The 57,671-nt window shown below is 70.1% G+C and carries 41 protein-coding genes and 1 tRNA gene; 25 read left to right on the forward strand and 17 right to left on the reverse strand.

Annotated features, from left to right (window positions below; genetic code table 11):
• The first annotated feature begins 26 nt into the window (after positions 1-26).
• Positions 27-6,227, forward strand: a complete 6,201-nt coding sequence (locus AC1DP3_RS15725) for a carboxypeptidase regulatory-like domain-containing protein (protein ID WP_477294886.1) — start codon at positions 27-29, stop codon at positions 6,225-6,227.
• Positions 6,228-6,285: 58 nt separating this feature from the next.
• Here the strand turns inward: AC1DP3_RS15725 and AC1DP3_RS15730 are convergent, their stop codons facing one another.
• Together AC1DP3_RS15730 and AC1DP3_RS15735 are read right to left on the reverse strand one after the other, a co-directional pair.
• Complete coding sequence (locus AC1DP3_RS15730) at positions 6,286-7,788, reverse strand: carboxylesterase/lipase family protein (protein WP_477294888.1); 1,503 nt, start codon at positions 7,786-7,788, stop codon at positions 6,286-6,288.
• Positions 7,785-8,414 (reverse strand): TetR/AcrR family transcriptional regulator, encoded by a 630-nt coding sequence (locus AC1DP3_RS15735; RefSeq protein ID WP_477294889.1) that lies wholly within the window; start codon positions 8,412-8,414, stop codon positions 7,785-7,787. The genes AC1DP3_RS15730 and AC1DP3_RS15735 overlap by 4 nt, the downstream gene beginning before the upstream one ends.
• Positions 8,415-8,519: 105 nt before the next feature.
• On the opposite strand from AC1DP3_RS15735, the gene AC1DP3_RS15740 reads away from it, so the two are divergent.
• A complete protein-coding gene (locus AC1DP3_RS15740; RefSeq protein WP_477294891.1) occupies positions 8,520-9,824 on the forward strand; it encodes an MFS transporter in 1,305 nt (434 codons plus the stop codon).
• Positions 9,825-9,869: 45 nt separating this feature from the next.
• Entirely contained in the window at positions 9,870-12,185 is a 2,316-nt protein-coding gene (locus AC1DP3_RS15745; RefSeq protein ID WP_477294893.1) for a glycoside hydrolase family 3 C-terminal domain-containing protein, read from the forward strand.
• Positions 12,186-12,488: 303 nt separating this feature from the next.
• Here AC1DP3_RS15745 and AC1DP3_RS15750 read toward each other — a convergent pair whose 3' ends face one another.
• The 3 genes from AC1DP3_RS15750 to galT form a co-directional block, all read right to left on the reverse strand.
• Positions 12,489-13,325 carry an alpha/beta fold hydrolase gene (locus AC1DP3_RS15750; protein ID WP_477294894.1) on the reverse strand — a complete coding sequence of 279 codons (837 nt, stop codon included), beginning with the start codon at positions 13,323-13,325 and terminating at the stop codon, positions 12,489-12,491.
• Between the two features lie 325 nt (positions 13,326-13,650).
• On the reverse strand, positions 13,651-14,838 hold the full coding sequence (gene galK, locus AC1DP3_RS15755; RefSeq protein ID WP_477294895.1) for a galactokinase: 1,188 nt from the start codon (positions 14,836-14,838) through the stop codon (positions 13,651-13,653).
• Positions 14,835-16,010 carry a galactose-1-phosphate uridylyltransferase gene (gene galT / locus AC1DP3_RS15760; protein WP_477294962.1) on the reverse strand — a complete coding sequence of 392 codons (1,176 nt, stop codon included), beginning with the start codon at positions 16,008-16,010 and terminating at the stop codon, positions 14,835-14,837. Before galT ends, galK begins: the two co-directional genes overlap by 4 nt.
• A 98-nt stretch (positions 16,011-16,108) precedes the next feature.
• Here galT and AC1DP3_RS15765 point away from each other — a divergent pair, with 98 nt between their 5' ends.
• A complete protein-coding gene (locus AC1DP3_RS15765) occupies positions 16,109-17,080 on the forward strand; it encodes a LacI family DNA-binding transcriptional regulator (RefSeq protein WP_477294964.1) in 972 nt (323 codons plus the stop codon).
• Positions 17,081-17,411: 331 nt separating this feature from the next.
• Here AC1DP3_RS15765 and galE read toward each other — a convergent pair whose 3' ends face one another.
• Positions 17,412-18,392 carry a UDP-glucose 4-epimerase GalE gene (galE, locus tag AC1DP3_RS15770; protein ID WP_477294897.1) on the reverse strand — a complete coding sequence of 327 codons (981 nt, stop codon included), beginning with the start codon at positions 18,390-18,392 and terminating at the stop codon, positions 17,412-17,414.
• Positions 18,393-18,985: 593 nt separating this feature from the next.
• Between galE and AC1DP3_RS15775 the strand changes: the two genes are divergently transcribed.
• A complete protein-coding gene (locus AC1DP3_RS15775) occupies positions 18,986-19,999 on the forward strand; it encodes a LacI family DNA-binding transcriptional regulator (RefSeq protein ID WP_477294899.1) in 1,014 nt (337 codons plus the stop codon).
• Between the two features lie 111 nt (positions 20,000-20,110).
• Here AC1DP3_RS15775 and AC1DP3_RS15780 read toward each other — a convergent pair whose 3' ends face one another.
• The 6 genes from AC1DP3_RS15780 to AC1DP3_RS15805 all read right to left on the reverse strand — a co-directional run bounded on the left by AC1DP3_RS15780 (position 20,111) and on the right by AC1DP3_RS15805 (position 27,367).
• The gene (locus tag AC1DP3_RS15780; protein WP_477294901.1) at positions 20,111-21,574 is read right to left on the reverse strand and encodes an aldehyde dehydrogenase (NADP(+)); all 1,464 of its coding nucleotides are present in this window, start codon (positions 21,572-21,574) and stop codon (positions 20,111-20,113) included.
• 32 nt (positions 21,575-21,606) lie between these two features.
• Positions 21,607-22,683, reverse strand: coding sequence for a mandelate racemase/muconate lactonizing enzyme family protein (locus tag AC1DP3_RS15785; protein WP_477294903.1), 1,077 nt, complete (start codon positions 22,681-22,683; stop codon positions 21,607-21,609).
• Positions 22,680-23,576 carry a 5-dehydro-4-deoxyglucarate dehydratase gene (locus AC1DP3_RS15790; protein WP_477294905.1) on the reverse strand — a complete coding sequence of 299 codons (897 nt, stop codon included), beginning with the start codon at positions 23,574-23,576 and terminating at the stop codon, positions 22,680-22,682. The genes AC1DP3_RS15785 and AC1DP3_RS15790 overlap by 4 nt, the downstream gene beginning before the upstream one ends.
• The gene (locus tag AC1DP3_RS15795; RefSeq protein WP_477294907.1) at positions 23,573-24,496 is read right to left on the reverse strand and encodes an NAD-dependent epimerase/dehydratase family protein; all 924 of its coding nucleotides are present in this window, start codon (positions 24,494-24,496) and stop codon (positions 23,573-23,575) included. The genes AC1DP3_RS15790 and AC1DP3_RS15795 overlap by 4 nt, the downstream gene beginning before the upstream one ends.
• Positions 24,493-25,827, reverse strand: coding sequence for a Gfo/Idh/MocA family protein (locus AC1DP3_RS15800; RefSeq protein ID WP_477294908.1), 1,335 nt, complete (start codon positions 25,825-25,827; stop codon positions 24,493-24,495). Before AC1DP3_RS15800 ends, AC1DP3_RS15795 begins: the two co-directional genes overlap by 4 nt.
• Before the next feature lie 538 nt (positions 25,828-26,365).
• On the reverse strand, positions 26,366-27,367 hold the full coding sequence (locus AC1DP3_RS15805) for a LacI family DNA-binding transcriptional regulator (protein WP_477294910.1): 1,002 nt from the start codon (positions 27,365-27,367) through the stop codon (positions 26,366-26,368).
• 85 nt (positions 27,368-27,452) lie between these two features.
• Here AC1DP3_RS15805 and AC1DP3_RS15810 point away from each other — a divergent pair, with 85 nt between their 5' ends.
• From AC1DP3_RS15810 to AC1DP3_RS15875, 14 genes are all read left to right on the forward strand, one after another.
• Positions 27,453-28,496 (forward strand): M24 family metallopeptidase, encoded by a 1,044-nt coding sequence (locus tag AC1DP3_RS15810; RefSeq protein WP_477294912.1) that lies wholly within the window; start codon positions 27,453-27,455, stop codon positions 28,494-28,496.
• 150 nt (positions 28,497-28,646) lie between these two features.
• Entirely contained in the window at positions 28,647-30,416 is a 1,770-nt protein-coding gene (locus AC1DP3_RS15815; RefSeq protein WP_477294914.1) for an ABC transporter ATP-binding protein, read from the forward strand.
• Positions 30,417-30,496: 80 nt separating this feature from the next.
• Positions 30,497-31,435: a DUF6807 domain-containing protein gene (locus tag AC1DP3_RS15820; protein WP_477294916.1), complete on the forward strand. Its 939-nt coding sequence runs from the start codon at positions 30,497-30,499 to the stop codon at positions 31,433-31,435.
• A complete protein-coding gene (locus AC1DP3_RS15825) occupies positions 31,432-32,526 on the forward strand; it encodes a Gfo/Idh/MocA family protein (protein ID WP_477294918.1) in 1,095 nt (364 codons plus the stop codon). The genes AC1DP3_RS15820 and AC1DP3_RS15825 overlap by 4 nt, the downstream gene beginning before the upstream one ends.
• A gap of 576 nt (positions 32,527-33,102) precedes the next feature.
• Positions 33,103-34,410 carry an ABC transporter substrate-binding protein gene (locus AC1DP3_RS15830; protein WP_477294920.1) on the forward strand — a complete coding sequence of 436 codons (1,308 nt, stop codon included), beginning with the start codon at positions 33,103-33,105 and terminating at the stop codon, positions 34,408-34,410.
• 71 nt (positions 34,411-34,481) lie between these two features.
• Entirely contained in the window at positions 34,482-35,477 is a 996-nt protein-coding gene (locus AC1DP3_RS15835; RefSeq protein WP_477294922.1) for a carbohydrate ABC transporter permease, read from the forward strand.
• Positions 35,474-36,397, forward strand: a complete 924-nt coding sequence (locus tag AC1DP3_RS15840) for a carbohydrate ABC transporter permease (RefSeq protein ID WP_477294924.1) — start codon at positions 35,474-35,476, stop codon at positions 36,395-36,397. Before AC1DP3_RS15835 ends, AC1DP3_RS15840 begins: the two co-directional genes overlap by 4 nt.
• Before the next feature lie 5 nt (positions 36,398-36,402).
• Positions 36,403-37,056 (forward strand): hypothetical protein, encoded by a 654-nt coding sequence (locus AC1DP3_RS15845; protein ID WP_477294925.1) that lies wholly within the window; start codon positions 36,403-36,405, stop codon positions 37,054-37,056.
• A 44-nt stretch (positions 37,057-37,100) separates the two neighbouring features.
• Positions 37,101-39,158, forward strand: a complete 2,058-nt coding sequence (locus AC1DP3_RS15850; protein ID WP_477294927.1) for a beta-galactosidase — start codon at positions 37,101-37,103, stop codon at positions 39,156-39,158.
• 205 nt (positions 39,159-39,363) lie between these two features.
• Entirely contained in the window at positions 39,364-40,569 is a 1,206-nt protein-coding gene (locus AC1DP3_RS15855; protein WP_477294929.1) for a Gfo/Idh/MocA family protein, read from the forward strand.
• 5 nt (positions 40,570-40,574) lie between these two features.
• The gene (locus tag AC1DP3_RS15860) at positions 40,575-41,819 is read left to right on the forward strand and encodes a dihydrodipicolinate synthase family protein (protein ID WP_477294931.1); all 1,245 of its coding nucleotides are present in this window, start codon (positions 40,575-40,577) and stop codon (positions 41,817-41,819) included.
• Positions 41,816-42,700: a sugar phosphate isomerase/epimerase family protein gene (locus AC1DP3_RS15865; RefSeq protein ID WP_477294933.1), complete on the forward strand. Its 885-nt coding sequence runs from the start codon at positions 41,816-41,818 to the stop codon at positions 42,698-42,700. The genes AC1DP3_RS15860 and AC1DP3_RS15865 overlap by 4 nt, the downstream gene beginning before the upstream one ends.
• Positions 42,700-43,749, forward strand: coding sequence for a LacI family DNA-binding transcriptional regulator (locus tag AC1DP3_RS15870; RefSeq protein ID WP_477294935.1), 1,050 nt, complete (start codon positions 42,700-42,702; stop codon positions 43,747-43,749). The genes AC1DP3_RS15865 and AC1DP3_RS15870 overlap by 1 nt, the downstream gene beginning before the upstream one ends.
• A gap of 7 nt (positions 43,750-43,756) precedes the next feature.
• Complete coding sequence (locus tag AC1DP3_RS15875; RefSeq protein WP_477294937.1) at positions 43,757-44,878, forward strand: glycerate kinase; 1,122 nt, start codon at positions 43,757-43,759, stop codon at positions 44,876-44,878.
• 152 nt (positions 44,879-45,030) lie between these two features.
• On the opposite strand, the gene pgm is transcribed toward AC1DP3_RS15875, so the two are convergent.
• Complete coding sequence (gene pgm / locus AC1DP3_RS15880; protein ID WP_477294939.1) at positions 45,031-46,674, reverse strand: phosphoglucomutase (alpha-D-glucose-1,6-bisphosphate-dependent); 1,644 nt, start codon at positions 46,672-46,674, stop codon at positions 45,031-45,033.
• 74 nt (positions 46,675-46,748) lie between these two features.
• Here pgm and pheA point away from each other — a divergent pair, with 74 nt between their 5' ends.
• Positions 46,749-47,708 carry a prephenate dehydratase gene (gene pheA, locus AC1DP3_RS15885; RefSeq protein WP_477294940.1) on the forward strand — a complete coding sequence of 320 codons (960 nt, stop codon included), beginning with the start codon at positions 46,749-46,751 and terminating at the stop codon, positions 47,706-47,708.
• Positions 47,709-48,131: 423 nt separating this feature from the next.
• A complete protein-coding gene (locus AC1DP3_RS15890; RefSeq protein ID WP_477294942.1) occupies positions 48,132-49,403 on the forward strand; it encodes an endo-1,4-beta-xylanase in 1,272 nt (423 codons plus the stop codon).
• A gap of 6 nt (positions 49,404-49,409) precedes the next feature.
• Here the strand turns inward: AC1DP3_RS15890 and AC1DP3_RS15895 are convergent, their stop codons facing one another.
• From AC1DP3_RS15895 to AC1DP3_RS15905, 3 genes are all read right to left on the reverse strand, one after another.
• Positions 49,410-50,462, reverse strand: coding sequence for an LLM class flavin-dependent oxidoreductase (locus tag AC1DP3_RS15895; protein ID WP_477294944.1), 1,053 nt, complete (start codon positions 50,460-50,462; stop codon positions 49,410-49,412).
• Positions 50,463-50,506: 44 nt separating this feature from the next.
• Positions 50,507-51,865, reverse strand: a complete 1,359-nt coding sequence (locus tag AC1DP3_RS15900; RefSeq protein WP_477294946.1) for a cryptochrome/photolyase family protein — start codon at positions 51,863-51,865, stop codon at positions 50,507-50,509.
• A gap of 72 nt (positions 51,866-51,937) precedes the next feature.
• A complete protein-coding gene (locus AC1DP3_RS15905) occupies positions 51,938-53,035 on the reverse strand; it encodes a diacylglycerol/lipid kinase family protein (protein WP_477294948.1) in 1,098 nt (365 codons plus the stop codon).
• 118 nt (positions 53,036-53,153) lie between these two features.
• On the opposite strand from AC1DP3_RS15905, the gene serS reads away from it, so the two are divergent.
• The 4 genes from serS (at position 53,154) to AC1DP3_RS15925 (ending at position 56,841) form a co-directional block, all read left to right on the forward strand.
• Positions 53,154-54,419, forward strand: a complete 1,266-nt coding sequence (gene serS, locus AC1DP3_RS15910; RefSeq protein ID WP_477294950.1) for a serine--tRNA ligase — start codon at positions 53,154-53,156, stop codon at positions 54,417-54,419.
• Entirely contained in the window at positions 54,416-55,324 is a 909-nt protein-coding gene (locus AC1DP3_RS15915; RefSeq protein WP_477294952.1) for an HAD family hydrolase, read from the forward strand. The genes serS and AC1DP3_RS15915 overlap by 4 nt, the downstream gene beginning before the upstream one ends.
• Positions 55,325-55,421: 97 nt before the next feature.
• Positions 55,422-55,506 (forward strand) — tRNA-Ser (locus tag AC1DP3_RS15920).
• Between the two features lie 63 nt (positions 55,507-55,569).
• A complete protein-coding gene (locus AC1DP3_RS15925) occupies positions 55,570-56,841 on the forward strand; it encodes an LCP family protein (protein ID WP_477294954.1) in 1,272 nt (423 codons plus the stop codon).
• Between the two features lie 16 nt (positions 56,842-56,857).
• On the opposite strand, the gene AC1DP3_RS15930 is transcribed toward AC1DP3_RS15925, so the two are convergent.
• Positions 56,858-57,568, reverse strand: a complete 711-nt coding sequence (locus AC1DP3_RS15930; RefSeq protein ID WP_477294956.1) for a YrzE family protein — start codon at positions 57,566-57,568, stop codon at positions 56,858-56,860.
• Between the last annotated feature and the right edge of the window lie 103 nt (positions 57,569-57,671).

Here is a 57,671-nt window from a genome sequence, read left to right on the forward strand (position 1 = left end):
GTGYGGGGGTGACGCCGGCGGCGACGGTGACGTCGGGCGCGGACGGGTCGTATGTGGTGCAGAACCTGCCGTATGGCACGTATCGGGTGCGTGCGGTGGSGGATCCGGCGCTGTATGTGCCGCAGTGGTTCTCGGGKCAGTCGGCGTTCGTGGACGCGTTCGATGTGGTGATCGGGGCGGGCTCGCACGTGCCRTCCGTCGACGTGTATCTGGCGGATGCGCAGGATTCGATTTCGGGGACGATCCGGTATGCGAATGACTCGGAGCCGATCGCGGGTGCGACGGTGSAGTTCTACGATGCGAGCGGTGCGGGGGTGACGCCGGCGGCGACGGTGACGTCGGGYGCGGACGGGTCGTATGTGGTGCAGAACCTGCCGTATGGCACGTATCGGGTGCGTGCGGTGGSGGATCCGGCGCTGTATGTGCCGCAGTGGTTCTCGGGTCAGTCGGCGTTCGTGGACGCGTTCGATGTGGTGATCGGGGCGGGCTCGCACGTGCCGTCCGTCGACGTGTATCTGGAGAAGGCACCTGATGTCCCGACGGGCTATCTCTCCGGCCGCGTCATCGACGGACCGACCGGCCAGCCGCTGGAGGGAGCCACCGTCGAACTGTTCGACGCAGACGGCGATGGAGTCACCCCCTTGGCATCGCAGCTCAGCGACGCCGCAGGGGGCTATGCCTTCCCCGGCCTCCTGCCCGGCGACTACGTCATCCGGGCGAGCTACCCCGGCGCCGTKGCCGGCTGGTACGGCGGCGGCAGCTTCGACGAAGCGACAGTCTTCGCCGTCCAGCCGGGAAGTGAGAGCACCGGGCTCCAGATCGCCCTGTGGTCGACGGTGAACAGCGTGACCGGGAACGTCTACGACGGAGCGACAGGTCTGCCTGTCGCCGGAGCGACAGTGGAGCTCTACGACGCGACCGGCGACGGCACGACTCCCGTCCTGACACTGGTCACTGACGCGGAAGGCAGGTATCAGGCGGACGACCTCGTCGCCGGCGACTACGCCGTGCGCGCCTCAGGAGTAGGACTCGTCCCGCTCTGGTACGCGGGGGCAGCCGACTTCGCGACGGCGAGCCCCCTGACGATCACCGCCGGTCAGCATCTCCTCAGCATCGACTTCCACCTGTGGACCGGGACTCGGACGATGAGTGGGACCGTGAGGGAGTGGGGGACGGGCCTGCCCGTTGAGGGCGTCGAGGTGCGCCTCTACCCGTTCTCTCCCGAAGACGCTCCTGCCGCGGCGACGACCGTGACCGACGCTGACGGACGGTACGAGTTCGTCGACTTCGATCCGGAGGGGACATTCCTCGTCGAGTTCCTTCCAGAAGGCGCTGCGGCGAGCTGGTACTACCAGTCGAGCTCCCGAGCGCTTGCGTCTGCACTCTTCTCTTCGGAAGCGGTGCATTTCGGCGGAGTGGACGGGTGGGTCGGCCAGCCCTCGTACTTCGACAGTGAAGGCACCGTCACGATCACCGGGTCGCCGTCACCGGGTCAAACCCTCACGGCCCACACCGAAGGTGTGTTCAGTCCCGAACCGGAAGCGCTCACCTATCAGTGGAGCGCGGACGGCATTCCGATCGACGGCGCTACGGGGCCGACGTACGTCGTGACACCGGCAGATCGCGGAGCCGACATCACCGTCACGGTTGTGGCATCCCGCACCGGGTACGAGGATGCTCAGTCGACAAGCCCGCCGGTGTTCGTTGCGCCCTACTCTCTCGCGGAGATCGCAGCCGCGCTGGATCTGGACGAGGGGATGTCGATCTCGTTGTTCGGCGGAAGCAGGGGCCTTGCTCTGTCGGACGCCGCGTTCACGGGATTCCCGCGGGCGGGGGGCGACTACGTCGTGCTCTCGACCGGCTGGGCGTCGCAGGTCATGCTGCCCGCCGAAACGAGCAAGTTCTTGAGCTCGAGCCTCAACGGGGGTGGCGTGGACGGCCACGATATGACCGGCATCACGATCTCGTCGACCGCTCCCGCAGGGAGCCAGTGCCTCGCCTTCGACCTGAAGTTCGGCTCGGAGGAGTTCCCCGAGTACGTGGGAAGCGCCTTCAACGATGTCTTCACCGCTGAATCCCCGGCGTCGGACATCCGCAAGCAGGGATCGGCCATCATCGCCCCGAACAATTATGCGTTCGACACCGAGGGCAACATCGTCAGCGTCAACGTCGTCGTCGGATTCGCGCCGGTAGCCGGCAACGCGATGGACGGCTGGACGCCATCGCTCACTGCGCGCGTGCCGCTCGGCACGGGTGAGACCCCTGTGATCCTGACGCTGCAGGACATCGGCGACAGCGCGTACGACTCAGCAGTGCTGCTCGACAATGTGAGGTTCATCCCCACAGCCGAGTGCGGCGGCGGCGGCACCACTCCGACCGAGCCGATCACGGGGCCCGCCCCGGTCATCCAGGTGGACCCCATCGTGCCGGGAAGTGACCCGACGCCGGCGGATGACGGTGTGACGGCGTGCAGTGTCCTCTCCGTCCTTCCGGGGGAGTGGGCTCCCGCGCCGGTCGACCTGACCTACCAGTGGAAGCTCGATGGCGTGCCCGTTGACGGGGCGACCGGCACGACGTTCCCGGTTCCGGCTGATGCCGCGGGCAAGGTCGTGACTGTCGTCGTCACCGGGTCGAAGGTCGGGTATCCGCCCGTGTCGATCGCCAGTGCGCCGACACCGCCCGTGACGCTCTGCGAGATCGTCGGCGCCGCGCCGACGATCGAGGGTGTGCCCGACGTGGGCGAGTCTCTCAGCGCCGTCATCGAACCGGAATGGGGACCCGCCCCGGTCGATGTGGAGTATGAGTGGCTGCGTAATGGAGTGCCGATATCGGGAGAGACACTCTCGACCTACATCGTCTCCCCGTCGGACGCAGGCCAGGAGATCAGCGTGCGCGTCACGGGTTCCAAGCCCGGATACGCTCAGCTCGCCCTGACGAGCAGCGCCCTCGTGATCGCCGGCGGTCTGCTCGACCTGGCGCCCGCGCCCGTGCCGACGATCACCGGCACTGCCGTGGTCGCGGGATCACTCTCGGTCGTCACAGGAATCTGGGGACCGGCCCCGGTGGATCTCGCGATCCAATGGCAGCGCGACGGTTCGCCGATCCCCGGTGCGCACGGGTCGTCGTACACCCCGACGGCGACGGACGCGGGGGCGCTGATCACTGTCGTCGTGTCCGGGTCGAAGGACGGCTACACGTCGGCGTCGCGGACGAGTGACCCGACCGGTCCCGTTCAGCTGGCAAACCTCGCGTCGGGTGTTCCCGTGCTCTCGGGCGCGGCGACGACATGCGGCATCCTGTCGCTGGACACGGGGTCATGGGGCCCGCCCCCGGTCGCCCTCACGATTCGCTGGTTCATCGATGACGTCGAGGTCCCCGGTGCCTCGACCACGACCTTCCCCGTGCCGCTGACCGCGCTCGGCGCGGAGGTCAAGGCCACGGTCACCGGCACCAAGGCCGGGTACCAGACTTCAACCGAGACGACCGATCCGGTCGGTCCCGTGATCGCCTGCACCCTGATCACAGCGGTGCCGATCGTCACAGGCACCGCCGTGATGGACGGAGAACTGACGGTCGATCCCGGCGTGTGGGGACCCGCACCCGTCGACCTCGGCCTCCAGTGGCTCCGCAACGGGGCGCCGATTCCTGGTGCCGTGGGTCTCACCTACCACCCGACCACGGAAGACGTCGGCACCGCGCTGCGGGCGGCGGTCACGGGAATGAAGGCCGGTTACGCATCCGCCACGACCACGAGCACGGCGGTGACGATTGCGGCGGGAGCCCTGACACCGGCACCCACTCCGGTGATCTCAGGCTCCGCCGTCGTGGACCAGACGCTGCTGGCGGACCTCGGGGTGTGGGGGCCGATGCCTGTGACCCTCGGTATCGAGTGGCTGCGGAATGGCGTGACGGTGTCCACCGCCGCGCAAGTGGCGCTCGCTCCGGCGGACGTCGGTGCGACGGTCGCGCTGCGCGTCACAGCATCCAAGCCCGGCTACACGACCGAGGTGCGCACCAGTTTCGGTCTCACCGTCGTGGCCGGTCAGCTCTCACCCGCGCCCACGCCGACCATCACGGGCGATCCTCGCGTCGGTCAGACACTCACCGCTGCGCCTGGCGTCTGGGGACCCGCCCCTGTCGCACTCGGATACCAATGGTCCGCCGAGGGGGTGCCGATCCCTGGTGCGACCGCTTCGACCTGGAGTGTGACGACCGCCTACGTCGGCGCGACGATCACGGTGACAGTGACCGGATCGAAGGCCGGCTACACGACAGCGGGGCGCACGAGCGCACCGACGGCGGCTGTCCAGGATGCTGTCCTCTCGCCCACTCCGGTTCCGACGATCTCCGGCGTGCCCGTGTTCGGCCAGACGTTGACCGTCAGCACAGGGACATGGGGTCCCGCTCCCGTCACGCTGGGAATCGAATGGCTGAAGGGCGGCGTGCCGATCGCGGGAGCCACCGGGACGAGCTACGCGCCAGTGGTGGCAGATGTCGGCTCCGACATCTCCGTCCGCGTCACCGGGTCCAAGCCGGGCTTCCCGAGCGTTTCACGGAGCAGCCTCGCGGTCACCATCCAGCCCGCCACCCTCACGCCGACGCCCACGCCGCAGATCGTCGGCACCGTCGCGGTCGGGGCAACCCTCTCCGCCTCGCTCGGAGCCTGGGGGCCGCAGCCGGTCGACCTGGCGATCGAGTGGCTGCGCAACGGCTCTGTCGTCTCGACCGCGTCCAGCCTGACTCTGACGGCGGGTGACGTCGGTGCGACCATCGCCGTCCGTGCCACCGGGACGAAGGCCGGTTACACGACCGCGGTGCGCACGAGTCCGGGTGTGACAGTGGCGCCGGGCACGTTGTCGCCCACCCCCACTCCCACGATCACCGGGCTCGCACTCATCGGCCAGACCCTCACCGCCGTGCCTGGCACATGGGGACCCGCTCCCGTCGATCTCGCGTACCAGTGGAGTTCGGGCGGCACGCCCATAGCCGGCGCGACGGATGCGACCCTCATCCTGACGTCCGGGCAACTGGGGCAGGCCATCACCGTGACGGTCACCGGAAGCAAGCCGGGCTACACCTCCGCGAGCCGCACCAGTGCGGCGACCGCTGCCGTGGTCAATCCGGTGCTGTCGCCCACTCCTGTTCCGACGATCTCCGGCAGCCCGATCGTGGGGCAGACGCTGACAGCAGCACCCGGAACGTGGGGCCCGGCACCTGTCGCGCTCGGCTACCAGTGGCGGGCGAACAATGTGGCGATCCCGGGAGCGACCGGAACGACCTGGGCCGTCACCGCCGCGTACGTCGGCCAGACCATCACGGTCACGGTCACCGGCTCCAAAGCCGGCTACCCGTCGGTCAGCCGGACGAGCGCCCCGACCGCACCGGTGTCGAACCCGGTGCTCGCACCGACGCCCGTGCCGACCATCTCGGGCCTGCCCGAGGTCGGCAGGGTGCTCACGGCCGTCCCGGGCACCTGGGGCCCTGCGCCCGTCTCGCTCGCGTACCAGTGGCTGCGCAACGGAACGCCCATCCCGGGAGCGAACAAGTCGACCTACGACGTGCGCACGGCCGACCTCGGCGCTCGCATCTCGGTGCAGGTGACGGGAACGAAGCCCGGCTATGCCGCAGTCTCCCGGACAAGTGCGGAGACCTCTCCTGTCACCCTGCAGTCCTGGGCGGTCGCCCCGACCCCGACGATCTCGGGAACGCTCAAGGTCGGCTCCACGCTCACGGCGAGCCCGGGCTCGTGGAGTCCGGCACCAGGTGCCTTCGCCTACCAGTGGTACGCCGACGGCGTCGCGATCCCCCTCGCAACGGGTTCCACGCTGGCGCTCAACGGCGCTCGCGCGGGTGATCGCATCACGGTAGCCGTCACCGCGACCGGAGCCGGAATGCAGCCCACGACTCGGACGAGTGCCCCCACGGCGCCGATCGCATCGGGGACGCTCACGATCGGCGACACCCCCTGGATCACCGGCACCACGACGGTGGGGAGCACCCTCCGCGTCCACGTGGGCACGGGTTGGGGGCCGACGCCCGTCCAGGCGACCTTCATCTGGAAGCGCGACGGGGCTGCCATCCCCGGCGCCACGGGTACTTCGGACTTCTGGACTTACAAACTCACCGCCGCCGACCGGGGGCACCGCATCACCGTCACCGTCATCTTCGAGAAGATCGGATACACATCCGTCACGCGGACGACCGCACAGACGGCCGTCGTGAAATGAGGGCGCCGGGGTGCTGAATCCAGCGGCGGACCGAGGGCGCTCGGACGGCCGCCCGGCGTCACATCAGGGCGCGCACACTCGCGTAGCCGTCGGCGATGACATCTGGCGTCGACGGGTCGCCGCCGAACACCCGCGTGGTCTGGACGTCGGCGGCCCACCGCGTCCAGCCGGGGGCGCCATCGCGGATGAGCGCCGTCGCGGCGCCGTGCACCGCGGCCGCTAGGGCGCGAGGCGGCTCGTCGCCGGTGATGGCGGTGACGCCGTCGGCATCGAGGCAGTCGAACCAGAACGGCACGTCGAGGCAGTGCAGCGCCCAGCCCCTCGTGGGCGAGGCCCACGAGAAGCGGTACACCCAGGTGCCCGCATCCGGACCTGCCGCGCCGCGCGCGCTCGCGATCGTGACAACGGCGGTGCGGAACATCTTGTCGGTCATGAAGTGCCCGATGATCGCACCGGTGCCCTTCTTGCGGGTCGCCGCGTTGTCGGCGAGGTAGGCGCGACGTGCGGCTCCCTTGAGTCCGAACCTGGCGAGGGCGAGCCCCGCCGGGATGAGCCGCAACTTGCCCTTGGCCTGATCCATGACCATGGTGAACTCGTCGTCCGTCGCACCGAGGACGAGCGGCTTGTCCGAGCCGATCCCCCCGCGCAGCGCGTCGATGGTGCGTCGCGGGATGAGGTCGCCGTCGATCATCGGCCCCCAGGGCAGCCCCTCCTCGATGAGCGCGGTGATCCCGGCGAGCGGGCTGCCATCGCCCGAGGCGGCCTTCTCCTGCAGTTCGAGCAGGCGGTCCTCGGGCACGGATGCGAACCCCGCGCGTGTCGGCTCGACGCCGGCGAGGTCGGCGAGGCGTACGGCGAGCGTGCGGGCGCGCTCGGATGCGACGTCACCGAGCGCACCCGAGAGCGCCCACACGGCATGGAAGAGATGCTGGGCTGCGGGCATGCCCAGGAGTGTCAGCACCGCCCCGCCACCCGCGGACTGGCCTGCGATCGTCACGCGTGCCGGGTCGCCTCCGAAGGAGGTGATGTTGTCGCGCACCCATTCGAGGGCGGCGATCCAGTCGCGCACGCCACGGTTCGAGGGAGCGCCCTGGATGTGCCCGAAGCCGTCGAAGCCCAGCCGGTACGAGACCGAGACGGTCACCACACCGTCGCGGTTGAATGCTCGGCCGTCGTACCAGGGGCTCGCAGGCGAGCCGGCGAGGTAACCGCCGCCGTGGATGTAGACGAGCACGGGCAGAAGAGCCGCGCGATCGCCCGGCCGCGGCGTGAAGACGTTGACGTTGAGCGTCGACTCGCCGGGGATCGAGGGCTCGGGAATCAGCGTGATCCCTTTGTCGCCACGCTGGGCGGTCGCACCGTATTCGAGCGCGTCGCGCACGCCGTCCCAAGGCTCGGGCGGCAACGGGGCGGCGAATCGCAGGTCGCCCACCGGCGCCTGTGCGAACGGGATGCCGAGGAAGGCCGCGGATGCCGTGGCCGCGCCGGGCTCGCCGCGCCAGAAGCCGCGCACCCGTCCGGGGGCGATCGATACGACGGGAGCCTGCGTCTCGGTGATCATTCGGGGTTCCGTTCGGTGGTCGGGCGCGTGAGCGCGTCGAAGAGCTGGGCGACGATGCCCGCCATGTCGATGTCGGGCTCGAGCATCCATTGGAGTTGGAGGCCGTCCGAGACGGCCTGAAGGATGCGGGCGAGGGTGTCGGGGGCGATGCTGCCCGCGATCTCGCCGTTTTCGAGACGCTCGGCGAGCGCGGCCGCGAACAGGCCGCGCAGGTTCTGTCCTCTGTCGAGGAAGAACCGGTGGGCCGGATGCTGCGGATCGGCGGCGTCGACGGAGAGCTGGGAGTACAGCTGCACGAGTCCGGGGACGTCGCTGTTGTGGCGGATGACGGCGACATAGCCGTCCCGCAGTGCCGCCACCGTGGGGTGCTCCACTGTCGTCACGCCGTAGTGGGCCACGTCGACGTCATCCCGCTTGCGGACGATCTCGGTGAAGAGCTCCTCCTTGCTGTCGAAGTAGTGCAGGAGCCCGGCTTGGCTGAGGCCCACGGCATCCGCCAGCTCTTTCACGGATGCGCCGCGGTAGCCCTCGCGCGCGATCACCTCGAGTGCGCGCTCGAGGATCTCCTCGCGCTTCGCAATGCCCTTCGCGTAGGAACCGCGTCGTCCCTCCTGCATCTTCGCCATGGTGCCAATGTAAACCGAATAACGTTTGATTTTCAAAACCAAGCGCCGTAAGGTTTCTCATGCGACCCACCGCCGAGTCGTCACGCAACCATCGAGGACCACGAAATGACACTGCCGTCACAATCCATCCCGCCCGTCGAAGACGTGGATGTGGCCGATATCGCCTTCATCGAGCAGGCCGCGGGCAACGACGACCCGCCCACGCCGATCAAGGGCGTCCGCCGCCTGCTGTGGTGGATCATCCCGTCGAACTTCGCGATCTTCCTCATCTGGGGCGCCGTTCCCGGCATCCTCCTCCCTGCGCAGATCACCGGCCTCGACCCGGCGAACAAGGTCATGAACCTCGCCATCGTCGCCACGGTCGGCTCCTTCGCCGCGATGCTCGCACAGCCGATCGCCGGCCAGGCCTCGGACCGCACCCGCTCGCGCTTCGGCCGTCGTGCGCCATGGATCATGATCGGCTCACTTGCCGGCGGCCTCGCCCTCGTCGGGCTGGCGTTCGCGAACACCTTCATCGGCATCCTGATCGCGATGACGCTCATTCAGATCTGCTTCAACTTCGCCCAGGGACCGCTCAGCGCCATCCTCCCCGACCGTGTCCCGATCGCCCGTCGCGGCACCTTCTCCGCGCTCTCCGGAATCGGCCTCATGGTCGGCGCCCTCGGTGGCTCCATCATCGGCTCGCTGTTCCTGCACAGCATCGCCCTCGGCTACGTCATCTTCGCCGTGTTCTCGCTCGTCACGCTCTCGCTGTTCGTGCTCCTCAACCCGGACTACTCCAGCAAGGACCTCCCGCGGGAGCCGTTCAGCTTCGTGGACTTCTTGAAGACGTTCTGGGTCAACCCGGTCAAGCACCCCGACTTCTTCTGGGCCTTCACGGGCCGCCTGCTCCTCTACACCGGCTACTTCACCGTCACGGGGTACCAGTTCTTCATCCTCACCGACTACCTCGGCGTCGAAGACCCCGCCACCGTGATCCCGCTGCTCGGCATCCTGAGCCTCGTGGGCATCCTCGTCTCCACGGTCGTGGCAGGGCCCCTCTCCGACCGGATCGGACGCCGCAAGCCGTTCATCTTCGGCTCCTCGGTGTTCGTCGGCCTCGCGATGCTCATCCCGATCATCTCGCCCACCATCGGCGCCTGGATGCTCATGACCTTCATCTCGGGCTTCGGCTTCGGCATGTTCCAGGCGGTCGACACTGCTCTGATGAGCCAGGTGCTGCCCTCGGCCAAGTCCTTTGCGAAGGACCTCGGCGTCGTGAATATCGCGGCGACGCTGCCGCAGATGCTGGCTCCCGCCGTTGCCGGCGCGATCGTCCTCACGTTCGGCTACGTCGGGCTGTTCCCCGTCGGCATCGTCCTGAGCATCCTCGGCGCCTTCGCGGTCCTGCCGATCAAGGCATCCCGCTGATCCGCGGGACCCACCTCCACGCATATAGATACGAAAGCAGCGGAAATGACTGACACCGTCACCCTGACCGACGTCGCGGACCTCGTCGCCGACCTCACCCTCGAAGAGAAGGCCTCGCTCACGAGCGGTGCGAGCTTCTGGACGACCAAGCCGGTCGAGCGGGTGGGCATCCCCGCCGTCATGCTCACCGACGGCCCGCACGGCCTGCGCAAGCAGGCGCAGGGCGGCGACCACCTCGGTCTCGGCGACAGCGTCCCGGCCACGTGCTTCCCGCCGGCGGTCGCGCTCGGCTCCTCGTGGGACGTCGACCTGGCCGAGCGCGTCGGCGCAGCCCTCGGGGTCGAGTCGTCGATCGAAGACGTCGCGGTCATCCTCGGACCGGGCGCCAACATCAAGCGGTCGCCGCTGTGCGGGCGCAACTTCGAGTACCTCTCCGAAGACCCCATCGTCTCTGGCGTGATGGGCGCCGCGCTGGTCAACGGCATCCAGTCGACCGGCGTCGGTGCCTCGCTCAAGCACTTCGCGGCGAACAACCAGGAGAACGACCGCATGCGGTCCTCGAGCGACATCGACCCACGCCCGCTGCGCGAGATCTACCTGCGCAGCTTCCAGCGGGTCGTCGAGGACGCGCAGCCGCACACCGTGATGTGCGCGTACAACCGCGTCAACGGCGTGTATGCGTCCGAGAACCCGTTCCTGCTCACCCAGGTGCTGCGCGATGAGTGGGGCTTCGAGGGTCTCGTGGTCTCGGACTGGGGCGCGGTCAACGAGCGGGTCGCCGCCCTCGCCGCCGGCCTCGACCTCGAGATGCCCTCCAATGGCGGAGCGACGGATGCCGAGCTCGTCGCCGCGGTGCGCGACGGGTCGCTCGACGAGAAGCACCTGGATGCCTCGGCCGGGCGCGTCGCGACGCTCGCGCTGCGGTGGGCCGAGACGGAGCGCGTCGAAGGACCGCTCGACGTCGACGCCCACCACGCCCTGGCTCGCGAGGCCGCCGGGCGCTCGATCGTGCTGCTGCGCAATGAAGCCCCTCGACCGGCTGGTGACCCCGTCGAAGCTCAGGGACCGCTCCTCCCGCTCGAGGCCGACGCCTCTCTCGCGGTGATCGGCCTCTTCGCCGACGAGCCGCGCTACCAGGGCGCGGGCTCGTCGATGATCCACCCGACGCGCCTCGACGACGCCCTCAGCGCGATCCGCCAGGTCGCGACCGACGTCACCTACGCGCAGGGCTTCACGACCGCCGTCGACGCCGATCCCGCCGAGACGGCGCGCCTGCGCGACGAGGCCGTGGCCGCGGCATCCGCTGCCCGCACCGCCGTCGTGTTCATCGGCCTGCCGGCGCGGCTGGAGTCAGAGGGCTACGACCGCGACGACATCGACCTGCCGGCTGACCAGCTCGCGCTCGTCGACGCGGTACTCGGGGCGAACCCGCGCACCGTCGTCGTGCTCTCCAACGGGAGCGTCGTCGCGCTGCCGTTCGCGGACCGCGTGCCCGCGATCGTCGAGGCCTGGCTGCTCGGGCAGGCCGGCGGCTCCGCGACCGCGGACGTGCTCTTCGGCTCGGTCAACCCCTCGGGCAAGCTCGCCGAGACGGTGCCGCTGCGGCTCGAAGACACCCCGGCGTTCCTCAACTTCCCGGGCGAGGACGGCCATGTCCGCTACGGCGAGGGGCTGTTCGTCGGCTACCGCTGGTACGAGGCGCGCCGCATCCAGGTCGCCTTCCCGTTCGGCCACGGCCTCTCGTACACGACGTTCGCATACTCGGATGCCGCCGCCTCGGTGACCGCGGACGGCGACGTGGAGGTGCGCGTCACCGTCACGAACACGGGGGAGCGGGCCGGCCGCGAGGTCGTGCAGGCGTACACGTCGCTGCCCGGCTCGGCCGTGCAGCGCGCGCCGAAGGAGCTCAAGGCCTTCGCGCTGGTCGCGCTCGAGGCGGGGGAGTCGCGCGAGGTCGCGCTCACGGTGCGTCGCTCCGACCTGGCCTACTGGCACGTCCGGGCCGACCGCTGGGTCGTCGAGGGCGGCGACTACGTCGTTGCGATCGGAGCCTCGAGCAGCGACATCCGCTCGACCGTCGAGGTCGCGGTCGACGGCGACGCCCTCTCGCTTCCGCTCACCCGCGAGTCCTCGCTCGGCGAGGTGTTCGCTCACCCGGTCGCGGGGCCCATGGTGCAGGCCGCGATGGCCGGCATGGCCGAGATGATGGAGGGTGCGGCGTCGATCATGCCCGAGGGCGTCTCGATGGACAAGATGATGGAGTCGTTCCCCGTGGGCCGCATCGGCATGATGGCCGGCGGCTCGGTCAGCCCCGAGATGATCGACGGCCTGATCGCGATGGCGAACGCCTCGCAGCAGTAGGACGGGCGGCGCTGCCGGGGTCAGGGGGGCTGCCGTGTCGGCCGCCGGCACCACGACCGACCGCCGGCGCCTCATACGCGACCGATGCCCCGGCACAGTGCGTGCCGGGGCATCCGTCGTCCCTGCCTTCGACTGCCCTCCTCCGATCGGGAGGCATCGTCCCCGATCGGAGGAGGATTTCGGGCAACGGGTCCTCCGGTGCCGGCATTCTCCTCCGCAAGGCCCCGCGGCGATCAGTTCGTGACCTCCTCCGCAAGGCCTCGCGCCGATCAGCTCGTGACCTCCTCCGCAAGGGCCCGCGGGTCAGCTCTTGACGAAGGCGAGCAGCGCTTCAGTCACCTCGGCGGCGTGGGTCAGCAGCAGCCCGTGGGGGGCGCCCTGGATCTCGACGTACGTGGCGTCGGGAAGGAGGTCCTTGAAGCGGCGTGCCGTCGCATCGATCGGCAGGATGTTGTCGGCCGTGCCGTGGAGGATCAGCGCCGGCACGTCCACCTTGGGGATGTCGGCCCGGAAGTCCGTCGGCCACGTCAGCGGGGCGGCGGCGATCGCGTAGTTGCCCGCCTGGTTGGCGACCTGCACGCTGGCGTCGAGCGCCTCCTGCGAGATCCGCGAGCCGAGGTTCTCGTCGAGGTTGTAGAAGTCCTTGTAGAAGGCGGTCAGATACGCCCAGCGGTCCTCGGCGACCTGCGCCGCGACGCCGTCGAAGAACTCCTGCGGTCCCGCGCCCTCCGGGTTGTCGTCGGTGATGAGCAGGAACGGCTCGAGCGACGCGAGGAAGGCCGCCTTCGCCACGCGGCCGCTGCCGTAGTTCGAGATGTAGCGCGCGACCTCGCCCGTGCCCATTGAGAACCCGACGAGGATCACATCGTCGAGGTCGAGCTGGGTCAGCAGCGAGTCGAGGTCGGCCGCGAACGTGTCATAGTCGAAGCCCGAACCGACCTTGGTGGACGAGCCGAAACCGCGCCGGTCGTACGCGATGACCCGGTAGCCGGCATCCAGCAGAGCCGCGGCCTGCTTGTTCCAGGATTCCCCGTTGAGCGGGAACCCGTGGATCAGCACCACGGGCTGTCCCGACCCCTGGTCGGTGTAGAAGAGCTTGATGTCGACCGAGTTCTCGGTTCCGACGGTGATGTACGCCACTGCTGCTCCCATCTGGCGGAGCGGGTTGCTTCCCCGCTCTCTGCCCCTCGACGATAGGGGTCGGCGAGCGGGCCCCGCCAGGGCTTGCGCCTCACGCGTTCATGAACACCGGATGCCGGGGCCCGGATGCCACCGCGCGATCCCGCCGCCCGCTGCCGGGCGTGTCCATACCATGAGCCTCCATCTGCCCGACGAGCACGTGGGGATCCCCCACGTGCTCGTCGGTCCAGTGGAGGCTCACCGCATGGGCCGCGTGCGTCGCGACCGCCGGGGGCTTCGCCGGGCCCGCACCCGCCCGCACCCGCACCCGCGGCCGCGCCCGGGCTCAGGCGTCGCGGCGGGCACCGTCCGACGGAGTGACGGTGAAGATGTGCGGAGCCCCGAAGCCGGAGGCCGCGAACGCGGCGGTGACAGCATCCGTCACCTGCTGCACGCGGTCGTGCGAGACCAGAGCGATGGCCGCCCCGCCGAAGCCGCCCCCGGTCATGCGGGCGCCCACGGCGCCCACGGCCAGCGACGTCTCGACGGCGGTGTCGAGTTCGGGGACCGAGATCTCGAAGTCGTCGCGCATCGAGACATGGGACGCGACGAGGAGATCGCCGATCGCCTCGGGGCCCTGCTCGCGGAGCGTCTGGACGGTGTCGAGCACGCGCTGGTTCTCGGTGACGATGTGACGCACCCGTCGGAAGGTGACGTCGTCGAGCAGCTCCTGAGCCTTCGGGAGGTCGTCCACGCTGAGATCGCGAAGAGCCGGCACGCCCATCGTCCGGGCGCCCAGCTCGCACGACGCGCGGCGCTCGCGGTAGCCGCCGGTGGAGTGCGAGTGCGTGACCTTCGTATCGATCACGAGCAGCTCGAGGCCGGCGCCGGCGAAGCCAAGATCGACGACCTGGGCCTCGAGGGATCGGCAGTCGAGGAAGATCGCCGCGTCGGGACGCCCGAGCATCGACGACATCTGGTCCATGATCCCGGTCGGCGCGCCGACGGCCTCGTTCTCGGCCGTGCGCCCCACCTTCGCGAGGGCGACGCGGTCGAGCCCGAGGCTCCAGGTCGCATCGAGCGCCGAAGCGACCGCCCCCTCGATGGCCGCGGAGGACGAGAGCCCGGCGCCGACGGGCACGTCTGAGGCGATCGCGAGGTCGACACCGGTGAGGGATGCCGCATCCGCCCCCGTCGCGCTGATCAGCGCCCAGGCGACGCCGAGCGGATACGTCGCCCACTCGGGAACGTCGTCACGGAGCGCCGGGAAGTCCAGCTCGCTCAGCGCGACCTCGGCCACCTCGTCGTCGAACGTCGAGGCGACGCGGATCCGCGCGTCGTCGCGCTCGCCGAGTGCGATGTACGTGCGGTGCTCGATGGCGAAGGGGAAGACGAACCCGTCGTTGTAGTCGGTGTGCTCGCCGATGAGGTTGACGCGGCCGGGGGCCGACCAGATTCCGGTGGGCTCGCTGCCGGTCAGCTCGGCGAAGAGGCGACGGGCTGCGGCATCCGGAGTCGATTCGGGGCTGTTCACAGCGATACTCCTTCTACGGCGTCGCGGAGGCGTGCGGCCGAGGTCTCGGGCGGGACGTCGCCGATCCAGGCGCCCATGGCAGCCTCGGACCCGGCGAGGAACTTGAGCTTGTCGGCGGCGCGACGGGGGCTGGTCAGCTCGAGGTGCAGCCGCACCGAGTCGCGCCCGGCGTGCACGGGGGCCTGATGCCAGGCGGCGATGTACGGAGTGGGCGAGTCGTAGACCGCGTCGACGCCTCGGAGGAGCCGCAGATAGAGAGGTGCGAGCTCGTCGCGCTCGGCATCCGTCGTCTCGGTGAAATCCGCCACGTGCCGGTGCGGCAGCAGGTGCACCTCGAGCGGCCAGCGCGCGGCGAACGGGACGAAGGCGGTCCAGTGCTCGCCCTGCAGGATCACGCGCTCTGAGCGGCGCTCGAACTCGAGGATGCGCTCGAACAGGTCGGGAGCGGTGCGATCGATCGTGTCGAGCAGGCGGGTCGTGCGGGGGGTGATGTACGGATACGCGTAGATCTGGCCGTGCGGGTGGGGAAGGGTCACGCCGATCGCCTCACCGCGATTCTCGAATGGGAACACCTGCTCGACGCCGGGGAGGCCCGAGAGCGCGGCGGTGCGGTCGGCCCAGGCCTCGATCACGGTGCGAGCCCGCGTCGCCGACAGCGTGCCGAACGAGCCGGACTGCTCAGGGCTGAAGCAGACGACCTCGCAGCGTCCGACGCTCGTGCGGGTGCGACCGAGCCCGAGGGCGTCGAGATCGTCGAGACCGCGCGGCGGGTCGACCGCAGCGGGTGCGGTCCCGTGGGCCTCGGCGAGGGCGGGGCCGAACGACGGCGACTTGTTCTCGAAGACGGCGACGTCGTAGAGCGACGGGATCTCGCTCGGATTGGTCGGCGTCTGGGGAGCGAGCGGGTCGAGCTCGGCGGGGGGCAGGAACGCGCGATTCTGCCGGGCGGCGGCGACCGAGATCCAGTCTCCCGTGAGGACGTCCAGCCGCATCGTCGCAGTCTCAGGTCGCGGATCGAGCGTGCGGGCGTCGATGGCACGCTCGTCGCCGAGCGAGGTTCCCGGGTCGTCGAAGTAGATGAGCTCGCGACCGTCCGCGAGGCGGGTAGGCCGCTTGACGACGCCGGCGCCGAGAGTGAGGGCGGGGGACGACTGCGTCCCATACTCAGGCATGTTCACGTCAACATGGTAGCCGACTCGCTATGTTAGCGTCAACATACCTGAGCAGTTTTCGCGGGACGAAGGGGACGCTGGTGGCACGACGGATTTCGATGGCCGATGTCGCGGCCCTGGCGGGCGTCTCAGGGCAGACGGTCTCCCGGGTCGTGAACGACAGCCCGCGCGTCGACCCGGCCACCCGGGCCAAGGTGGAATCCGCCATGGAGCGCCTCGGCTACCGCCCGCACCGGGCGGCGCGAGCGCTGCGCACCGGCCGCACCCAGACCATCGGGCTCGTCGCCTCCACCCTCGCGACGATCGGCAACTCCCGCATGCTGCAGGCTGTGGCCGACGCCGCCGCCGCGCGGGGCTATGCCCTCGTGGTCGTGACGCTCGGGGGAGGGTCCGATGTCGCCGCGGCCTTCGAGCGTCTGCGTGATCAGGGCGTCGACGGCGCGATCGTCCTGAATGAGGCGACGGACCTCGTGCGGGATGCCGCCACCCCGGTCGACGTCGCGCTCGTGGTGGTGGACGCCCCCCGCGACGAGCGGTTCGGGGTCGTCGTCACCGACCATGCCGGCGGAGCGCGCGTCGCGACGGAGCATCTGCTGTCGCTCGGGCACTCCACGGTCCACCACGTGCGCGGGCCGATCGGCTCGTTCGCCGCCGGCGAGCGCGAGCGGGGATGGCGCGAGGCGCTCGCCGCCGCCCGGCTCGAGGCGCCCGCAATTCTGCAGGGGGACTGGAGCGCGGCTGCCGGTCACGTCGCCGGCGTCGCCCTCGCCGCCGACCCCGGTGCCACAGCGGTCTTCTGCGCGAACGACCAGATGGCCCTCGGTGCGCTGCGGGCGTTCGCGGATGCTGGGCGGCCGGCCCCGGACGGCGTGAGCATCGTCGGGTTCGACGATGTCGCCGATGCCGCCGACTACCGCCCTCCGCTCACCACGGTCCGCCAGGACTTCGACCGGCTGGGGGCGCAGGCCGTCGCGCAGCTCGTCGAGCAGATGGATGCCGGCGAGCAGCGCTTCGAGACGGTGCCCACCGCGCTGGTCCTGCGCGAGAGCACGGGCCCGGCCCAGCACTGAGTGCCTCTGGCCTGAGGAGTTGAAGTCCTACCCCGCTCGCGGCATGTCCCACTTTCGCTCGCCTGGGCCTGCGGCATCCGGTCGAAATCGGGACATGGTTTGACTCCGGCGCGCCGTCGCAAGCTCACCGAGTTCTGCGTCCGCGGCATGTCCCACTTTCGCTCGCCCGGGGCTGCGGCATCCGGTCGAAATCGGGACATGGTTTGACTCCCGCCCGCCGGCGCAAGGTCACCGAGTTCTGCGTCCGCGGCAGGTCCCACTTTCGCTCGCCTGGGGCTGCGGCATCCGGTCGAAATCGGGACATTAACCAGGCGGCTGCCCCACGCTGACGTCAGACAGAGGCGGCGCGGCGCGCTTCCCAGCCGGTGCGGACCATCTCGTCGACCGAGTACCGGTTCGCCCAGTCGAGGTCGCGGGCGGCGAGCTCACCGGTGGCGACGATCCGGTCGGGGTCACCGGGGCGGCGGGGACCGATCTCGGGCGTGAAGTCGATGCCCGTCACGCGGGCCATCGCGTCCATGATCTGCCTGACAGACAGCCCGTTCTTCGAGCCGAGGTTGTATGCGGCCTCCACGGGCTCGCCGGCCGCGAGGCGCTGCGCCGCCACGACGTGAGCGGCGGCGATGTCGGCGACGTGCACATAGTCGCGCACGTTGGTGCCGTCCTCGGTGTCGTAGTCGTCGCCGTTGATGCGTGGCGTCCGGCCCTCGAGGAGCGCCTCGAACACGAGCGGGAAGAGGTTGTGCGGGCTCGTGTCGTAGACGGCCGGGTCGCCGGAGCCGACCACGTTGAAGTACCGCAGCGACGTGTGCCGGAGCGGATGCTGCGACTCGGCCGTCGCGGTCGCCTGGTCGCGCAGCAGCCACTCGCCGATGAGCTTGGACTCGCCGTAGGGCGACGCGGGCCGCTTGGGGAGGTCCTCCGTCACGAGCGGAACATCGGGTGTGCCGTAGACGGCAGCGGACGACGAGAAGACGATGTGCGCGACATCCGCCGCCTGCATCGCCTCGAGCACGACGCGCGTGCCCTCGACGTTCTGCGCGTAGGTGTGCAGCGGGCGCTGCACCGAGACGCCGGCGTACTTGTAGCCGGCGACGTGGATGACGCCTTCGACGGCGTGGTCGCGAAGAGCCCGCTCCAATAAGTCGCGATCGAGGATCGTGCCGCGCACGAAGGGCACGCCCTCGGGCACGAAGCCCTCATGGCCGCTCGACAGATCGTCGATGACGACCGGGGAGAGGTTCGCCGCCGCGAGGGCGCGGACGACGTGAGCTCCGATATAGCCGGCACCGCCGGTGACAAGCCAAGACATGGCTCCATTGTGCCGGGTCGAGGTGGGGCGGCCGACCGGGAGCGCGGTGCGCAGTGGGTGAACCTGGCAGCGGAGATCGTCCTCGGCGCGCCGCGGCATCCGGAATCCGCTCGGCGTGTTGCGTGCGAGATCCGCTGCGGTGCACGCCAACACGCGAGCGGGCCGCCCGGGAGAACTCCCGGACGGCCCGCGGGCCAGAGCCGCGATCAGCGCACGGTCACCGTCACCGGCTTGGACTGCGTCGCACCGGCGGCGTTCGCGAACTCCGCGACATACGTGCACGCAAGCGATCGATAGAACGTTTCAGAATTTGTTGCGAGGCCTTGCGCCGTGACGAGGACCTGGGTTACCGTTCATGGGAAATCGCTTTCCCGTTCCTTTCCTGGAGTGTCTCGCACATGCGCTCACCAGGCCGCTTCCGGCCTCCGGAAGTCCTCGACCTCGCCGTCGGCATGTATACGGACCGCGCCGGCGGCGAGCCCCCTCCGGGCCGCGGCGGCGCCGTTCCCGCGGGTCCGAAATCCCTGGCCTGACCTGCGGTGAACCGGCGACCGGCTAGGGTGTAAAACGTTTCACAAGGACGAGGACGGCACATGGCGAGACGAGTGGGCATCAAGGATGTGGCGGCGCGCGCCGGCGTGTCGATGAGCTCGGTCTCGAACGCGCTGAATCGGCCGGAGCGGGTCGGCGACGACATCGTCGAACGCGTGCGCGCAGCTGTGGACGAACTCGGCTATGTGCCGCTCCAGGCCGCGCAGCAGCTGCGCATCGGGCGGAGCGGGCTGCTCGGCATGACGGTCATCAACATCACCAACCCCTTCTTCGCGGATCTCGTCAGCGGAGCCGAGGATGCAGCCGGCACCGGCGTGCGCGTGCTCGTCGGCAACAGCGACGATGACGAGGAGAAGGAGCGGGAGTACTTCCGGCTCTTCGAGCGCGTCCAGGTCGAAGGCGCGCTCGTCTCGCCGTTCGGCGAAGACGGCGAGCGGCTCGCGCGGCGGCTGGCACGCAGCATCCCCGTCGTCCTCGTCGATCGGGTGGATGATCAGGGCGTGCTCGATTCGGTGTCATTCGACGACGTGGCGGGGGGTCGCATGGCCGCCGAGCACCTCATCTCACTGGGACGCACCCGGCTCGCGTTCTTGGGGGCGCGCGAAGAGGTCCGGCAGGTGCGCGAGCGGCTCGAAGGCGTCCGCCAGGCCGTCGAGGACCATCCCGGCGTCAGCCTCGAGCTGATGTGGAGCCAGCGGACGACCCTCGATCGCGGCGTGTCGATGGGCGCCACGATCGCGGACCGTCCGGCGGCCCACCGTCCGGACGGGGTCGTGACAACCAATGATCATCTGGCCTGCGGCGTGGTGCACGGCCTGCTGCGCGGCGGGATGCGGGTGCCTGAGGACGTCGCGGTGGTCGGGTACGACGACATCGAGTTCGCCGCCGTCGCCGCCGTGCCGCTGACCTCGGTGCGCCAGCCGGCTCGCGAGATGGGCCGTGCCGCCGGACTTCGCCTCATGAAGCTCATCTCGGGCGAGGCGCAGGCGTCGGGTCATGCGATCCGGTTCGACCCTGAGCTCACCGTGCGCGCGTCCACCATCGGGTACAGCTGACCCGACGGCGGCGGCGGAAGGCGGGCCGCGGACGGCCGACGCCGACCCCGGCGCCCGCGCCCCGCGCCCCGCGCCCGACGCCCGACCGCCGACGGCCGGCCGCAATCGGCTCTACGGCGTCCGGAGGGCCCCGTTCCGGCGGTGCGGAAGTCGCGCGAGCGATGCGTCGCGCAGCACCTCGGGGAGCAGCGCTTCAGGCGCATCCTGGAAGACGAGCGGCCGGAGGAACCGGCGGATCGCCGTCGCGCCGACCGACGTGTGCAGCGACGTGGTGGCAGGCCACGGGCCCCCGTGCTGCTGCGACCACGTGACCGCGACGCCCGTGGGCCAGCCGGCGAACAGCACGCGTCCCGCTTTGAGCTGCAGCACCGACAGGATGTCGGCGACATCGTCGCCGGGCTGGGAGTGCAGCGTCGCCGTCAGGCTTCCGGGCACCGCCTCGAGCGCGCGCTGCAGATCGTCGGGCCCGTCATACCGCACGAGGAGCGTCACGGGTCCGAAGCACTCCTCCAGCAGCACGTCGGGCCGGTCGGCGACGGCCGAGGCATCCGTCGCGAGGACGACGGGCTCCGCAGCGGTGCCCGGCGCGGACTGCGAACCGGCGACGATCTCGACCGAGGAGTCGCCCACGAGCCGGTCGATCCCCTCGGGGAAGGCGGCCGTGATCCGATCGGTCAGCAGCGGGCCGCCAACGGCTCCGCCGAAATGCTCGGCGACCGCGGCCTCGAAACCGGCGCCCCGGGGAATGAAGACCACGCCCGGCTTCGTGCAGAACTGGCCGACGCCCATCGTGAACGAGCCGACGAGGCCCTTCGCCAGCTCGTCACCGCGCTCGGCCGCCGCGGCGGGCGTCACGACGACGGGGTTCACGCTTCCGAGCTCGCCGTAGAACGGGATGGGGTCGGGCCGGCCGCTCGCCAGGTCGAACAGGGCGCGGCCCCCGCCGAGCGATCCGGTGAAGCCTGCGGCCTGGACGACGGGATGCTGCACGAGGGCGTTGCCGGCATCCCTCCCCTCGATGAGCGCGAGCGAGCCGGCCGGAGCACCCGCCGCGTCGAGAGCAGCGGCGACGATCTCGGCGGTGCGGCGCGAGAGCTCGGGGTGCCCGGAGTGCGCCTTGACGATGACGGGGCAGCCGGCCGCGAGAGCGGACGCGGTGTCACCGCCCGCCACCGAGAACGCGAACGGGAAGTTCGACGCCGAGAACACCGCGACCGGTCCCACGGGAATCAGCAGGCGGCGGAGCTCCGGCCGCGGCGGCGTCGCCGAGGGGTCGGCGTCGTCGATGGTCAGCTCGAGGTAGGAGCCCTCCTCGACCACGCCCGCGAACAGGCGGAGCTGTCCGGTGGTGCGACCGACCTCGCCGCGCAGTCGCGCCGTTCCGAGTCGCGTCTCGCGGTCGGCGATCTCGACGAGCTCGTCCGCCGATGCCTCGAGGGCGTCAGCGGCCGCGCGCAGCCAGCTCGCGCGCTCCGCTGCGGTCGAGGCGCGCCAGACAGGCGCCGCGGCGGCTGCCGCGTGCGCGAACGCTTCGAGCTCGGCGTCGGTCGTCAGGTGAGCGGTGATAGTGGTCATGTGTCGATTCCCTCCAGGGAGATCAGTGAAAGTCAGCGGAAGCGGATGCCGAGCCCCAGGTGCGGGACGACCGTGAGCCGCCCGTCGGCGATGCGCACCGGGCTCTCGTCGGCGAGCGCGCCGAGGGCGCCGAAGCCGGCATCCTCGACGTCTTCCGCAAGCGGCGAGGTGACACCGGGAACGTCGGGGAGCGTCAGCGCGAGCTGTCCCGAGAGCTCGGGAAGCAGATGCGGATGGACCGGCACGCGACGCTCGGCGGCCAGCGCCGCGATGCGCCGGAACGGGGTGATGCCTCCCACCCGGACGATGTTCGGCTGGACCATGTGCGCGGCGCCCGCCTCGAGGAACTCCCGGAAGCGGTGCACGGTGTGCAGGTTCTCGCCGACGGCGATCGGTACCGGGATGCGGCGTGCCAGCTCGGTGTGCCCGGTGAGGTCGTCCGACCGCAGGGGCTCTTCGATCCACGCGAGGTCGAACGGCGCAAGGGCCTCGATCGACTGCACAGCGCGCTCGAGGTGCCACCGCTGGTTGGCGTCGATCATCAGGCCGCGCTCGGGTCCGAGGAGGTCGCGCACAGCGCGGACGCGCTCCACGTCTTCGGCGAGGTCCCGCTTCCCGACCTTGATCTTCACGGCGCTGAAACCGGCGGCGATCCAGCGCGAGACCTGGGCGAGCAGCTCATCGAGCGAATAGTGCAGGTTGACGCCGCTGCCGTATGCCGTCACGGCGTCGCGCTCGCGGCCGAGATGATCGGTGATCGCCGTGCCGGCCGCGCGGGCTGCGGCATCCCACAGCGGGAGATCGAGTCCTGCGATCCCGATCGTGGTGACCCCGCCGCCGCCGGCTTCGTGGACGTGCGCCCACACGTCGTCCCAGAGCTCCTCCGGGTCAGCGGTGCGACCGGCCGCGAACGGCGCGATGTCGTGGTTCAGGTGAGCGAGCACCGCTTCGGCGCCGATCTGGGGAGTCCACGAGAAGCCCCAGCCCTCTCCGCCGTCCGAGCGCACGACGTGTGTCGCGATCACGCCGACCGTCGTCACATCGGATGCCCACGGTCTCGTGAGCGGCACGCGCACGAGCCGGGCATCGAAAGCCTCGATCGTGCTCACACAAGCGCCCTTCCCGCGTCGAGGATACCGGCCAGTCGCTGCTCCTGCTCCGGAGTCGGATCGACGAGCGGCGGTCGCACTCCGCCGACGGGAAGGCCGCCCAGGCGCAGCCCCGCCTTGATGAGCGATACGCCGAACCCGGGCGTCTCGTCGCGCAGTCGCACGAGCGGCGCGTAGAAGCCGTCCAGCAGCGCAAGGCGCCGCTCCTCGTCGCCGTCGACATACGCCCGGTAGTAGGCGTTGGCGATCTCGGGCGCCATCGCGAAGGCGGCAGAAGAGTACAGCGGGATGCCGATGCCGCGGTAGGCGGCCTGAGTGAGTTCGGCGGTGAGGAGTCCGTTGAAGAACGCCAGGTCACGCCCTGTCTCGGCGACCGCGCGGACGGTCAGCTGGGCGGCGCCGATGTCGCCGACGCCGTCTTTGAAGCCGACCACCTTCGGGTTCGCGGCGAGCCTGCGCACCGTCTCGACCGAGTACTGGGCGTTGCCGCGGTGGTACACCACGACCGGGAGGGGCGATGCGTCGGCGATCGCCTCGACGTACGCGGCGAGCCCCGGCTGCGGTCCGCTCACCAGGTAGGGCGGCAGCACGAGCAGCGCGTCCGCTCCCGCGTCGGCGGCTGACCGGGCGACCTCGAGGGCGTGCCCGAGCGGGCCGCCGGCTCCGGCGACCACGGGTACTCGGCCGTCGACGGCCTCGACGGTGGCGCGCACCACGGTCTGCACCTCGGTCGCCGACAGGGCGTGGAACTCGCCGGTGCCGCACGCGGGGAAGACCCCACCCGGCGCGTGCTCGAGCGCACGGGCGAGGTGCTGCTCGAGGATGTCCGCGTCGATGCGGCCCTGCGGGTCGAAAGGGGTCACAGGGAAGAAGAGAATGCCGTCGAACTTCACGCCGCCGACTCCTTTCGTGTCTCGGCGAACTCCAGCTCGGAGCGCCAGTCGTGTCGTGGTCGCCAGCCGAGCAGGCGCTTCGCCTTCGCGTTCGAGAAGGCGGGTGAGGTGCCCGTGAGGACGGATGCCGCTTCCGCGGTCCCGGGATGGAACTGGGGGATGAGCTCGGCGAGGGGCTCGCGGGCGAGCGCGTCGTCGGCGCTCACGAAGAACACCTCGCCATTCGGAATGGCGGGGAGCGCGTCGAGCAGGGCTGCGGCGAAGGTCGCGACATCGCGCGCATCGACGTAGTTGAAGATCGCCGGGGCCGACAACGACGGGTCGTCGAGCCGATCGCGGACCGTGTGGCCCTGCTGCGTCGGTGCACCGGCCCACTCCTCCGGCGCGATGACGTAGCACGGCCGGAATGCCGCGAACCGGGTGGCATCGCCGGCCTGACGGGCGAGCATCGCGATCGACTGCTCGATGACCAGCTTCGACAGCGCGTAGGCGTTCCACGGCCGGGCCGGCGTCTCTTCGTCCAGTGGGAACCGCTCGGGAATCCAGCCGGTCGGAGCGCCGTAGCCGAGCACCGTCGGGCTCGAGGCGGCGATGACCTTCGGGATGCCCGCCGCCACCGCGCCCCCGAGCACCGAGATGGCGAGCCCGGTGTTCGTGCGCATGATGACGTCCTCGGGCGCGCTGAACGGGACGGCGATCGCCGCGAGGTGGATGAGGGCGTCACCCCGGGCCTCGGCGATGGCCCGGGCCGCGGCATCCGCGTCCGAGAGATCGACCGCGACCTGCTCGGCGCCGGCGAGCTCGGGAGCATCCGACAGGTCGCGGTCGAGTGACACGAGGTCATGACCGGCGTCGCCGAGCCCCCTGACGAGGCTGCGGCCCAGTCGCCCTGCCCCGCCGGTGACGATGATGCGGCTCATACGCGGGCTTTCTCCAGCAGCGGGATGCCGAGCTCGGCGACCTCGACCGGGAGCCCGGTCTCGAGCGACTTGTTGCCGGCGATGCCGACGGCGATCGACTGCACGCCGTCCCGCCAGTCCGCGGGGCGCCCCAGCGGGTCGTGGCCGGGGCCGACGAACACGTCCGACAGGAGCAGCGCGTCGCCGCCGCCGTGACCGCCCGCCTGCCCGTCGATGGGCACCTCGACGGGCAGCTCCCAGTGTCGCTGGAGGAGCAGCCGCTCACCCTCGGGGCGGAGCGATCCGGCCGTGCCGGCGTCGACCGCGCTCGGGTCGAGCACGGGGTGCAGGCCCTCGTCGGCGAGGACGGCGCCGCGCTCGACGACCTCGAGCTCGACCCGTCCTTCGGTGCCGTTGACCGCGACCCGGTAGCCCTCCCAGGGCGCGTGGGCGTTCAGCGAGTAGCTGAGGGTGGCGCCGTTGGCGTAGTCCACGACGAGCGCCAGGTTGTCCTCGATCGTGATGCCCTCGCTGAAGACGTCGCGATCGCGCAGGTAGCCGTCGTGCTGCTCGGCGTCGAGGTAGAGCGCCTTGAGGCGCTCGTCCGTGCGGAGGTCGAGCTCGAACGGGTCTGCGTTGTTGTGCGTGCCGCGCTCAGGACGGTCGCCGATGCCGCGGGCCGCCGCATTCTCGGCGCCGTAGAAGCGCAGGCCGCCCGACGCGAAGACGCGCCGCGGAGTCGAGCGGATCCACCAGTTCACGAGGTCGAAGTGGTGGCTCGCCTTGTGGATCAGCAGACCGCCGGAGTTGCTCTTCTCGCGGTGCCAGCGGCGGAAGTAGTCGGCGCCGTGCTTGGTGTCGAGCATCCACGAGAAGTCGATCGAGGTGACCTGCCCGATGAGGCCGTCCTGGATCACCTGGCGCAGCGCGCTGTTGCGGGGGGAGTACCGGTAGTTGAAGGTCAGCACGACCTCGCGGCCGGTGCGCTCCACGGCGTCCTCGATGGCGGCGGCGCTCGCCGCGTCGATCGTCAGCGGCTTCTCGACGACCACGTCGGCACCCGCCTCGAGGCCACGCACGATGAGCGGCGCGTGCTGGTCGTCCCGCGCGCAGATGACGACCCGATCGACTTTCTCGGCCACGATCATCTCCTCGAGCTGTTCAGGCGACCAGGTGGTCGGCGCCGGCAGCCCGCGTTCCTTCACGCGGTCGACGTAGAAGGCCGTCCGCACGGGGTTGGGCTCGCAGATCGCGACGAGCACCGCCCGGTCGGCGTACGTGCCCGTGATCGCATCGACGTACATGTGCGAGCGGTGTCCCGCCCCGACGACGGCGTACCGGCGCTGGCTCATCAATGGCTCCTTCGATGGGGAAGCGTTTTCAGGAAACGTTTTCTCAGGCTATCACGGGGCCGCGAACGTGTCACCGGGTTGCGTTGCGGTCCGCTCATCGGCGCCGGGGGGCGACACGGAAACTGCTCAGGCTCAATCCGCACTTCCCGGCCGTCTCGAGGCCGGAAGCGCCGGCTGGTCCTGAGTTGTTTCCGCGCGGCACCGCTCGCGGAGTCCCCATGGCATCTTCTCCCGATCAGCCGGACCCATGGCCTACCGGGGCGACACGGGAAACTGGTCAGGCTCAATCCGCACTTCCCGCCGGTCTCGAGCCCGGAAGCGCCGGCTGGTCCTGAGTTGTTTCCGCGCGGCACCGCTCGCGGAGTCCCCGCGGCATCTTCTCCGATCAGCCGGACCCTCGGCCTACCAGGGGCGACACGGAAACTGCTCAGGCTGATTCCGCGCTTCCCGCCCGTCTCGAGGCTGGAAGGGTCGGCTGGTCCTCAGTTCCTTCCGCGCGGCACCTCTCGAGACCGTGTCGACACCGGGCGAGACGGGTTCAGCCCGCTACCGGGCCGGTGCTCCCGCGCAGCACGACCTCGGCTGTGAGACGGACGGCTCCGGATGCCTCGCCCCCCGTCAGCGCCGCGTTCATCGCGCGCCAGGCCAGCGTGCCGAGCTCGGCCGCGGGCACCGAGGCGGTCGTCAGCGGGGGAGAGGTGTACCGCGCGAACGGGATGTCGTCGAAGCCCGTGATCGAGAGGTCGTGCGGCACGCGGACGCCGCGGTCGGAGAGGGCGGAGAGCAGCCCCATCGCCACGAGGTCGTTGAACGCCAGCACGCCGGTCGCCCCGGTCGCGAGGACCGCGTCGGCTGCGGCGGCGCCGCTGTCGAAGTCGACCCCCGAGTCGAGTCGGGAGAGCTCCACGTCCGGGTGCGCGGCGTGGAATTCGGCGAGAGCGTCGAGGCGGGCCGCGTTCGAGGCGCTGCCGGCGACGCCCGAAAGGTAGACGAGCCGCCGGTGACCGAGCGCGTGCAGATGGTCGGCCAGGCCCCGCAGCGCCGTGCCGTAGTCCGCCGCGATGCTCGGGGCGGCGTCGATCGAGCGGTTCACCAGCACGACCGGCCCGACGAGCGGCAGCAGCGTGGCGAGCTCGTCGTCGGGCATGCGAGGCGCGCAGAGGATGAGCCCGTCCGTCCGCCGCCGGGTCTCGACGGCCAGCAGCCGCTCCTCGGCGACCTGCTCGGCGGAGTCGGCGATGAGCACGTGGTAGCCGTCGGCCGCCGCGGCTCGACTGAGGCCGCGGAGCACCGCCTGGAAGGTCGGGTTGCCGAGATCGGGCACCACCACCGCGACCGTCTGGGTGCGTCCGAGCACCAGGCTCCGCGCGAGCGGACTCGCCGCGTAGCCGAGCTCGAGCGCCGAAGTCCGCACCCGTTCGGCGAGCACCGGGTCGACCGTCGGGTTGTCGTTCATCACCCGCGAGACGGTGGCGAGCGACACCCCGGCGTGCTTGGCGACCTCGGTGATCGTCGCCGGCTTCCCGTTCGAACGCGCCACGGCACCCCCTTGAGTGAACCGGCGATCCGCCGCTGCGGATCCTTGGCCATACTAGCGAGAAAGCGTTCTATGAGAGGGTGAGCGGATGCCGGGATCTGAAGCCGATCGCACCGAGAAGCGGGCGCGACTCAACGCCGTGCGTGAGGCTGCGCGGGCCGACGCGCTCCTTCTGACCTCGCACGAGGCCGTCTCCTGGTACCTCGAGGGCATCCGTTCGCACGTGTCGCTCGCCGGTCCGCCGGTCGCCGCAGTCCGCGCCGACCGTGACGGCGACACGCTCTTCGTGGCCGACAACGAGGCCGACCGGCTCCTCGCGGAGGAGCTGCTGCCGAGCGACGCCGATCGACTCGTGCGGGTCCCCTGGCTCACCCCACCGGCCGAGGCCGCTGCGGCAGCGGCCGAGGCGGTTGCCGAGGCATCCGTCGCTCCGGCCCTTCGCGCGGCCCGCGCGAGCCTGCTGCCCGCGGAACGCGACCGCTACCGGGCGCTGGGTCGCGACGCGGCGGAGGTGCTGACGGATGCCGCTTCCGACGCCCGCCCCGAGCAGAGCGAGCGCGCGATCGCCGCTGAGCTCGCGCACCGCCTCGTCGCGCGGGGCATCGACCCGCTGGTGATCCTCGTCGCGGGGCAGTCGCGGCTCGCTCATCGCCACCCTCTGCCGACGGATGCTGCGCTCGGCCGCCGAGCGATGCTCGTCGTCTGCGGGCGCCGGCACGGACTCATCGCCAACGTCACGCGCTGGGTCGGGGCATCCGATCCGGGCGAAGAGGCAATCCTGCGTGTCGAGGAGGCCTTCTTCGACGCCACGCGGCCGGGGTCCCATCTGGACGAGGTCTTCGGTGCCGGCACCCGCGCCTACGCAGGGCACGGCTTCGGCCCCGATGAATGGCGCCGCCACCACCAGGGCGGCCCGACGGGGTACGCAGGCCGCGACCCTCGGGCGACTCCCTCAACCGACGACCTCGTCCACGAGCACCACGCCTTCGCCTGGAACCCGAGCGCTCCCGGCGTCAAGGTCGAAGACACGGTGCTCGCCTCGAGCGCCGGGATCGAGGTGCTCACCGTCGATCCGCGGTGGCCGACCGTGCGCGTCGGCGCACTCGACCGCCCCGTCACCCGGCCGTACTGAGTGACTGTCACCGCGGCACTCGTGAGACGTTCCTTCCCTTCCCCGTCGAGTAGCCAACACACCCCAACCACCTCGCGTCGCATCGGCGTGTCTTGACCACTCGACCGGAATTCCGACCTCTCGAAGCACAGCGCTGGGTACCATGTAATGATGCGGCAGAAAGCGCTTACCCGAGCAACGGACGTCATCGACGGCGAGCATCCCACACGGTCGGTCCTGCGGCTGCTGCTGCGTCGCCCCGGGCGCATGACCGTGGCGGTGCTCGCGTTCGCGCTCAAGGAGATCCCACTGTGGTTCCTGCCGGTGGTGACGGCCGCGATCATCGACATCGTCGCCGACGGAGGTGAGGTGTCGGCCGTTCTCGGCTGGCTCGCCGTGGCCGTGGTGCTCCTGGTGCAGAACTACCCCAACCACATCCTCTACACCCGCAGCTTCATGACCGTGGTGCGCGACACCGGCGCCGACCTGCGCAACGCCCTCGCCGCCCGACTGCAGAGCCTGTCGATCGGGTACCACACGCGGGTCAGCGCCTCGCTTGTGCAGAGCAAAGTCGTCCGCGACGTCGAGAACGTCGAGCTCATGCTCCAGCAGGTGACCCACCCGCTCCTCTCGTCGTTCATGGTGCTGATCGGCGCGGTCGCGATGACCGCCATCGCTGTGCCCGCGTTCCTTCCGGTGTACGCGCTCGCCGTCCCCATCGCCATCGGCCTGCGCGCCAGCCTCCGGCGGCGCACCGAGGCGCGCAACGCCGTGTTCCGTCGGGAGATGGAGGGCCTCGCGGCGCGTGTGGGCGAGATGGCCTCGCTCATCCCGGTGACGCGTGCCCACGGCCTCGAGCACACCGCGGTCACGCGGGTGGCGTCGGGCGCCGACGGCGTCCGCAAGGCGGGCCTCCACCTCGACATGCTCAACGGGCACGTCGCCTCGATCTCGTGGGTCACGATGCAGCTGCTGGGGGTGGGATGCCTCGTCCTCGCCGCCCTCTTCTCGCTGACGGGGTTCCTCCCCATCACGCCCGGCCAGGTGGTGCTCCTCTCCACCTACTTCGCGCTGCTCACCCAGGGCCTCACCCAGCTGCTCATGCTCATCCCCGTCGGGGCTCGCGGCATCGAGTCGGTCCGCTCGATGGCCGAGGTGCTGCAGGAGCCCGACCTCGAGCACAACGAGGGCAAGCTCCCCGTCGACCGCGTCGCTGGACACATCACCCTCGAGCGGGTGACGCACCGGTATCCGGATGCCGAGGCCGACGCCCTGCGCGACCTCGACCTCGACATCTCTCCGGGAGAGACTGTCGCCTTCGTCGGATCGTCCGGCTCGGGCAAGTCGACGCTCCTCAACCTGGTGCTCGGCTTCGTCCGGCCGACCGGCGGAAGGATCCTCCTCGACGGCGCCGACATGCAGCAGCTCGACCTGCGCACCGTCCGCCGCTCGGTGTCGGTCGTGCCGCAGGAGTCCGTGCTGTTCGAGGGGACGATCCGCGACAACGTCGCCTACGGGCTGCCGGCCGCCTCCGACGATGTGGTGCGAGAGGCTCTGCGCGCGGCGAACGCGCTCGAGTTCGTCGATGCTCAGTCCGGCGGATGGGACACGGTCGTGGGCGAGCGGGGCGCGCGGCTCTCCGGTGGGCAGCGCCAGCGACTCGCCATCGCCCGCGCGCTCGTGCGCGATCCGCGCATCCTGCTGCTCGACGAGGCGACCAGCGCACTCGACCCGGAGTCCGAGGAGCTCGTGAAGGACGCCCTCGGCCGGCTCATGAAGGGACGCACGACCCTCGTGGTCGCGCACCGACTGTCGACCATCCGGGAGGCCGATCGCATCGTCGTGCTCGAGGAGGGCCGGATCGTCGAGCAGGGCTCGCACGACGAGCTGCTGCGGCAGAACGGGCGCTACGCCACGCTGCACACCGCCCAGGTCGGCTGATCTGCAGACGACAGCGCTTGGATAGCGCTTTCCCACATGAGGCTCTACGATGAAGAAGCCCCTCTCGACCCGGAGACCCCATGCATTTCGAGCCCGGCGACCCCGGCCGCCTCGTCCTTCGGGACGCCGATACGGTCCTGGCCGAATACGCGTATGAGCCCGGCGAGCCGCAGCTCGAGTCGCCGCGGCCCTATCTGCTGCTGCGCACCCGCGGCGGCCAGGACGTCACTGCCTACCGGCCGGACGACCACGTCTGGCACAAGGGTCTCTCCCTCGCGCTGCCGGTCGTCGGGCGGCACAACTTCTGGGGCGGTCCCACGTATGTCCGCGGCGAGGGCTACGTGCAGCTCCCGAACAACGGCGCCCAGGTCCACACGTCCTTCGCGGCATCCGACACTCCGGTCGCCGAAGCGGCCGGAAGCGTGGCACGCTTCGACGAGCGCCTCGACTGGGTCTCGCAGCAGGGCGACCCCGTGCTCCGCGAAGCCCGCACCATCACCGCTCGCCTGCTCTCGGACGACGCCTGGGCGCTCACGTGGCGGAGTGCGCTTCGCAATGAATCGACGGATGCTGTCGCCTTCGGCTCGCCCACGACCAAAGGCCGCGACAACGCCGGGTACGCGGGCCTCTTCTGGCGCGGTCCCGCCGAGTTCGCCGGCGGCGCGATCCTCGGGCCGGAGGGCCAGGTGGGGGATGCCGCCCGCGGGCGGCCGGGACCGTGGCTCGCGTTCGTCGCTCCCGACGAGTCCGCCGGCGTCCTCGTGCTCGACGCGAGCGAAGCCGAGAACCCGTGGTTCGCGCGCAGCGACGAGTACGCGGGACTGAACCCCGCGCCGTTCTTCTCCGACGAAAAGGTCCTCGCTCCCGGCGAGACCCTCGTCCTCGCCGCCGCGTTCGTGATCGGTGGATCCGACGTCGCGAGGTTCGCCCCCACGAGCGGCGCGAACCTCGTCGCCGAGCTGCGCGCCCAGCCGTTGCCCGCTCACGAGCACACCCCCGAGACGGAGTCGCACCGATGACCGACATCCTGCGCTGCGCCATCGTCGGGACGGGCGCCATCGCGCACTCCCACGCTCGTTCCATCGAAGCCAGCACCCAGGCGCACCTCATCGCGGTCACCGACCTCTCCCGTCCGGCCGCGGAGCGCTTCGCGGCGCAGTGGGGCGGCCCGACCGTGCACGACACGCTGGGCGACCTGCTCGCGGCGGAGCATCCCGACGTCGTGCACATCTGCACTCCGCCCGGCGCGCACCGCGACCAGACCCTCGCGGCGTTCGCAGCAGGGGCGCACGTCATCGTCGAGAAGCCGCCGGCGCCGTCCCTGGACGAGCTCGACGAGATGCGCGCCGCCGCCGAAGCCGCGGACAGGCAGCTGGCGGTCGTCTTCCAGCAGCGGACCGGCACGGCGGCGGCCCATGTTCGCCGGCTGCTGCAGGAGGGCGCGTTCGGACGTCCGCTTCTCGCGGTCTGCCAGACGCTCTGGTACCGCGATGAGGCCTACTTCGCCGTCCCGTGGCGCGGCAAGTGGGAGACCGAGGGCGGCGGCACCACCCTGGGCCACGGCATCCATCAGCTGGATCTCCTGGCGTTCCTGCTGGGGGACTGGGAGAGCGTTCAGGGACGACTCTGGCGGCTCGACCGTGAGACGCAGACCGAGGATGCCTCGACGGCGACGATCGTGTTCGCGAACGGCGTCGTGGCACAGGTGGTGACCAGCGCCGTGTCTCCACGGGAGACGAGCTCGATCCGCATCGATACCCAGAAGGCCACGATCACGGTGGACCACCTGTACGGCCACGGCCACGAGAACTGGTCCATCACACCCGTCGCGGGCTGCGAGGACGAAGCCGCCGGGTGGGCATTGCCCGAGAAGGAGGAGCGCAGCGACCACGCCCCCCTCCTGCGCGATGTGTTCGAGTCGCTGCTGACGCACGCTCCGCTTCCGGCGACCGCCGATGCGCCGGCGCGCTCGTTCGAGATCGTGGCGGCCATCTACGCGTCGGCCGCCGCGGACGGTGCCCGCGTCACGCCATCGGACCTGGCTGTGCATCCCACCCATCGGGCGGGGTTCGCGAGCCCGGTGACCGACAAGCGCGATCTTCGCGGCTGAGAGCGCCGAGGCCCGCCCCGTATCCGTCGATAGTGCGCTCTGTCGCTCAGTGAGCGGCTTGTTCGCGTGAACAACGTGCACGCTCGGCGATAGCGCGCTCTGTCGCCCATTCCCTTACGACCCGCTTTCGTCGGACTCGCGAACCCATGAGTTGCTACCGAAACCATGCGGAACAACTCATGGGTTCGGAGCTGGTTCATGGGTTCGCGAGTCCCCGGGCAGAGGGAGGGTTCGCGAGTCCCCGGGCAGAGGGAGGGTTCGCGAGTCCCCGGGCAGAGGGAGGGTTGGCGAGTCCCCGGGCAGAGGGAGAGTGCGCTCTGTCGCCCAATGAGCGGCTTGTTCGCGTGAACAACGTGCTCGCTCGTCGATAGTGCGCTCTGTCAACGGGCTTGTCGCGAAGGGGCCGTAATTGAATCGTGTCATTTAGTCGTTCTCGGCCCTTGTGAAACGTTTTTTGGCGTGCTAGCTTTCTGGCAAGCGCTTTCCCAGCACCGACGGACTGCGCCAGACACCGCACACGGACAACGGATCGTCCCGCCGAGCAGGATGAACAGGGACGTTCAAGAGAGGACAAGGATGTTCAGCAAGAAGCGGACACTCGCCGGAATCGCACTCGCGACCGGCGCCGCCCTGACCCTGGCCGGCTGCGCCGGCGGCGGAGCCGGCGGTACGGGAGACGCCGCGCCGACGTTCAACCCCGACGAGGAGGTCACGCTCAACATGTCCTTCTGGGGCAATGACGTGCGCGCGGACCTGTACAACAAGGTGATCGGGGAGTTCGAGAAGAAGTACCCGAACATCACGGTCAACTCGTCATTCCTCGCGTTCCCGGAGTACTGGGAGAAGCGTCAGACCGAGGCGGCCGGCGGCGGTCTTCCCGACGTCATGCAGTTCGACTACTCGTACCTGCGGCAGTACTCGCAGAACGGTCTGCTGCTCGACCTCGACCCCTACCTCGGCAACATCATCGACACGGAGCCCCTGGCTGACAACATCCTCAGCATCGGCGTGGTCGACGATACGACCACCGCAATCCCGACCTCGACCAACGCGTGGGGCATGTACACCAACCCGAAGCTGCTCGAGCAGGCGGGCGTGGATGATTTCGCGGGCGGCTCGTGGAGCGACTACAGCGACTGGATGAAGGAGGTCACGGATGCCTCGGGCGGCGCCTTCTACGGCGGCACGGACTACACCGGCCGCATCCAGAACTTCGAACTGCAGCTGCGCGCCGAGGGCAAGGACCTGTTCAGTGAAGAGGGCAAGCCCGGCTTCGACAAGGCGCGCCTGAAGAAGTTCTGGGAGTCGGGTGCGTCGAACCGCGAGGACGCCGTCGTCATCCCGCAGCAGCGCCTCGAGGAGGTCTCTCCCAAGAGCGGGTTCGACACCGCCCAGACGGCGAGTGAGCTGACCTGGGACAACTTCGGTTCGGGCTACCTCGGCAACCTGGGCGCCGACTACCCGGAGCTGGGTCTCCTCGCCCCGCCCGTCACGAAGGACGGCGCGAAGGACCTCTACCTCAAGCCGTCGATGCTGGAGGCGATCTCGGCGAAGACGAAGCACCCCGAGGCAGCTGCCACACTTGTGGACTTCCTGATCAACTCACCCGAGTCGGGAGAGATCTTCGGCACCAACCGTGGTCTGCCGGCCTCTGAGACGGCGCTGGCTGCGGCCGAGCTCGACCCGCTGAGCCAGCAGATCGCCGACTACGAGGCATCCATCAAGGACCGCCTCGGCGATGCCCCGCCCGTGCCGATCGTCGGTTACGGCACCCTTGAGAACAAGTTCCTGGAGCTTGGAAAAGAGCTCAACTTCGGGACCGTCACGGTCGACGACGCTGTGGACCAGTTCTTCAGTGAGATGGATGTCGTCCTCAACCAGTAGGGCCTCCAGGGGCCCGGGCGCCATCGCCCGGGCCCCTCGGACACCACCTCCAACCGATCGGGAGAATCGACGTGAGCACGACAGCGACGAGAGTCATCGTGACGGATAGGAAGCCGTCGGGCCGGAGCCTGTTCCGCAAGGGCAGTCCGGAGCTGGACACCAGGCCGGGGATCCGTGCCCGTCAGCGGCGGGAGTCCCTGGCCGGGTATGGGTTCCTGACGCCGTGGCTGATCGGGTTCTTCGGGTTGACGATCATCCCGATGGGCTGGTCGTTGTACTTGTCGTTCACGAAGTACAACATCTTCACCCCGCCGAAGTGGGTCGGGCTGGACAACTATGTCCGGCTGTTCACGAACGATCCCAGCTTCATGCAGGCAGCGCAGATCACGCTGATCTACGTCCTGGTGGGCACGCCCATCACCCTGGCTGCGGCGCTCGCCGTGGCGATGCTCCTGAACTACCGGGACCGGGGGTCGGGGTTCTTCCGCTCCTCGTTCTACGCCCCCTCGCTGATCGGCGGATCCGTGAGTGTGGCGATCGTGTGGCGGGCGATGTTCGCCAACGACGGCCCGGTCGACCAGTCCCTGTCGTTCTTCGGGATCGACCTGGGCGGATGGATCGGCAACCCCGCGCTGGTGCTGCCCGCGATGATCCTGCTGCACGTGTGGCAGTTCGGGGCGACGATGGTGATCTTCCTCGCCGGGCTCAAGCAGATCCCGAAGGAGCTGTACGAGGCGGCCGAGATGGACGGCGCCGGCCCCTGGCACCGGTTCCGCGCGGTGACGATTCCGATGCTGTCCCCGGTGATCTTCTTCAACCTGCTGCTCGGTCTGATCGGGGCGTTCCAGGTGTTCGCGTCGGCGTACATCATCTCCAACGGCACCGGGGGGCCGGCCGGGATGACGAACTTCATCACCCTGTACCTGTACAAGCGCGGGTTCGCTGACGGGCAGATGGGCTACGCGGCCGCGATCGCGTGGGTGCTGCTCGTGGTCGTCGCGATCATCGCTTTCATCCTCTTCCGCACCCAGCGCTCCTGGGTGCACTACTCCGGAGACAACCGATGAGCACGACATTCGGCCAGCCGGCCATCGAGACCCTCGCGCACAACCTCGACACCACCCCCACCTCACGCCGCCGCCGAGTGACGCGGCGCACCTGGCAGACCGTGATCTGGGCGATCGTCCTCGTGGCGCTGACCGCGCTCGTGCTGTACCCGCTGGTGTGGCTGCTGTTCGCCACGTTCAAGCCGAACGCGGAGTTCGGGCAGTCCATCGCGATCCTGCCCCGAAACCCCACCCTGGACAACTACGCCACCGTCGCCCAGGGCATCGCCGGCGTCCCCATGTGGAAGTTCTTCCTCAACAGCCTGATCATCGCCGGCGGATCGGTGATCGGCACAGTGTTCAGTGCGTCACTGGCCGCCTACGCGTTCGCCCGCATCCAGTTCAAAGGACTCGGCGTCCTGTTCGCCGCGATGATCGGCACGCTGCTGCTGCCGTTCCACGTCGTGATCATTCCGCAGTACATCATCTTCAACAAGCTGGGCCTGATCGACACGTTCGTCCCGATCCTGCTGCCGAAGTTCCTCGCCACCGAGGCGTTCTTCGTGTTCCTGCTCGTCCAGTTCATCCGCCAGATGCCCCGAGACATGGACGAAGCAGCCCGCATCGACGGCGCCGGGCACTGGCGCATCTTCTGGTCGATCATCCTGCCCCTGATCAAACCCGCCCTGATCACCTGCGCGATCTTCGCGTTCATCTGGAGTTGGAACGACTTCCTCGGCCCCCTGCTCTACCTCACGAGCCCCGACAACTATCCTCTCCCGATCGCCCTCCGCCTCTACAACGACGCCTCCTCCGGCGGCGCCGACTACGGCGCCACCGTCACGGCCAGCTTCATCGCGCTCCTGCCCGTCCTTCTCTTCTTCCTCGTCTTCCAGCGCTTCCTTGTCGACGGTGTCGCGACCCAGGGACTCAAAGGCTGACCCGCATGAACCGCCGAGAACAGCGCATCGCTCGCCGGGCCGACGCCTCCGGGAGCGGCCCGACGCTCGAGGAGCGCCCTCCCGCTCGCTTCCCCGGCGTCACAGGGGCCTTCGCCCTCTTCGGCGAGGTGCTGCTGGTCGGTGTTCTCGTCCTGGCGGCCGGGATCCTCGTGGTGACACTGCCCGCGGCGCTGGCCGCCGGCATCCGTCACCTGCGCCGCTACCTCGCGGCCGAAGGCTCGCCCGCGCGACTGTTCTGGGGTGACGTGAGGAAGGCGCTCCCCGGCGGAGTCGGCGTCGGGGCGGCCGCACTCGCTCTCGTCCTGCTCCTGACGCTCGACATCGATCTCGCGAACTCCGGCGCTCTGCCGGGCGGCGTGGTGATCGCCGCCGTCGGATGGGTCGGCCTGGCAGCCACCGGCGTCACGCTCCTCGCCGCCGCGGGCGCGTGGACGCCCGACCGCAGGGGCTGGCGCTCGGCGCTGCGAGGCGTGCCCGGCGCCCTGAGGGACGACCCGGTGGGCGGGCTGTACCTCACCGCAACCGTCGGCTTCGTCGGCGTCGTCACGTGGGCGCTGCCCCCGCTTCTCATCCCGGCTCTGGGCTGTGCAGCCCTCGCCGTCATTGCAATCCCCGAGCGTCGACGCCACGCGCGCTGACCTGTTCGCCTCCACGCCTTTCGCCGAGACCAAGGAGCTGCCGCGTGCTGTACGGCGCCGACTACAACCCCGATCAGTGGCCCGAAGACGTCTGGGATGAGGACGTGCGCCTCATGCGCGAGGCCGGCGTCAACATCGTCAGCCTCGGAATCTTCGCCTGGTCGCGCATCCAGCCGACCGAGGACGTCTGGGACTTCGGCTGGCTCGACAGGGTCATCGCCAAGCTCCACACGGGCGGCATCCAGGTGAACCTCGCAACGGCGACCGCGTCTCCGCCGCCGTGGGTGAGCTCCCGCTACCCCGAGACCCTCCCCGCCGACGAGAGCGGGGCCTCGTACTGGCCGGGCAGCCGCCAGCACTTCGCACCCTCGTCGCCGACGTACCGGCGCCTCGCGGGCGAGCTCGTCCGGCGCATCGCCGAGCGCTATGCCCAGCATCCCGCCGTCGTCATGTGGCACGTCGGCAACGAGTTCGGCTGCCACCTTCCGATGGACTTCTCGGATGCGGCGCGCGACGCGTATCGCACCTGGCTGCGCGAGCGGTACGCGACGATCGACGCGCTCAACGAGGCCTGGGGCACCAACTTCTGGTCGCAGCGGTACGCCGCGTTCGGCGAGATCTTCCCGCCGCGCCTGGCGCCCTACAGCCACAACCCGTCATCGATGCTGGACTTCCGGCGCTTCACGTCGGACATGCTGCTCGAGTGCTACCTGATGGAGCGCGGGATCCTGCTCGAGGCGGGGGCGACGCAGCCCATCACGACCAACTTCATGGGGCCGTTCAAGCCCGCCGACTACTCGGTGTGGGCCCAGCACATGGACGTCATCGCGGACGACTGCTACCCCGATCCGACCAACCCGCATCGCGTGCGGGATGCCGCCTTCCAGCGCGACCTCGTGCGATCGCTGAAGCCCGGCGTGCCGTGGCTCCTGTGGGAGCAGGCGACGGATGCCGTCAACTGGCGTCCCGCGAACCCGGGCAAGAAGCCCGGGGCCCTGATGGCCGAGACGGCGCAGTCGATCGCGCGCGGAGCCGACGGCATCATGTTCTTCCAGTGGCGCCAGTCCCGATCGGGCAGCGAGAAGTTCCACTCGGCGATGCTTCCGCACGCCGGCACCCGCACGCGGACATGGGATGCCGTCACCGATCTCGGAGCCCGGCTCGCGGCCCTGCCCGAGCTGCCCCCGCCCGGCCGTGACGCTCGGGTCGCGCTGATCTTCGACTGGGAGAGCTGGTGGGCCGCCGAGGAGCGCGACCACCCCACCGAGGTCGACTACCTCGCCCTCTCGCTCGAGTGGTACGGAGCGCTGCACAAGCGCGGCATCATGGTGGACATCGTGCCGCCGGAGCGGGTCGACGACGGCTACGACCTCGCGATCGCGCCGGCGCTGTACCTGCTGCGGAGCGAAGGCGGCGCATCGCTCGTCCGGTTCGTCGAAGGCGGCGGCACACTGCTCGCCGGCCCCTTCACCGACGTCGTCGACGAGCACGACCAGTTCCGCACGGGCGGCTTCCTGACGCAGCTCGGCCCCGTGCTGGGCGTGCGGTTCGAGGACTTCGGCGCCCTCGGCGGGGCGAGCACCGGCGGAATGGGCGTGGGCGCGCAGACCGCGCGCGGCTCGGCCGGCGGGGGGACCGCTTCCGTGCGCTTCGGCGACCAGTCGTTCGCCGGCACGCTCGTCGCCGAGTCCGTCCACGCCGAGGGTGCGACGGTGGTCGCCGCCTTCGAGGATGGTCTCAACGCCGGGTCGCCCGCGCTCACGCGAAACCGATCGGGCCTGGGCGAAGCGTGGTACATCGCGACGATGCCCGACCCCGCGGGACTCGATGCCGTCATGGCAGCCGTGGTGGCGGCATCCGGTGTCCGTCCGATGGTGGACGACCTTCCTCCCGGGGTCGAGGCTGCGCGACGCGGCGACCTCGTGACGGTCATCAACCACGGCGACGAACCGGTCGAGATCACGATCGAGGGGACGGATGCCGAATCCGGCGAGGCGCTCGGCCGCCGCGTGCTCGACCCGCAGGGAGTGCTCTTCGCACTGTCTCCCGTGGCCCTCGCTTCGGACGGTGTCGCGGCCGCTTCGGCGCTCGCCGGTCGCTGATCCGCTGCCATGAGCCAGCCGCTCATCCTCACCGCCAACGCGCGCAGTGCGCGCGCTCCCGCACGCCTCCTTCGCATCGCATGAAAGCCCTTTCCCGCACCGCTTGCGCCCCGCCCCATCCCATGGCACACTGTTGGAAAGCGCTTACCCAGACGCAGAAGTCCATCAGGACAGCGCCCCGCAGACTCAACGAAAGCAGGACCCCATGACCGACACCACTCTCGCCCCGGCCGTCGCCGGGGCCACCGTCTCCCGTCCCCAGGTGCGCGAGATCGGCATCATCATGAACGGCGTCTCGGGCCGCATGGGCTACCGCCAGCACCTCGTGCGCTCGATCCTCGCGATCCGCGACCAGGGCGGGGTCGAACTGCCCGATGGCTCCCGCGTCACGGTGCGCCCGATCCTCGTCGGCCGCAGCGAGCTCAAGCTCGCAGAGCTCGCCGCGAAGCACGACATCGAGGACTACACGACCGACCTCGACGCCGCGCTCGCCGACCCCCGCTGGGAGATCTACGCGGACTTCCTCGTGACGAAGGCGCGGGCATCAGCTCTTCGCAAGGCGATCGCCGCGGGCAAGGCCATCTACACCGAGAAGCCGACGGCAGAGACGGTCGACGAGGCGCTCGAGCTGGCGAAGCTCGCCGCCGCCGCCGGGGTCAAGGCCGGCGTCGTGCACGACAAGCTGTACCTGCCGGGCCTGCAGAAGCTGAAGCGGCTCATCGACTCGGGCTTCTTCGGCCGCATCCTCTCGGTCCGAGGCGAGTTCGGGTACTGGGTCTTCGAGGGTGACTGGCAGCCCGCGCAGCGCCCGTCGTGGAACTACCGAGCCGAGGACGGCGGCGGCATCATCGTCGACATGTTCCCGCACTGGAACTACGTGCTCGAGAACCTGTTCGGCGAGGTCAAGTCGGTCTACGCCCAGGCGTCGACGCACATCCCCACCCGCTGGGACGAGAACGGCGAGCCGTACACCGCCACCGCCGAAGACGCCGCGTACGGCATCTTCGAGCTCGAGGGAGACATCGTCGCCCAGATCAATTCGTCCTGGACCGTCCGCGTCAACCGCGACGAGCTCGTCGAGTTCCACGTCGACGGCACGCACGGCTCCGCTGTCGTCGGCCTGTTCGGCGCGAAGATCCAGCACCGCAACGGCACGCCGAAGCCCGTGTGGAACCCCGACCTCGCCGACAGTCACGACTACGACGCCGACTGGGCCGAGGTGCCCACCAACGACGTGTTCCAGAACGGCTTCAAGCAGCAGTGGGAGGAGTACCTCGCGTCGTACGTGCTCGGCACCGACTACGAGTTCGACCTCCTCTCCGGCGCCCGCGGCGTGCTGCTCGCCGAGGCCGGCCTGCAGTCGAGCCGCGAGGGCCGCAAGATCGAGCTCCCCGCGCTGAACCTGGACTGATCGCCATGGTTCTCGAGGCCCCCGCGCGCATCGCGGCATCCCGTCGCGGAGATCGCCTGACCCTCCTCGCCCCGGACGGCTCGCTGCCGCAGGTCGAGCTGGCAGCCGCACCCGCCTTCGCCAAGCCCACGGCGCCCCTGCGCTCGCGGGTCGCCTACGCAGCGGCGCACGTGGTGCCGGTGACCTGGGCCGACAACACCCCCGGCCGGCCGGCGCAGGTCGACTGGGATGCGACGCTCGACTTCCGCCGCGCCGTCTACTCGTGGGGTCTCGGCGTCGCCGATGCGATGGACACCGCGCAGCGGAACATGGGGCTCGATGCCGCAGCCACACGCGAGCTGATCTCGCGGTCCGCGCAGGTCGCGCGCGAAGAGGGCGGATCCGTCGTCGTCGGCGTCAACACCGACCACGTCGAGGCGGAGTCGATCTCGATCGCCGAGATCATCGACGCCTACAAGGAGCAGCTGCACTTCACCGAGGAGCAGGGCGCAGGCCCGGTCCTGATGGCCTCGCGGCACCTCGCCCGCGCCGCACACTCCCGTGCCGACTACCTGCGTGTCTACGGCGCGGTGCTGCAGTCGGCGACCACCCCGGTCGTGCTGCACTGGCTGGGCACAGCCTTCGACCCGGCACTGCAGGGCTATTTCGGCTCCGACGACTGGAGCGAGGCATCCGATGTCCTCCTGCGGGTCATCGCCGAGAACCCCGGCAAGGTCGCGGGCGTCAAGATGAGCCTGCTGGATGCCGCAGCCGAGGTTGCCGTGCGGGAGCGCCTCCCCGAGGGTGTGCGCATGTATACCGGCGACGACTTCAGCTACGTCGGTCTGATCGGCGGGGCGGATGTGCCCGACGCGTCGCAGCCCGATCGCAACCCCGAGAGCACCCGTCAGCACTCCGACGCCCTGCTCGGCGCGTTCGCCGCGATCACTCCGGTGGCCTCGGCCGCCATTCAGGCGCTCGACGCGGGTGACCCCGCGCGGTACCTCGAGATCCTCGGCCCGACCGAAGAGCTCAGCCGCCAGGTCTTCGCCGCCCCGACCTTCTACTACAAGACGGGTGTCGCCTTCCTGTCGTGGCTGAACGGCCACCAGACGGCGTTCCAGATGGTCGGCGGACTGCACTCGGCCCGCAGCCTTCCGCACCTCTCGCGCATCGTCGAGCTGGCGAACGCGTCCGGCGCCCTCGAGCGCCCCGACCTCGCGGCCGAGCGCTGGCACGGGATGCTTCGCCTGAACGGACTGGACGCATGAGCGCCCCCGACCCCCGCCTCTCGATCAACCAGGCGACGATCAAGCGGGCGAACCTCGCCCAGGCGCTCGAAGCGACGGCGAGCAACGGCGTGCAGGCGATCGGGCTCTGGCGGGAGCCCGTCCTCGAGGTCGGCCTCGTGACCGCGGCGCAGATGCTCGCGGACTCGGGCCTGCGCTTCACGACGCACTGCCGCGGAGGCTTCTTCACGATCCCCGAGGGACCCGCCCGCCGGGCCGCGATCGACGACAACCGCCGAGCGATCGAAGAGACCGCGACGCTCGCTGCCGCCGGTGCCGCAGGGTCGGCCGCCGTGCTGGTGCTCGTCGCCGGCGGGCTTCCGGAAGACTCGCGCGATCTCGTCGGCGCCCGCGAACGCGTGCGCGACGCGCTGGGGGAGCTGGCTCCGGATGCCGCGGCCGCCGGTGTCACACTCGCCATCGAGCCGCTGCATCCGATGTACGTCTCCGACCGCGCGGTCGTCTCGACGCTCGGCCAGGCACTCGACCTCGCAGCCGACTTCGATCCCGCCACCGTGGGCGTGACGGTCGACACGTTCCACGTCTTCTGGGACCCGCAGGTGCTCGAGCAGATCGCGCGGGCCGGCCGCGAGGGACGCATCGCGACCTACCAGGTCTGCGACTGGAAGACCCCCCTTGCCGCCGACGTGCTGCTCTCGCGCCACTACCCGGGCGACGGCGTCATCGACTTCGGGTCACTCACGAAGGCCGTCCTCGACACCGGCTATACCGGCGACATCGAGGTCGAGATCTTCAACGAGGACGTGTGGGCGACCGAGCCGGGCGAGGCCGTGCGCCGCACGGCCGAGAGCTTCGGCGCGGCCGTGTCTCCGTGGCTGGCGGCGACCGTAGACTCGGCCTGATGACGGACACCTCGCTCGATTCCTCGCCCACGAGCAGCCGCGCCTCCGCGCCCACGCTGCACGACGTGGCGGCGGCGGCGGGTGTCTCGCTCGCGACGGCATCGCGGGTGCTGAACGGCTCGGCCCGCAAGGTCGCCGAGTCGTATCGCGATCGGGTCCAGGCCGCCGCCGATCAGCTCGGCTACACCGCCAATCTGTCCGCGCAGGCCACCGCCCGGGGTACGTCGGCCATCATCGCCCTGCTGGTCGCCGACATCGCCGACCCGTACTTCGGCCAGCTCGCCTCGGGAGTCGCCCGCGGCGCCGACGAGGCCGGGCTCGTGGTCACGATCGCCATCACCGAGCGCGACGTGGCCCGCGAGACGCGGCTCGTCCGCGCTCTTCGCGGCCAGCGCCCGCGCGCCCTCATCCTGGCCGCGTCTCGCAGCACCGAGTCCGGGGCACCCGACCTCCAGCACGAGATCGACGCCCTCAGCCGCACAGGCGGGCGCGTCGTCGCGCTCGGTCCCGGGGCCGGCGACGTCCGCACGGTCCTCATCGACAACGAGGGCGGGGCGCGGGCGCTCGGCGCGGCCCTCGCGCAGCGCGGCTACCGCAGCGCGGTCATCGTCGCCGCGCAGGAGGGCGTGCGCACGTCCGACGACCGCATCGCCGGCTTCACGGACGGGTTCGGGTCGGGCGGCGGCTCGGTCGACCGCGTCTACCGCGGGGCCTTCACGCGGGATGCCGGAGAGGCGGCCATGCGGCAGGCTCTGGCCGACGGCATCCCATCCGGGACCCTGGTCTTCGCCATCAGCGACGTCGTGGCGATCGGCGCACTGACGGCGATGCGCGAAGCCGGCCGAGCGGTCGGGGCCGACATCGCGCTCGCCGGCTTCGACGACATCCCGACCGCACGGGACGTCAGTCCCGCGCTCACGACCGTGCACGTCCCGCTCGAGACCGTCGGGTACGAGACGCTCCGGGCGGCCGTCGACGATGGCTGGCAGTACGACCCGGCCGCCATCCGACTCGAGGTGCTCCTGCGCGCGAGCACACCCGAGCGCTGACGACCGCATGACGACGCCACGACGAACGATCGTCTTCGCCCCCGACAGCTTCAAAGGCTCGATCGCCGCCGCCGACGCCGCTCGCGCGCTCGCCGAGGGCTGGTCCTCAGAGCGGCCGGAAGACGAACTCATCCTGCGGCCCGTCGCCGACGGGGGAGAGGGCACGCTGGACGCCTTCGCCGCCGCGGTGCCGGGCGCCCGCCGCATGCCCATCGTGGTCACAGGGCCAGACGGCGAGTGGACGGATGCCGCGTGGCTCCTGCTCCCCCCGACCCCCGAGGCGCCGGAGGGCACGGGTGTCGTCGAGCTCGCGTCGACGTCGGGGATCGAGCTTCTCGGCGACCGCCGCCTGCCGTGGGATGCCGGCACCCTCGGCTTCGGCCAGGCGATCGCCGCCGCCCTGGATCACGGCGTCTCGCGGCTCGTGCTCGGCATCGGCTCGAGCGCCTCGACCGATGGGGGCGCCGGAGTGCTGACGGCGCTCGGGGTCGAGTTCACCGACTGCGCGGCCCAGCTGATCGTCCCAGGCGCCCGTGGACTGCATGTCGTCGCGCACGCCGACTTCGACCGGCTGCGGCCCCTTCCGCCCGGCGGGGCGGTCGTCCTGACCGACGTCACCAACCCGCTGCTGGGGCCGCTCGGCGCCGCCGCGGTCTTCGGCCCTCAGAAGGGTCTCGCGCCCGACGAGATCGCCGACGCCGATGATGGTCTCGCCCGGCTCGGCGGCCTCCTCCCGGCCGATGCGCGCACCCCCGGGGCCGGTGCCGCCGGGGGGACGGGCTTCGCACTGCTCGCATGGGGTGCGACCCTCGTGCCCGGCGCACCCGAGGTCGCGGCGCTCGTCGGTCTTCGCGAGGCCCTCGCCCAGGCATCCGTCGTGGTCACCGGTGAGGGGTCGTACGACGGTCAATCGGCGGCAGGCAAGGCGCCGGCCCACGTCGCTTCGCTCGCCGCAGGCACCGGGGTGCCGGTCGCGCTCGCCGCGGGCCGTATCGCTCCGGATGCCGACACCTCAGCCTTCGAGGCGTCAGCGTCGCTGACGGTCCTCGCCGGCTCGCCAGCCGAAGCAATCGCCGACCCATCGCGCTGGCTCCGCGAGGCAGGCGCCGCGCTCGCTCTCGCACTCTGACCCCCGCGCCGGCCCGGCCGAGTGCGGCTCAGCCATCGCTGTCGAGCCGATACATGCGCGACGAGCCGATACATGTCGGCCTGCGCGTACCGTATGGGCTCGCGCGCTTTGCATCGGCTCGTGGAGCGGTCGAGCGAGACTGGGGCGGAAGGTCAGGCGCCGCCCAGTGCCTCGGTCACGACGGCACGCGCCTCTTCCTGCACCTCGGCGAGGTGCTCGGGGCCGCGGAGCGACTCGGCGTACAGCTTGTAGACGTCCTCCGTGCCCGAAGGGCGCGCGGCGAACCAGGCGTGCTCGGTCTGCACCTTGAGCCCGCCGATCGCAGCGCCGTTTCCGGGTGCGTGCGACAGCTTGGCGGTGATCGGCTCTCCGGCGAGCTCGGTCGCCGAGACCGCCTCGGGGGCGAGCTTGCCGAGCGCCGCCTTCTGTGCCGGTGAGGCCGGGGCGTCCACGCGCTGATAGGCCGATGCGCCGAACTCAGCCTCGAGCTCCGCGTACCGCTGGGAGGGGGTCTTGCCGGTCACCGCGAGGATCTCGGAGGCCAGCAGGCACAGCAGGATGCCGTCCTTGTCGGTCGTCCAGACGGTGCCGTCCTTCCGCAGGAACGATGCGCCGGCGGACTCCTCGCCGCCGAAGGCGACCGATCCGTCGAGCAGCCCCGGAACGAACCACTTGAAGCCCACCGGGACCTMCAGCAGGGTCCGGCCGAGCGACGCGGCGACCTTGTCGATGATCATCGACGAGACCAGGGTCTTGCCGATCGCCGCATCCGCCGGCCAATCCGGGCGGTGCGCATAGAGGTAGTCGATCGCCACCGCGAGGAAGTGGTTCGGGTTCATGAGTCCCGCGTCGGGCGTCACGATGCCGTGGCGATCGGCGTCGGCGTCGTTGCCGGTGAGGATGTCGTACTCCTCGCGCCGCGCGACAAGCGACGCCATCGCTGAGGGGGAGGACGGATCCATCCGGATCTTCTCGTCCCAGTCCAGCGTCATGAAGCGCCAGGTCGGGTCGACATCCGGGTTCACGACCGTGAGGTCGAGGCCGTGCACCTCGGCGATCAGCGCCCAGTACTCCACCGATGCACCGCCGAGCGGGTCAGCCCCGATGCGGACGCCGGCCTTGCGGATCGCCTCGACGTCGATGATGTTCGCGAGGTCGCGCACGTACGCGTCGCGGAAGTCGTACTCGCCCAGCGTGTCGGCGTCGAGATCGGCGTAGCGGGTGCGCTGCACGCCCTCGAGGCCGCCGGCGATCAGGGCGTTGGCGCGGTCGGCGACCCAGCCCGTGGCGTCCGTGTCGGCCGGTCCGCCGTTCGGCGGGTTGTACTTGAAGCCGCCGTCGCGGGGCGGGTTGTGCGAGGGGGTCACCACGATGCCGTCCGCGCGACCCGGGTCGTCGAGGGCACGGCCGCGGTTGTAGGCGAGGATCGCGTGGCTGAGCGCGGGGGTGGGCACCCACGAGTCGCGCGAGTCGACTCGCACATCCACGCCGTTCGCGATGAGCACCTCGATCGCGGTGCGCTCGGCGGGCAGCGAGAGTCCATGCGTGTCGCGACCGAGGAACAGGGGACCGGCGATCCCCTGCGCGTTCCGGTAGTCCACGATCGCCTGAGTGGTGGCGAGGATGTGGTCCTCGTTGAAGCTCGTGCTGAGCGACGACCCCCGATGGCCGCTCGTGCCGAACGCGACGCGCTGCTCGGGCACCGAGGTGTCCGGCTTTCGGTCGTAATAGGCGGCGATCAGGTCGTCGACGTCGATCAGGTCGGATGCCTCTGCGGGCTGTCCTGCGCGGCTCATGTGCCCAGTCTGCCGGGTCGTGCGAGCTTCTGCACCCGCAGGGCGCGCGCACGGTGCCGACTAGGCTGAAATGCGTGACTTTCGAGCCCGAGGAATCCCCGCGCCGCACCTACAGCTTCCTCGGACCCGCCGGAACCTTCACTGAGGCGGCGCTGGCGCAGGTGCCTGAGGCCCGCGGACAGCAGTGGCGTCCGGTCCACAACGTCGGCGAAGCGCTGGCCGATGTGGTCGAGGGTCGTTCGGACGCGGCGATGATCGCGATCGAGAACTCCGTCGACGGCGGCGTCTCGACCGCACAGGACGCCCTCGCCACCATGCCCGGCATCCGGATCGTGGGCGAGTACCTCGTGCCGGTCGACTTCGTGCTCGTCGCCCGGCCCGGCACCCGGCTGGAGGATGTCTCGCTCGTCGCGGCGCATCCCGTCGCCTATGCGCAGTGCCTGCAGTGGCTCACCGCCGCGCTTCCGGCGCATGCCCACATCCCCGCGTCGAGCAACGTTGCGAGCGCGATGGGGCTGATCGACGGCACGAGCGACGCGGATGCCGCGATCGCCCCACCCGGAATCCTCGAGCACCATGATCTCGAGCTGCTCGCAGAGAAGATCGGCGACAACGCGAACGCCGTCACCCGCTTCGTGCTGGTGTCGCGTCCGGTGGTGGCGCCGTCGCCGACCGGTGCCGACAAGACATCCCTCATCGTCGAGCTGCCCGACGATCACCCGGGCGCCCTGCTCGAGATGCTCGAGCAGTTCGCGACCCGCGGCATCAACCTGTCGCTGCTGGCATCGCGCCCGATCGGCGACGAGCTGGGCAGGTATCGCTTCGTCATCGATGCCGACGGTCACATTCAGGACGAGCGCATGGCGGACGCCCTGATGGGCCTGCGGCGCTTCAGCCCGAAAGTCATCTTCCTCGGATCGTATCCGCGGGCAGACCGTGCGATCGTGCGGTATCCCGACCGCTACTCCGACGAGGTGTTCATCGAGGCGCGCGACTGGCTCCGCGGCATCCTGAGCGGCGAGCCCGAGGCCTGAGGCCTGAGGCCTGAGGCTTGAGGCCTGAGGCCTGAGGCCTGCGGCGTGAGGGTGTGAGGACCCGCAGCGCCGTTTGAGGTTCGCCCGCGGGCGACGAAGGCCGCAGCTCAGCGAGGTGGGCTGCGGTCTCCGTCGTGCACATCAGAAGCGGCACCTGCCCCAAGAAGGTACCGATCCCGCGTCTGCTGCAGCCTTACGAGACGGCTCGGCTGCTTCTCGTTAACCGTAGCTGAGGTCAGACCACATCCTCCTGGAGTCTCAGCAGGTGGAAATACAATGCTCAGCGCGCTGTCAGACCACAGGCCGAGAGCGGATGCCCGAGGCAGCTGAATTGCGTTCGATGGGGACGCTTCCCCTCCAGACGTGCGAATATGTCGGGAACGAGAACAATTCGTGCGAAGAACGACGAGGTGAGCCGAAGCCGTGACCAGTCCTGACCCTGCCCACCGCTTCCACGACGTGGCGCTCCGCATCCTCGACCCGCGCTCCGAGGCCCCGGCCCAGGGCCCCTTCACCGTCGAGCAGACCCGCCACGCGTTCGGATTCGGAAATATCGGGTTCGACTTCATCGATCTGCTCGCCGGACCTGCCTCAGCATCCGGCGGCCAGCTGCGGGTCTTCGGCGGCGCCGACGCCGACCGAGCAGGGCGGATCCTCGATGCCTGGCTCGCGCTGTTCGACACCGTCACGCTGCCGTTCTACTGGAGGGGATTCGAACCGGCCGAGGGGCATCCCGACAGCGCCCGCCTGCTCGCCACCGCTCGCTGGTTCGCCGAGCGGCGCGTGCGCGTGAAGGGCCACCCGCTCGTCTGGCACACCCTCGCGCCGGAGTGGCTGCTCGGCAGAGACGACGACGCTGTGGAGAGAGCGATCCGCGACCGGATCACCCGCGAGGTCGCCGGCTTCGCAGGAGTGATCGACCTCTGGGATGCCATCAACGAAGTCGTGATCCTCCCCGACTTCACCGCCGAGGACAACGCCGTCACCCGGCTCGCACAGCGCAAGGGTCGTGTCGAGATGGTGCGGCTCGCGTTCGACACGGCACGGGCGGCGAATCCTTCGGCACGGCTCGTCCTCAACGACTTCGACCTGTCGGAGGACTACGAGCACCTCATCGAGGAGTGCCTCGAGGCGGGCATCCTCATCGACGCGATCGGCCTCCAGACCCATATGCACCAGGGTTTCCGCGGTGAGGACCAGCTTCACGGGATCCTCGAGCGATTCGCCCGGTTCGGTGTGCCGCTGCAGTTGACCGAGACGACTCTCGTGTCGGGCGACCTCATGCCCGGTGACATCGTCGACCTCAATGACTACGTGGTCGACTCGTGGCCTTCCACTCCCGAGGGAGAGGCCCGGCAGGCTGACGAGATCGTGCGGCACTACCGCACCGTGGTCGGCCATCCCGCGGTGGAGTCGCTCACGTACTGGGGCATCACCGATGAGGGGTCGTGGCTCGGCGCCCCTGCCGGGCTGCTGCGCGTCGACGGTACCCGCAAGCCCGCCTACGACGCCCTGCACGATCTCGTGCGGGGTGAGTGGTGGCACGCACCTCGTGCGCTCGCTCCGGATGCCGACGGCCTCGTCCGCGTCCGCGGATTCGCCGGCGACTACCGCGTGACCACCCCGGAGGGCTCGGCGGCATTCCGGCTCACGCCGGGAATGACCGAGGCGATCCCGGTGGTGCTGCAGCGCTGAGGCGGCTCAACCGGCCAGCAGCTCCAGCGTCTGGGCCCGGCCGGGAGCGGCATCCATCGGCTCGTCCTCATACGACGCCGCGATCGGCGCGATCATGACCTCATCCACGCCGTGCTGCGCCGCGAAGGCCGCGAGCTCGGCCCGCACCGAGTCGCCGGTTCCGACGAACCACTTGGCACGGGCGCCGGCCATGATCTGCGCGCCCAGTCCGTCGAACTCGGATGCGGCGGCCTGCGCCTGCTCGACGGTCTCGAGCGCAACGAGGGGCTTGTTCTGGCGGAGGCGGGCCATCATGCGCAGGTGGGGGAGCGCGCGCTCCTCGGCCTCCTCCTGAGTCGCCGCCGCGAGCACGTTCGCCGTGAGGAAGGTCCGGGGCTCCGGGTTCTCCTCGCTGGGCTGGAACTGCGAGCGATACAGGGCGAGCGCACGTTCGAGGCCCTCGCCGGAGAAGTGGTTGGCGAACACGTACGGAAGGCCGACGCTCGCCGCGAGCTGGGCGGAATAGTCGCTCGACCCGAGCAGCCAGAGGTCGGGCGCGCCGGTGGCCGCGGGGGTGGCGTGCACGTCGTAGGTGCCGCCCGAGGTGAACTGCACCGTGGCCCCCTCGGCCTGCACGAGGCGGGCGATGTCGCGCACATGCTCGGGGAAGCGCTCGACATCGCTCGTCGTCCCCGACATCCGCAGCAGCTGCGTGATGACGGGGTCGCTGCCCGGGGCCCGGCCGATTCCGAGGTCGATCCGGCCAGGCGCGAGCGCCTCGAGGACCGCGAACTGCTCGGCGACGACGAGGGGCGAGTGGTTCGGCAGCATCACGCCGCCCGAGCCGACCCGGATCCGGCGGGTGCGTGCGGCCGCGGCCGCGATCAGCACGGGCGGGGTCGTCGAGGCGACGGCGGGCATGTTGTGGTGCTCGGCGAACCAGTAGCGCCGATAGCCGAGCTCGTCCGCTCGCTGTGCCAGGGCGAGGGATGCCGCGACCGCCTGTGCGCTGGTCTGCGCGGTGCGCACGGGAACGAGGTCGAGAACGGACAGGGCTGGAGCGGAGGCGGTGGAACTCATCCCCGATCAGAACCACGGCTCGGCCGCGGGCATTCCGAGATTCTTCAGCGCGTCCGCGCGGCCTGCTTCACGTGCTCATAGGCGTCCAGCGCGGCGTTTCGCGTGGCGCGCAGGTCGACGATCGGCTCGGGCGGCTCCGCGGCGGCGTGCTCGGGCTCCCACTCCTTCACGTACAGACCGTCCGGGTCGAACTTCTTCGCCTGCAGCTCGGGGTTGAAGATCCGGAAGTAGGGCGCGGCATCCGCTCCCGACCCCGCGACCCACTGCCAGTTGAAGGGGTTGCTCGCCCCGTCGGCGTCGACGAGGGTATCCCAGAACCACTGCTCTCCGAGGCGCCAGTCGATCAGCAGGTTCTTCACGAGGAAGGATGCCGCGACCATCCGCACCCGGTTGTGCATGAAGCCCGTCCGCCAGAGCTCCCGCATCCCGGCGTCGACCAGTGCGATGCCGGTGCGGCCCTGCTGCCAGGCGGCGAGCTGGGCGTGATCGAGCGGCGGCCATGGGAAGGCGTCGAACTCGGGACGCAGATTCTTCGTGGCGAGATCGGGGAAGTGGAAGAGCGTGTGCCACGCGAACTCGCGCCAGCCGAGCTCCGACAGGAAGCGGTCGCCGCCGCCCGCCGCAACGCCTTCGTGCCAGACCGTGTGCGGGCTCAGCTCGCCCCAGCGCAGGCGCGGCGAGAGAAGGGAGGTGGACCCCGCGGCGGGCTCGTCTCGCGTGCGCCCGTAGCTCGGCAGCTCGTCGTCGAGAAACTTCCGCAGGCGCCTTCGAGCGGCCGGTTCACCCGGCTCCCACCGCTCGCGCAGGCCCTCGGCCCAGTCCGGATGCTGCGGCACGAGGTCCCACTCCGGCAGTGCGTCGCTCGCGATCGATCCCGCCCACCCGGCGATCTCGCGCGGCTCGGGCAGCGGCGCACGGGGAGGGAGGCCGTTCAGGCACGCGCGCCAGAACGGCGTGAAGACCGAGAAGTGCGTGCCGGCCCCGGTGGCGACCGTCCACGGCTCGAACAGGAGCGACGCCGCCGAGGACTCCACGCGCACCCCGTCCGCCCGCAACCCGGCCTTCAGCTCGGTGTCGACAGCTCGCTCGGCACCGCCGTAGCGCCGGTTCCAGAAGACCGCGCCGGCTGCGGCATCCGTCACCGCCTCTCGCACCGCGCGACCCGCCGGCCCGCGCCGCAGCACGAGCCGCGCGCCCTTCTCCTCGAGCCGGCCGGCCAGCGAGGCGAGCGAGTGGTGCAGCCACCATCGGGCGGCGCCGCCGAGGGGACGGATGCCCGGCGACTCCTCGTCGAGCACGAAGAGCGCCACGACCGGCCCGCCCGCATCCAGAGCCGCCCGCAGTGCCGGGTTGTCGCTCAGGCGCAGGTCGTCTCGCAGCCAGACGATGCTCGGGCTCACCATCCCGTCATCCTGTCATCGTCCTGCGACATGCGGCGCGGTCACGACGAGAAGGGTGCGACAGGTCGCGGCGACTCAGAGTCCGCCGATGTTGTGCCCCTTCGGCACGGCGAGCTGGAGAGCACCGGGCTCGACGCGAGCGCGCACGCGGACTGCTTCACCGAACTCGTCGCCGTCGAGCTGCACAGGCTGGGCCTCGTGAGTCCCGACATCGAGGGCCGCGCCTCGGGCGTAGCGCACGGCGTTGTCCTTCGTGCGGAGCGCGAGCACCTTGCGCCCTGCCCGGAACCTCCGCAGCACGCTGTTGTCCCACGCCACCCGGCGCCAGACGAGGATCCAGCCGAGCGGCCCCTTCGGCTGGAAGATGACGATGTCCATCGCGCCGTCGATGATCGACGCCTCGGGGATCAGCTCGAGCCCGGCGGGGAGCGAGCCGCAGTTGGCGAACAGCACGCTCTGCACGCGCGCCGAATGCAGCCGGCGTCCGGTGATCTCGTACATGACACGGAAAGGCTTCGCGTTCGGAAGCGAGCGCGCCGCACCGTCGATGTAGGCCATCCACCCGAACGCCTTCTTGAAGATCGGGTTGGTGTTGGCGATCATCGCGGCATCCAGCCCCATGCCGCCCATCACCACGAACGCGCGTTCCTCGGTCGTGCCGTCGGCGCGCATGAGGGATGCGAACCCCACGTCCATCGCCAGGCGGTCGCCGTGGAAGGTGGCCGAGATCATCGTCTCGGCGTTGTCGAGGGGCAGCCGCAGGTTGCGGGCCAGCAGGTTGCCCGTGCCGCTCGGCACGATGGTGAGCGGCACTCCGCTGCCGCTCATCGCCTCGGACACCGCACGCACGGTGCCGTCGCCGCCGGCGACGAGCACAGCATCCGCTCCCGCTTCCAGCGCCTGCCGGGTCACGTCGTCGCCGAAGTCGTCCACCGTCGTCTCGTAGAAGAGAGGCTCCGACCACCCCGCCTCGACAGCGAGGCGCTCGACCGACGCGCGCAGCGTCGCGGCATCCACCTTGATGGGGTTGTACACGAGAGCGGCTTTGGGGCTCGGGCGATCCTTGCCGGACTCCAAGGGCCGCGTCTCGCCGTCGACCCCCACCTGGCGCACCTCGGGCGGCACGTCGCCGGGACGCGCGTCATCGCCGTCGGTGGGGAGGCCCGCTGTCATGGGTCAACCATAGAGCCGCGGCATCCCGCAGTGACCGTCGACGGCGGGACCGGCGCTGCGGTGTCAAAGGCTGAGGGGCGGGGGCGGGCGTTCCGTCGCCCGACTCTAGACTTGACGGATGATCGATCCCGTTCTTCTCCGCGAGAATCCCGAGCTGGTCAAGCGCTCGCAGGAGGCGCGCGGGGAATCGCCCGAGACGGTCGACGAAGCGCTGGCGGCCGACCGTGCCCGCCGTGCCGCCATCACCGCGTTCGAAGAGCTGCGGGCTGCGCAGAACGCGCACGGCAAGAAGGTCGCGCAGGCCCCCAAAGAAGAGAAGGCCGCGCTCGTCGCCCAGGCCAAGCAGCTCAGTGAGCAGGTCAAGCAGGCGCAGCACGCGGTGACCGCCGCCGAAGAGGCCTCCGACTCCGCGTTCGCCAGGCTCGAGAACATCATCATCGACGGGGTCCCCGCCGGCGGCGAAGCGGACTTCATCACCCTACGCACGCACGGCGAGCCCGCGGAGTTCGACTTCGAGCCGCGCGATCACCTCGAGCTCGGCGAGCTCCTCGGCGCGATCGACATGGAGCGCGGCACCAAGGTCTCGGGAAGCCGCTTCTACTTCCTCACGGGCATCGGCGCGCGTCTCGAGTACGCGCTCATGTCACTGGCGCTTCAGCGTGCTCTGGACGCGGGGTTCATCCCGATGATCCCGCCGACGCTCGTGCGCCCGGAGGTCATGCGCGGCACCGGCTTCCTCGGCCAGCACTCCGACGAGGTGTACCACCTGCAGGATGACGACCTCTACCTCGTKGGCACGAGCGAAGTGCCCCTCGCGGGGTATCACATGGGCGAGATCCTGGACCTCGCCCATGGGCCGAAGCGCTATGCGGGATGGTCGACGTGCTACCGCCGCGAGGCCGGTTCGTACGGCAAGGACACCCGCGGCATCATCCGGGTGCACCAGTTCAACAAGCTCGAGATGTTCATCTACACGACACCGGATGCCGCCGAAGCCGAGCATGATCGGCTCGTGCAGCTGCAGGAGAGCATGCTTCAAGACCTCGGCCTCGCCTACCGGGTGATCGACGTGGCGGCCGGCGACCTCGGTTCGAGCGCGGCCCGCAAGTTCGACGTCGAGGCGTGGGTCCCCACGCAGGAGGCGTATCGCGAGCTCACCTCGACGAGCAACTGCACGACCTACCAGGCGCGCCGCMTCGACATCCGTCACCGCCCTGACGGCGGCAAGACCGCGCACGTGGCGACGCTCAACGGCACGCTCGCGACGACCCGCTGGATCGTGGCGATCCTCGAGACGCATCAGCGCGCCGACGGCTCGGTGACCGTCCCCGAAGTCCTTCGCCCGTACCTCGGCGGTCTCGAGATCATGGAGCCTGTGTCGTGACCGAAGCGCATCTCCCGCCGACAGGCAGCATCCGGGTGGTGAAGCCCAAGAAGGCTGCCAGGATCGTCGAGGAGATCGCCCGCGAGACCGAGGACCCCGACCTCGCGACCGACCGACTGCTCATCGTGCTCGACATCGATGGGACGATCCTGCTCGAGGATGAAACGCTTTCTCCGGGAGTGGTGGATGCTGTCGAGCATGCCCATCGCGCCGGCCACGAGGTCATGCTCGCCACGGGTCGTTCGTGGGAGGGCACGCGCGGGATCGTCCGGGTCCTCCGTATCGCGCCGGAATTCATCGTCTGCTCGAACGGCGCCGTGATCATGAAGCGCGTGAACGGCGAGGAAGCGCGCTACGAGCGGTTCCACATCGAGACGTTCGACGCCCACCAAGTGCTGACGCTCCTGCGCGAGCACCTGCCGGACGCCCGTTACATGGTCGAGCTCGCGGACGGCGACCGGCTGTACACGGAGTACCTCGAAGACTGGAACCTGGCCGGCGCACAGCGGGTGAGCTTCGAACAGCTCGGCGCGCAGCCCRTGTGCCGAGTCGTGGTCGTCTCACCCGGGCAGAGCGAGCAGGACTTCGTCGACCTCGTCTCGCGCATCGGGCTGAACCAGGTGTCGTACGCCGTGGGATGGACCGCATGGCTCGACATCGCGCCGAAGGGCGTCGACAAGTCGACGGCGCTCGAGCGCGTGCGCGAGTGGACCGGCTTCGACCCGGCGCACGTGCTCGTGATCGGCGACGGGCGCAACGACGTCGGCATGTTCACGTGGGCGCGCGAGAACGGCGGGCGTGCGGTCGCGATGGAGCAGGGCCCTCAGGAGGTCCGGGATGCCGCGGGCGAAACCACGCTCTCGGTGCACGAGGGCGGCGTGGCCGAGGTGCTTCGAAACCTCTGACCGTGCGCTCAGAGTCCGTCCAGGCGCCGCTGGGAGAATGGCGGGATAGCCGGGTCCGATAGACTCGACGCCGTTCGGTGGATGCGTGCATCCGTCGGGAGGGTTGTCCGAGCGGCCGATGGACCTGGTCTTGAAAACCAGTGGGCAGCAATGTCCCGTGGGTTCGAATCCCACACCCTCCGCTTGCTGAACGGGTGTGCTGGGTGGGGGCGAGCCCGGACCCCCGCCACATCCGAGAGGACCCGATGAGCCAGACGACCAAGCCCGCTCCGCGCGGCCGTCGCACGGTCGCTCGTCACGGCGAGCTGCGCTCGCCGCATCCGTTCTCGCAGCTGCTGAAGATGATGGCGATCCTCGTCGCCGTCGTGCTCGTCTCGGGTCTCGGAGTCGCGGCCTATGCCGCCTACGACATCACCGCCAGCTTCACCAGCGACGCGGTCGAACTCGATGGCCAGGCCTCGGTTCCGCCTGACATCGGGGCGATCGAGGGTGGCGTCAATCTCTTCCTCGCGGGAACGGATGCCTGTGAGAAGCAGTACGCAGCCCTCTTCGGCGACCGCTGCAGCGGCGCAGACGCCGAGGGCGAGCTCAACGACGTCAACATGCTCGTCCACATCTCGGATGCTCCGCGACGCGTGACAGTCATCTCGTTCCCCCGCGACCTGATGGTGCCGATCCCTTCGTGCACCGCCGAGGACGGCTCTCAGACGTCGGCGATGACCAAGCAGATGCTCAACTCGGCATACACGTACGGAGGCCTGAACTGCGTCGTGCAGACGATCTCACAGCTGACCGGGCTCGACATCCAGTACGCCGCCAAGGTGACCTGGGGTGGCGTGATCGAGATCACGAACGCGATCGGCGGAGTCGACGTGTGCCTCGCGAACGGCATCAAAGATCCCTACACGGGCATTGACTGGCCCGCCGGGACGCGCAACATCCAGGGCATGGATGCTCTGCAGTTCCTCCGCACCCGTCACGGCGTGGGCAACGGCGGCGACCTCGGCCGCATCTCCAACCAGCAGCAGTACATGTCGCGGCTGGCGCGCAAACTCGTGAGCGAAGAGGTCCTGACGAATCCCGCGACGCTCTACAAGCTCGCCACGACGGCGGTCGACAACATCACACCATCGCAGACGCTGACGAACCCGCTCACGCTGGTGCAGATCGCGCTCGCGGTGAAGAACGTTCCGTTCAGCGAGATCGTGTTCCTGCAGTACCCCGTCGTCGACGATCCCGCCGACGCCAACCGCGTCGTTCCCAACAAGTCCGCGGCCGAGGACCTGTGGGCCGCGCTCGAGGCCAATCAGGCGCTCGAACTGACGGGTGACGTGAGCCAGGGAGACGGCGTCGTCGTGGTCGAGCCCGAGACGCCGGCCGAGAGCCCCGCCGAGACGGCGGCCCCCGACGCTTCGGCGACCCCCGGGCCGACCCCGACGACCGTCGAGCTGCCAGAGGCGATCGCGGGTCAGACCGCGGCGCAGGAGACCTGCTCGAACGGCAACGTCAAGGACTGACCGGCGTCATCGCCGGTCAGGCGCCGAGGCCCTCGCGGTCGACGCGCCGGTGATAGCGCATGCCTGCCACGCCGCCGAGGAGTGCCCCGGCGAGCGTCACGATCGCGACACCCAGAGCTGTCAGGATGCCGGTGGTCGTCGCGGTCTCGGGTGTCACGGGGATGCGGGGCACGCCGCCGAGGTTCGCGAAGATGTCCCACTGGCTGCCGGCGATCGCGGTGATCACGGCGACGACGATCGCCATGACGATGGCCCACAGCCACACCGCGAGGCCCTGCTTCAGGCCGCTGAACCGGGCCATCCGTCCCGCGACGTAGCCGCCGGCGAAGTACGAGATGAACAGCACGACCGCGACCGCGATGGCGCCGATGATCGTGGCGCTGCCCATATTGTCTGCCGCGGCGTCCGCAGCATCCTGGACCGTCTCGGGGGAGTAGAGGCCGATCGCTGCACCGATGGCCGCGAGGAGCGCGGTGAGCAGGACGGTGAGTCCCATCGCGGTCAGCCAGCCGAAGAAGGCCGACCCGAACTTGAAGCCGCCGAAGCGCTCCTCTTCTCGCGACAGCACCTCGTCGTGCAGGCTCACGTTGGTAGCCGCGACCGGCCGTGTCGTGTCAGTGTCGTAGGCGCCCTGAACCGGCCTGGCCGCCTGACGGGTGGAATCAGTGTCATAGTCGCCCTGAACCGGGGTGGCCGGTTGACGGCGCTCGGGGGTGTCTGTGCTCATGCCGCGACGCTATTGGTCGACCTTGAAGTTCCGCTTCAKGGTTGCCAGGCGGCGGATCTCGTCGTATTCTCCTGGGCTATTCGCCGCCGGACGCGTCACGGGG

The sequence above is a fragment of the Microbacterium sp. P5_B6 genome (assembly GCF_056400345.1).

Excerpts from the sequence above, each read along its gene's own strand:
- AC1DP3_RS15800 (WP_477294908.1), bottom strand. The coding sequence starts at position 25,827 with ATGAGCCAGCGCCGGTACGCCGTCGTCGGGGCGGGACACCGCTCGCAC.
- AC1DP3_RS15740 (WP_477294891.1), top strand. The coding sequence starts at position 8,520 with ATGACACTGCCGTCACAATCCATCCCGCCCGTCGAAGACGTGGATGTG.
- AC1DP3_RS15860 (WP_477294931.1), top strand. The coding sequence starts at position 40,575 with ATGGTTCTCGAGGCCCCCGCGCGCATCGCGGCATCCCGTCGCGGAGAT.
- AC1DP3_RS15815 (WP_477294914.1), top strand. The coding sequence starts at position 28,647 with ATGCGGCAGAAAGCGCTTACCCGAGCAACGGACGTCATCGACGGCGAG.
- AC1DP3_RS15840 (WP_477294924.1), top strand. The coding sequence starts at position 35,474 with ATGAGCACGACATTCGGCCAGCCGGCCATCGAGACCCTCGCGCACAAC.
- AC1DP3_RS15795 (WP_477294907.1), bottom strand. The coding sequence starts at position 24,496 with ATGAGCCGCATCATCGTCACCGGCGGGGCAGGGCGACTGGGCCGCAGC.
- AC1DP3_RS15780 (WP_477294901.1), bottom strand. The coding sequence starts at position 21,574 with ATGACCACTATCACCGCTCACCTGACGACCGACGCCGAGCTCGAAGCG.
- AC1DP3_RS15870 (WP_477294935.1), top strand. The coding sequence starts at position 42,700 with ATGACGGACACCTCGCTCGATTCCTCGCCCACGAGCAGCCGCGCCTCC.
- AC1DP3_RS15765 (WP_477294964.1), top strand. The coding sequence starts at position 16,109 with ATGGCCGATGTCGCGGCCCTGGCGGGCGTCTCAGGGCAGACGGTCTCC.
- AC1DP3_RS15895 (WP_477294944.1), bottom strand. The coding sequence starts at position 50,462 with ATGAGTTCCACCGCCTCCGCTCCAGCCCTGTCCGTTCTCGACCTCGTT.
- AC1DP3_RS15810 (WP_477294912.1), top strand. The coding sequence starts at position 27,453 with ATGCCGGGATCTGAAGCCGATCGCACCGAGAAGCGGGCGCGACTCAAC.
- AC1DP3_RS15820 (WP_477294916.1), top strand. The coding sequence starts at position 30,497 with ATGCATTTCGAGCCCGGCGACCCCGGCCGCCTCGTCCTTCGGGACGCC.
- AC1DP3_RS15900 (WP_477294946.1), bottom strand. The coding sequence starts at position 51,865 with ATGGTGAGCCCGAGCATCGTCTGGCTGCGAGACGACCTGCGCCTGAGC.
- AC1DP3_RS15730 (WP_477294888.1), bottom strand. The coding sequence starts at position 7,788 with ATGATCACCGAGACGCAGGCTCCCGTCGTATCGATCGCCCCCGGACGG.
- AC1DP3_RS15855 (WP_477294929.1), top strand. The coding sequence starts at position 39,364 with ATGACCGACACCACTCTCGCCCCGGCCGTCGCCGGGGCCACCGTCTCC.
- AC1DP3_RS15905 (WP_477294948.1), bottom strand. The coding sequence starts at position 53,035 with ATGACAGCGGGCCTCCCCACCGACGGCGATGACGCGCGTCCCGGCGAC.
- AC1DP3_RS15745 (WP_477294893.1), top strand. The coding sequence starts at position 9,870 with ATGACTGACACCGTCACCCTGACCGACGTCGCGGACCTCGTCGCCGAC.
- AC1DP3_RS15925 (WP_477294954.1), top strand. The coding sequence starts at position 55,570 with ATGAGCCAGACGACCAAGCCCGCTCCGCGCGGCCGTCGCACGGTCGCT.
- AC1DP3_RS15930 (WP_477294956.1), bottom strand. The coding sequence starts at position 57,568 with ATGAGCACAGACACCCCCGAGCGCCGTCAACCGGCCACCCCGGTTCAG.
- galT (WP_477294962.1), bottom strand. The coding sequence starts at position 16,010 with ATGCCTGAGTATGGGACGCAGTCGTCCCCCGCCCTCACTCTCGGCGCC.
- AC1DP3_RS15775 (WP_477294899.1), top strand. The coding sequence starts at position 18,986 with ATGGCGAGACGAGTGGGCATCAAGGATGTGGCGGCGCGCGCCGGCGTG.
- AC1DP3_RS15735 (WP_477294889.1), bottom strand. The coding sequence starts at position 8,414 with ATGGCGAAGATGCAGGAGGGACGACGCGGTTCCTACGCGAAGGGCATT.
- AC1DP3_RS15865 (WP_477294933.1), top strand. The coding sequence starts at position 41,816 with ATGAGCGCCCCCGACCCCCGCCTCTCGATCAACCAGGCGACGATCAAG.
- galE (WP_477294897.1), bottom strand. The coding sequence starts at position 18,392 with ATGTCTTGGCTTGTCACCGGCGGTGCCGGCTATATCGGAGCTCACGTC.
- AC1DP3_RS15845 (WP_477294925.1), top strand. The coding sequence starts at position 36,403 with ATGAACCGCCGAGAACAGCGCATCGCTCGCCGGGCCGACGCCTCCGGG.
- AC1DP3_RS15875 (WP_477294937.1), top strand. The coding sequence starts at position 43,757 with ATGACGACGCCACGACGAACGATCGTCTTCGCCCCCGACAGCTTCAAA.
- AC1DP3_RS15830 (WP_477294920.1), top strand. The coding sequence starts at position 33,103 with ATGTTCAGCAAGAAGCGGACACTCGCCGGAATCGCACTCGCGACCGGC.
- AC1DP3_RS15825 (WP_477294918.1), top strand. The coding sequence starts at position 31,432 with ATGACCGACATCCTGCGCTGCGCCATCGTCGGGACGGGCGCCATCGCG.